General features: G+C 65.3%; 43 protein-coding genes (1 of these 43 cut by a window edge). 19 read left to right on the top strand and 24 right to left on the bottom strand.

The genetic code is table 11. The annotated features are described in order from the left end of the window. The 9 genes from AC1RCO_RS04880 to AC1RCO_RS04840 form a co-directional block, all read left to right on the top strand. On the top strand, positions 1-1,056 hold the 3' portion of the coding sequence (locus AC1RCO_RS04880; RefSeq protein ID WP_492617452.1) for an ABC transporter ATP-binding protein. 852 nt of this gene lie to the left of the window's left edge; only the last 1,056 of its 1,908 coding nucleotides appear in the window; its start codon lies beyond the left edge, outside the window; its stop codon occupies positions 1,054-1,056. 271 nt (positions 1,057-1,327) lie between these two features. Next, positions 1,328-2,485: an LLM class flavin-dependent oxidoreductase gene (locus AC1RCO_RS04875; RefSeq protein ID WP_492617451.1), complete on the top strand. Its 1,158-nt coding sequence runs from the start codon at positions 1,328-1,330 to the stop codon at positions 2,483-2,485. 19 nt (positions 2,486-2,504) lie between these two features. Next, positions 2,505-3,557: an ABC transporter substrate-binding protein gene (locus AC1RCO_RS04870; RefSeq protein ID WP_492617450.1), complete on the top strand. Its 1,053-nt coding sequence runs from the start codon at positions 2,505-2,507 to the stop codon at positions 3,555-3,557. A 37-nt stretch (positions 3,558-3,594) separates the two neighbouring features. Further along, on the top strand, positions 3,595-4,653 hold the full coding sequence (locus AC1RCO_RS04865) for an ABC transporter substrate-binding protein (RefSeq protein ID WP_019094957.1): 1,059 nt from the start codon (positions 3,595-3,597) through the stop codon (positions 4,651-4,653). 397 nt (positions 4,654-5,050) lie between these two features. Then, complete coding sequence (locus tag AC1RCO_RS04860) at positions 5,051-7,321, top strand: TonB-dependent receptor (RefSeq protein WP_404672656.1); 2,271 nt, start codon at positions 5,051-5,053, stop codon at positions 7,319-7,321. 190 nt (positions 7,322-7,511) lie between these two features. Next, on the top strand, positions 7,512-9,983 hold the full coding sequence (locus AC1RCO_RS04855; protein ID WP_072441736.1) for a TonB-dependent receptor plug domain-containing protein: 2,472 nt from the start codon (positions 7,512-7,514) through the stop codon (positions 9,981-9,983). A 367-nt stretch (positions 9,984-10,350) separates the two neighbouring features. After that, a complete protein-coding gene (locus tag AC1RCO_RS04850; RefSeq protein WP_065364136.1) occupies positions 10,351-11,118 on the top strand; it encodes an ABC transporter permease in 768 nt (255 codons plus the stop codon). A gap of 10 nt (positions 11,119-11,128) precedes the next feature. Continuing rightward, positions 11,129-11,890 (top strand): ABC transporter permease, encoded by a 762-nt coding sequence (locus AC1RCO_RS04845; protein ID WP_015635737.1) that lies wholly within the window; start codon positions 11,129-11,131, stop codon positions 11,888-11,890. A 9-nt stretch (positions 11,891-11,899) separates the two neighbouring features. Continuing rightward, positions 11,900-12,697: an ABC transporter ATP-binding protein gene (locus tag AC1RCO_RS04840; protein WP_220222709.1), complete on the top strand. Its 798-nt coding sequence runs from the start codon at positions 11,900-11,902 to the stop codon at positions 12,695-12,697. A 186-nt stretch (positions 12,698-12,883) separates the two neighbouring features. Here the strand turns inward: AC1RCO_RS04840 and AC1RCO_RS04835 are convergent, their stop codons facing one another. Genes AC1RCO_RS04835 through AC1RCO_RS04815 form a run of 5 tightly spaced genes read right to left on the bottom strand, consistent with a single transcriptional unit; the run spans position 12,884 to position 17,329 of the window. Continuing rightward, positions 12,884-13,648: an ABC transporter permease gene (locus AC1RCO_RS04835; protein WP_011061467.1), complete on the bottom strand. Its 765-nt coding sequence runs from the start codon at positions 13,646-13,648 to the stop codon at positions 12,884-12,886. Beyond that, the gene (locus AC1RCO_RS04830) at positions 13,648-14,847 is read right to left on the bottom strand and encodes an ABC transporter substrate-binding protein (protein ID WP_492617449.1); all 1,200 of its coding nucleotides are present in this window, start codon (positions 14,845-14,847) and stop codon (positions 13,648-13,650) included. Before AC1RCO_RS04830 ends, AC1RCO_RS04835 begins: the two co-directional genes overlap by 1 nt. After that, positions 14,813-15,652 carry an ABC transporter ATP-binding protein gene (locus tag AC1RCO_RS04825; protein ID WP_011061469.1) on the bottom strand — a complete coding sequence of 280 codons (840 nt, stop codon included), beginning with the start codon at positions 15,650-15,652 and terminating at the stop codon, positions 14,813-14,815. Before AC1RCO_RS04825 ends, AC1RCO_RS04830 begins: the two co-directional genes overlap by 35 nt. Beyond that, entirely contained in the window at positions 15,649-16,719 is a 1,071-nt protein-coding gene (locus tag AC1RCO_RS04820; RefSeq protein ID WP_011061470.1) for an acyl-CoA dehydrogenase family protein, read from the bottom strand. The genes AC1RCO_RS04825 and AC1RCO_RS04820 overlap by 4 nt, the downstream gene beginning before the upstream one ends. Before the next feature lie 49 nt (positions 16,720-16,768). Next, the gene (locus AC1RCO_RS04815) at positions 16,769-17,329 is read right to left on the bottom strand and encodes a carboxymuconolactone decarboxylase family protein (RefSeq protein WP_015635738.1); all 561 of its coding nucleotides are present in this window, start codon (positions 17,327-17,329) and stop codon (positions 16,769-16,771) included. A gap of 104 nt (positions 17,330-17,433) precedes the next feature. Between AC1RCO_RS04815 and AC1RCO_RS04810 the strand changes: the two genes are divergently transcribed. Next, positions 17,434-18,345: an AraC family transcriptional regulator gene (locus AC1RCO_RS04810; protein ID WP_011061472.1), complete on the top strand. Its 912-nt coding sequence runs from the start codon at positions 17,434-17,436 to the stop codon at positions 18,343-18,345. Positions 18,346-18,363: 18 nt separating this feature from the next. Here the strand turns inward: AC1RCO_RS04810 and AC1RCO_RS04805 are convergent, their stop codons facing one another. The 5 genes from AC1RCO_RS04805 to AC1RCO_RS04785 all read right to left on the bottom strand — a co-directional run bounded on the left by AC1RCO_RS04805 (position 18,364) and on the right by AC1RCO_RS04785 (position 22,138). Beyond that, on the bottom strand, positions 18,364-18,966 hold the full coding sequence (locus AC1RCO_RS04805; protein WP_169891845.1) for a methionine ABC transporter permease: 603 nt from the start codon (positions 18,964-18,966) through the stop codon (positions 18,364-18,366). A 65-nt stretch (positions 18,967-19,031) separates the two neighbouring features. Continuing rightward, on the bottom strand, positions 19,032-20,009 hold the full coding sequence (locus AC1RCO_RS04800) for a methionine ABC transporter ATP-binding protein (RefSeq protein ID WP_492617448.1): 978 nt from the start codon (positions 20,007-20,009) through the stop codon (positions 19,032-19,034). After that, a complete protein-coding gene (locus AC1RCO_RS04795) occupies positions 20,006-20,815 on the bottom strand; it encodes a MetQ/NlpA family ABC transporter substrate-binding protein (RefSeq protein WP_011061474.1) in 810 nt (269 codons plus the stop codon). Before AC1RCO_RS04795 ends, AC1RCO_RS04800 begins: the two co-directional genes overlap by 4 nt. Before the next feature lie 28 nt (positions 20,816-20,843). Next, positions 20,844-21,881, bottom strand: a complete 1,038-nt coding sequence (locus AC1RCO_RS04790; RefSeq protein WP_065364140.1) for an isopenicillin N synthase family dioxygenase — start codon at positions 21,879-21,881, stop codon at positions 20,844-20,846. Between the two features lie 41 nt (positions 21,882-21,922). After that, complete coding sequence (locus AC1RCO_RS04785) at positions 21,923-22,138, bottom strand: TOBE domain-containing protein (protein WP_011061476.1); 216 nt, start codon at positions 22,136-22,138, stop codon at positions 21,923-21,925. A 222-nt stretch (positions 22,139-22,360) separates the two neighbouring features. On the opposite strand from AC1RCO_RS04785, the gene AC1RCO_RS04780 reads away from it, so the two are divergent. The 6 genes from AC1RCO_RS04780 (at position 22,361) to AC1RCO_RS04755 (ending at position 31,840) form a co-directional block, all read left to right on the top strand. Then, positions 22,361-23,182 (top strand): aldo/keto reductase, encoded by an 822-nt coding sequence (locus AC1RCO_RS04780; protein WP_011061477.1) that lies wholly within the window; start codon positions 22,361-22,363, stop codon positions 23,180-23,182. A 201-nt stretch (positions 23,183-23,383) separates the two neighbouring features. Further along, positions 23,384-26,221: an ATP-binding protein gene (locus AC1RCO_RS04775; RefSeq protein WP_492617447.1), complete on the top strand. Its 2,838-nt coding sequence runs from the start codon at positions 23,384-23,386 to the stop codon at positions 26,219-26,221. Beyond that, positions 26,208-27,398: a response regulator cyclic di-GMP phosphodiesterase PvrR gene (gene pvrR / locus AC1RCO_RS04770; protein WP_404672648.1), complete on the top strand. Its 1,191-nt coding sequence runs from the start codon at positions 26,208-26,210 to the stop codon at positions 27,396-27,398. The genes AC1RCO_RS04775 and pvrR overlap by 14 nt, the downstream gene beginning before the upstream one ends. Positions 27,399-27,504: 106 nt before the next feature. Further along, positions 27,505-30,684 carry a hybrid sensor histidine kinase/response regulator gene (locus AC1RCO_RS04765; RefSeq protein WP_492617446.1) on the top strand — a complete coding sequence of 1,060 codons (3,180 nt, stop codon included), beginning with the start codon at positions 27,505-27,507 and terminating at the stop codon, positions 30,682-30,684. Positions 30,685-30,758: 74 nt separating this feature from the next. Next, positions 30,759-31,406: a response regulator gene (locus AC1RCO_RS04760; RefSeq protein ID WP_065364724.1), complete on the top strand. Its 648-nt coding sequence runs from the start codon at positions 30,759-30,761 to the stop codon at positions 31,404-31,406. A gap of 26 nt (positions 31,407-31,432) precedes the next feature. Further along, on the top strand, positions 31,433-31,840 hold the full coding sequence (locus AC1RCO_RS04755) for a TIGR03067 domain-containing protein (RefSeq protein ID WP_015635749.1): 408 nt from the start codon (positions 31,433-31,435) through the stop codon (positions 31,838-31,840). Between the two features lie 24 nt (positions 31,841-31,864). Here AC1RCO_RS04755 and AC1RCO_RS04750 read toward each other — a convergent pair whose 3' ends face one another. Together AC1RCO_RS04750 and AC1RCO_RS04745 are read right to left on the bottom strand one after the other, a co-directional pair. After that, complete coding sequence (locus AC1RCO_RS04750) at positions 31,865-34,141, bottom strand: ATP-dependent DNA helicase (protein WP_492617445.1); 2,277 nt, start codon at positions 34,139-34,141, stop codon at positions 31,865-31,867. Continuing rightward, positions 34,138-35,784 carry a VRR-NUC domain-containing protein gene (locus AC1RCO_RS04745; RefSeq protein ID WP_123430754.1) on the bottom strand — a complete coding sequence of 549 codons (1,647 nt, stop codon included), beginning with the start codon at positions 35,782-35,784 and terminating at the stop codon, positions 34,138-34,140. The genes AC1RCO_RS04750 and AC1RCO_RS04745 overlap by 4 nt, the downstream gene beginning before the upstream one ends. A 206-nt stretch (positions 35,785-35,990) precedes the next feature. On the opposite strand from AC1RCO_RS04745, the gene AC1RCO_RS04740 reads away from it, so the two are divergent. After that, positions 35,991-36,215 carry a YgdI/YgdR family lipoprotein gene (locus AC1RCO_RS04740; protein ID WP_011061484.1) on the top strand — a complete coding sequence of 75 codons (225 nt, stop codon included), beginning with the start codon at positions 35,991-35,993 and terminating at the stop codon, positions 36,213-36,215. A gap of 16 nt (positions 36,216-36,231) precedes the next feature. Here AC1RCO_RS04740 and AC1RCO_RS04735 read toward each other — a convergent pair whose 3' ends face one another. The 12 genes from AC1RCO_RS04735 to AC1RCO_RS04680 all read right to left on the bottom strand — a co-directional run bounded on the left by AC1RCO_RS04735 (position 36,232) and on the right by AC1RCO_RS04680 (position 56,221). Then, positions 36,232-36,612, bottom strand: a complete 381-nt coding sequence (locus AC1RCO_RS04735; RefSeq protein WP_041118378.1) for a hypothetical protein — start codon at positions 36,610-36,612, stop codon at positions 36,232-36,234. A gap of 164 nt (positions 36,613-36,776) precedes the next feature. Further along, positions 36,777-38,630, bottom strand: coding sequence for a polyurethane esterase A (gene pueA, locus AC1RCO_RS04730; RefSeq protein WP_065364145.1), 1,854 nt, complete (start codon positions 38,628-38,630; stop codon positions 36,777-36,779). A gap of 113 nt (positions 38,631-38,743) precedes the next feature. Continuing rightward, complete coding sequence (locus AC1RCO_RS04725; protein WP_404672644.1) at positions 38,744-41,860, bottom strand: autotransporter domain-containing protein; 3,117 nt, start codon at positions 41,858-41,860, stop codon at positions 38,744-38,746. Between the two features lie 65 nt (positions 41,861-41,925). Beyond that, positions 41,926-44,904: an autotransporter serine peptidase EprS gene (gene eprS, locus AC1RCO_RS04720; RefSeq protein WP_492617444.1), complete on the bottom strand. Its 2,979-nt coding sequence runs from the start codon at positions 44,902-44,904 to the stop codon at positions 41,926-41,928. Positions 44,905-45,097: 193 nt separating this feature from the next. After that, entirely contained in the window at positions 45,098-46,783 is a 1,686-nt protein-coding gene (gene pueB, locus AC1RCO_RS04715; RefSeq protein WP_015635756.1) for a polyurethane esterase B, read from the bottom strand. A 49-nt stretch (positions 46,784-46,832) separates the two neighbouring features. After that, positions 46,833-48,182 carry a TolC family outer membrane protein gene (locus AC1RCO_RS04710; protein WP_492617443.1) on the bottom strand — a complete coding sequence of 450 codons (1,350 nt, stop codon included), beginning with the start codon at positions 48,180-48,182 and terminating at the stop codon, positions 46,833-46,835. A gap of 14 nt (positions 48,183-48,196) precedes the next feature. Beyond that, positions 48,197-49,513 carry an HlyD family type I secretion periplasmic adaptor subunit gene (locus tag AC1RCO_RS04705; RefSeq protein WP_370059505.1) on the bottom strand — a complete coding sequence of 439 codons (1,317 nt, stop codon included), beginning with the start codon at positions 49,511-49,513 and terminating at the stop codon, positions 48,197-48,199. A 14-nt stretch (positions 49,514-49,527) separates the two neighbouring features. Then, complete coding sequence (locus AC1RCO_RS04700; protein ID WP_011061492.1) at positions 49,528-51,309, bottom strand: type I secretion system permease/ATPase; 1,782 nt, start codon at positions 51,307-51,309, stop codon at positions 49,528-49,530. A 209-nt stretch (positions 51,310-51,518) separates the two neighbouring features. Next, the gene (locus AC1RCO_RS04695; protein WP_492617442.1) at positions 51,519-51,905 is read right to left on the bottom strand and encodes an AprI/Inh family metalloprotease inhibitor; all 387 of its coding nucleotides are present in this window, start codon (positions 51,903-51,905) and stop codon (positions 51,519-51,521) included. 93 nt (positions 51,906-51,998) lie between these two features. Then, the gene (locus tag AC1RCO_RS04690) at positions 51,999-53,447 is read right to left on the bottom strand and encodes a serralysin family metalloprotease (protein ID WP_011061494.1); all 1,449 of its coding nucleotides are present in this window, start codon (positions 53,445-53,447) and stop codon (positions 51,999-52,001) included. Positions 53,448-53,746: 299 nt separating this feature from the next. Next, complete coding sequence (locus tag AC1RCO_RS04685) at positions 53,747-54,847, bottom strand: DmpA family aminopeptidase (RefSeq protein ID WP_123473442.1); 1,101 nt, start codon at positions 54,845-54,847, stop codon at positions 53,747-53,749. A 9-nt stretch (positions 54,848-54,856) separates the two neighbouring features. Next, positions 54,857-56,221, bottom strand: a complete 1,365-nt coding sequence (locus AC1RCO_RS04680) for an APC family permease (RefSeq protein WP_019095316.1) — start codon at positions 56,219-56,221, stop codon at positions 54,857-54,859. A 204-nt stretch (positions 56,222-56,425) separates the two neighbouring features. Between AC1RCO_RS04680 and AC1RCO_RS04675 the strand changes: the two genes are divergently transcribed. Together AC1RCO_RS04675 and AC1RCO_RS04670 are read left to right on the top strand one after the other, a co-directional pair. Continuing rightward, on the top strand, positions 56,426-57,229 hold the full coding sequence (locus tag AC1RCO_RS04675; protein ID WP_015635760.1) for a helix-turn-helix transcriptional regulator: 804 nt from the start codon (positions 56,426-56,428) through the stop codon (positions 57,227-57,229). Further along, positions 57,230-57,671 (top strand): hypothetical protein (locus AC1RCO_RS04670; RefSeq protein ID WP_492617441.1); only part of this gene is annotated, 442 nt, incomplete at its 3' end.

Genomic DNA, 57,671 nt, shown 5'->3' with positions numbered 1-57,671 from the left:
ATGGCCGCGCTGCTGCTGGTGGGCGGCTATGGGCTGGCCGATAACCAGATCAGCGTTGGCCAGATGGCGGAAAGCCTGTTCTACGTGTTTCTGTTTCTGGGCCCGTTGCAGGAGCTCTCTGACCTGTTCGAACGCTACGCCACCGGCTCGGCCTCGGCGCAGCGGATCTTTCTGCTGCTGGACACCCGGCCCCAGGTCCTCGACCCGGCCCAGCCCCAGCGCATGCAGCGGGCCCGGGGCGAGGTCGGTTTCGAACAGGTGCGGTTCGCCTACGACCCCAGGAGCAAAAACGCGGTGATCCAGAACCTGGACCTGCAGATCAAGGCCGGCGAAGTGCTGGCGATTGTCGGCCCCTCGGGCCATGGCAAAAGCACCCTGGTGCAGTTGCTGACCCGTTTCTACGACGTTCAGGGCGGCGCCGTGACGCTCGACGGCGTGGACATCCGGCACCTGGCCCAGCACGACCTGCGCCGGGCCGTGGGCGTGGTGCTGCAGGACAATGTGCTGTTCAGCGGCACTATCCTCGACAACCTGCGCCTGGCAGCCCCCGGCGCCGATGATGCAACGCTGATTGCCGCGGCCCGGGAGCTGGGGGCCGACGAGGTGCTGGAACGCCTGCCCCACCAGTACCACAGCGAGGTCGGCCCCCTGGGTGGACACCTGAGCCATGGCCAGCGGCAACTGGTGTGCCTGGTACGGGCCTACCTGGCCAACCCGGCGGTGCTGGTACTGGACGAAGCCACCTCGGCGGTGGACATCCACACCGAGCGGCGCATCCAGCGCGCCCTGCGCCGGCTGTGCCAGGGGCGCACGGCGATCATCATCGCCCACCGCCTGGCGACCATCCGGGACGCCGACCGGATCGCGGTGATCCGCCACGGCCAACTGGTGGAACAGGGACCGCATCAGCAGTTGATCCGGCAGAACGGCGCCTATGCGGCGTTGTACCAGGCCTATCTGCGTAGCGCCGACCAACCCGGCGGCGCAAACCCCGCGGCCCCTTTCGCCGGCAAGCCGGCTCCTACACAAGCACCGCCGGTATCGCGCCAGCTGTAGGCGCTGGCTTGCCAGCGAAGGCGCCCGCAAGGACAGCACAAGGCTCAAGGGCCTGTTCGCCGGCAAGGAGGCGCTGGGTTGTTGCGCGCTCAGCAGCGGTTGCTGCCGGGGTGCTGCTACAGCAGCACCAGGGCCCTGCGCGAGGCCGGCTGAAGCCACCGAACCCCCGCCATGGTGGGCTGCGACGGCCATGGCATGGCCGTTGCAATTACCCCCTGACAGGCGTCTTCGCACCCGCGCGGCGCAACGGGTTACTGAATCAGGAGCACCCATGAGCACTGAATTTTTCTGGCGCCTGCCGCTGGGCACCGACGGCCCGCAGTTGAGCACCGACAAGCACAATCGCGGCAACCCCCACCCCCGCGCCGGGCATATCGCCCCCGGGCGCCTGGCCAACGGCGAGCCCGACGGTTTCACCTACATCGACTACATCGCCCAGGTGGCCAAGGCCGCCGAGCTGGCGGGCTTCGAAGGCGCCCTGCTGCCTACCGGCCCCGAGCCCTGGGTGGTGGCCGCGGCCCTGGCCCGGGAAACCCGGCGCATCCGCTTTCTGATCGCCTTCCAGGCCACCTGGACCCTGCCGGCCTACGCCGCCCAACAGGCGGCGATCCTGCAGAACCTCAGCCACGGCCGCCTGGACTGGAACATCATCACCGGCGGCAACCCGGTCAGCCAGCGAGCCAATGGCGATTACCTGGACCACGACCGGCGCTACCAGCGCACCGGCGAGTTCCTCGACATCATCCAGGGCCTGTGGCAGAACGAACGCTTCTCCTATGACGGCGATATCTACCAACTGGAGAACGGCGCCCTGCCCCCGGGCCTGCAGCAGGAGCGCAAGCCGGGGGTGTATTTTTCCGGTTTCTCCGATGCGGCCCTGGACGTGGCGGCGCGGCACGCCGACGTCTACCTCAACTGGGCCGAGCCCATCGACCAGCTCAAGCCCCACATCGAGCGAGTTCGCGAGCTGGCGGACAAACAGGGGCGCACGGTGCGCTTCGGACTGCGGGTCGATCTGTTCGCCCGGGAAACCGAAGAGCAGGCCTGGGCCGACCTGCGCCGTCAGTTCGACAAGCTCGAAGGCAAGGGCAGCCTGATCGCCAAGAACTTCACCAGCGGCTCGGATTCGGTGGGCGCAGCGCGGCAGACCGCCTACCACCAGAACGTCGACCGCTTCGACGACCTGATCCTCGGCCCCAACCTCTGGGCCGGCTTCGCCAAGGCCAAGCCGGGGCCCACCGTGGGCCTGGTGGGCAGCCACCAGAACGTTGCCGAGCGCCTGGCGGAGTACCGCGATGCCGGTTTCTCCACCTTCATCCTGGCGGGCAACCCGCACCTGGAAGAAGCCCTGCGCATCGGCCAGGAAGTCCTGCCCCTGGTGCAGCAACGCCCCGTCGCCCAGACGACGCCGCTACAGGCCCGCGCCTGAGCCTATAAGGAGCCCGTTCATGTCCCATCCTCTGGATACCCTCTGGTACACCCGCTGCCCGGTCCCCACGGGCCTGGGCATTGCCGTGCAGAAAGGCTGGCTGCAAGACAGCCTCGGCGCCCTCGGCACCCAGGTGCAGTCGCTGCGCGAGTCCAGCGACCAGGCCGTGCGCGAGTCGCACTTCGATCACAGCCTGCGCAACTCGGTGCGCCACGGCGGCAGCATCCCGGCCCTCTGGGCCCGGGCCCAGGGCCGGGAAACCCGGCTGATCGGCCTGTCCTGGGCCGATGAGGTGCAACTGATCCTGACCCGTGCCGACAGCGGCATCCACCGCATCAAGGACCTCAAGGGCCGACGCTTCGGCCTGCCGGACTGGGCCGGCGCACAGATCGACTTCACCCGCGCCCAGGCCCTGCGCGGCCTGGAAAACGCCCTGGGCCTGGACGGCCTGCAAGTGGGCGACCTGCAACTGGTGAACTACCGCTACGGCGGCACCTTCAGCGACCCCCAGGTGCAGACCCTGGCCGACACCCCGGTCAGCGCCCAGCCCAGCAGCGGACGCAACCTGGAACTGCAGGGCCTGCTGCGAGGCGAAGTCGACGCGATCTTCCTCAAGGGCGCCAGCGCCGCCCGCCATGCCCACGAGTTCGGCCTGCGTACCCTGATCGACACCGGCGCCCACCCCGACCCGCTGATCCGCTGCAACAACGGCACACCGCGCACCCTGACGGTGGACAGTCATCTGCTGGAGCAGCACTTGGACGTCGCCACCGGGATTCTCGGCGCGGTGCTGCGGGCCGAAGACTGGGCCCGCCACCACCCGGAAGACACCCGCCGCTACCTGGCCCGGGAAACCAACAGCAGCGAGTACTGGATCAGCGCCGCCTATGGCGAGGATGCCCACCTGCGCCTGCGCACCGGCCTGGAAGAACAGGCCATCGACGCGCTGCAGGATTTCAGCACCTTCCTGCGGCGCTGGCGCTTCATCCCGCAGCAGGTGGATGTGCGCCAATGGATCGACCGCCGGCCGCTGGATGCGCTGCTGGCTACCCCTACCGCTCTGGCCGGCTGACCGCGCCAGGTTTCATGGATTCGAACTGAAGACCCTTATGAGCAAATCACTCGATACCCTCTGGTACACCCACAGCCCGGTGCCCACCGGGCTCGGCATCGCGGTACAGTCCGGACGCCTGGCAGAGGCCTTCCTGCCGTTCGGCACCAATATCCAGTCCCTGCGCGAATCCAGCGAACGCGAAGTGCGCGAGGCCCACTACGACCACCACCTGCAGAACTCGGTGCGCCACGGCGGCAACATCCCGGCCATCTGGGCCTACTCCAGCGGCGTGCAGACCCGGGTCCTGGGCTTGTCCTGGAGCGACGAGGTGCAGTTGATCCTGACCACCGCGGAAAGCGGCGTGAAGAGCATCCGCGACCTGAAGAACCGGCGCTTCGGCCTGCCCAAGTGGGCCAACGTGCAGATCGACTTCACCCGGGCCCAGGCCCTGCGCGGCCTGGAGAACGCACTCAGGTTAGAAGGCCTGGAAGTGGCCGACGTGGAACTGGTGGACTACCCCTACGGCGGCACCTACAGCGACGAGCAGAAGCAGCACCTGTACGGTTCCGAAGTGAGCCTTGGGGTGACCCGCTTCAGCCGGCGCAACAACGAACTGATCGGCCTGCTGCGGGGCGATATCGACGCGATCTTCCTCAAGGGCGCCCACGCCGTGCACCTGGCCAACGAGTTCGGCCTGCAGGTGGTGGTGGACACCGGTTCCCACCCCGACCCGCTGATCCGCTCCAACAACGGCACCCCGCGTACCCTGACCGTGGACACCCACCTGCTGCGCGAGCACTTCGACGCCAGCGTGAAGATCGTCGACACCGTATTGCGCACCGAACAATGGGCCTGGGCCAACCCCGAGGAAACCCGGCGCTTCCTGGCCCGGGAACTGAACACCAGCGAGTACTGGGTGGCGGCCGCCTATGGCGAGGATGCCCACCGACGCCTGCGCACCACCCTGGATGCGCGATCCATCGAGGCCTTGCAGGACTTCACCGATTTCCTGCATCGCTGGCAGTTCATTCCACGGCGTTTCGACGTGCGCGAGTGGATCGACTTCAGTGTGCTGGAGGCGGTCATCGGCTCCACCTCTCGCGTGGCGGTATAACCCCACGAACTGACGGTGGAACCCGTAGGAGCTGGCTTGCCAGCGAAGGCGCCAGCCCAGGCGATGCATGTCTCGCGGGCCTCTTCGCCGGCAAGCCGGCTCCTACGGGCTTGGGGGGCCGGTGCTGGCGCAGCAACAGTCCAGCGGGCAATCGGTGCTGCTCCAGCAGCACCAGCCAAGCAACTTCTGCTGAATCCTGCGCAGGATGTTTTAAACCTCTGGCCCGCAACTTTTCACGCCTGCCAAACCCCTCTCTAAAACACTCAAACGAATTTAAATTAATCCTTGTTTTTCAATGGCTTGATCAAACTAACGCTTACCCATAAAACCCACTAAGCCTCTTGGCACGTTCTCTGCTCTAGCCCTCTTAGCGAAACTTTAAATGGGGGAGTTCAACATGCATAAGCTTAATCCGATCACCAAGAGTCTATGGCTGGCACTGGCGCTCACCGGGGGCACATTCAGCCAGGGCCTGCTGGCCGCTGAAACCACAGGCACCGACACCACCGGGAACAGCAGCGAACCCGCCCTGAAGACCGTCACCGTCACCGCCCAGCACCGGGAGGAAACCCTGCAAGAGGTTCCGGTGGCGGTGTCCGCCGTACAGGGCACCAGCCTGGTGACCGACGGGGTGCGCAACATGGGCGACATCACCACCTTCATCCCCAACGCCTCGGCCAAGAACCCCGACGGCGACGGCCGCCCACGCTGGTACATCCGCGGCCTGGGCACGGGCGACACCGGGGCGGCCACGGTGTTCCCGGTGGGCATCTACGCCGATGATGTCTACCTCAACGCGCCCATCGCCGGCGGCGGGCCGCTGTTCGACCTGGAGCGCATCGAGATCCTGCGCGGGCCCCAGGGCACCCTGTACGGCAAGAACACCACTGCCGGTGCAGTCAATGTGATTTCCAAGAAGCCGACCTTCGACACCGACGGCTACGGCACCCTGGGCATCGGCAGCAAGAGCGAGCGCATCCTCAATGGCGCCATCGGCGGTGCCCTGGTGGATGACAGGCTGGCGGCGCGGCTGTCGCTGTATTCGGAAGAACGCGACGGCTTCCAGAAGAACCTCACCGACGACCATACCTACGGCGACGTCGACAAGAAGGCCGTGCGCCTGCAGTTCCTGGCCAGGCTCAACCCGGACCTGGACGCCCTGCTGAAGATCCACGCCCGGGAATACAAGGGCGACGGCAGCAACGGCTCGCTGCCGGTGGGCCGTTACTACAACGTCGGCTACCAGCGGCCCGACGGACGCAACATCGCCCTCAACGTCAACGAGGATGCCAAGCTCGATCACGACGGTACGTCCCTGACCCTGAACTGGCACCTGGGGGACTACACCCTGACCTCCATCAGCGCCTACGACTACATTCGCGGGCAGTCCACCAGCGACGCCGACTACACCCCCTACGAGGTCAACGGCGCGGCCATCAGCGACAACCGCTACAACCAGTACTCCCAGGAACTGCGCCTGGCCTCGCCGCAGCAGGAAACCCTGCGCTGGCTGGCGGGGGTGCACTACTTCCATGAGGACCTGGACAGCTCGGCCAAGCGCCTCATCACCCCGGGCCCCACGCCCAACGGCACCGGCTCCAACCAGACCGGCGGCGCCACCGACTTTCGCGACCTCAACTACCAGCACACCACCGACAGCTACGCGCTGTTCGGCAACCTGACCTACGACTTCACCGACAACTTCACCGTGACCGGCGGCCTGCGCTGGACCCAGGAAAAGAAAGACATCGACCTGGACCTGACCCAGCTCACCCGCGCCACCGCCAACGGCCCGCTGATCCCCCTGGGCGCCGCCGGCAGCAATGGCAGCCGCGACGAGAGCAAGACCTGGGAAGCCTGGACCTACGATCTGACCCCGGAATACCGGATCAACGACAACGTCCGGGTGTTCTTCCGCTACGCCCACGGTTTCCGTTCCGGGGGCTTCAATACCGGGCTGTCCACCAGCCTGGCGCAGTTGACCACGGTGGACCCGGAGAAACTCGACGCCTACGAGATCGGCCTCAAGTCGGAATGGTTCAACCATCGCCTGACCGCCAACGCCAACGTCTTCTACTACGACTACTCGGACATCCAGGTGAACCTGCTGACGGTCAACAACGGCGTGCTCACCACGGCCCTGACCAATGGCGCCAAGGGCAAGGTCAAGGGCGCGGAACTGGAGCTCGAAGGCCAGCCCACGGACTATCTGCACCTGCGGGCGGCGATCTCGTTCCTGGATACCGAGTACACCGACTTCAAGAACACCAACCCCAACACCGGCGCGGTCACCGGCGACTACAGCGGCAACAGTTTCGTGCGCTCGCCGCGCAACGTGGTGTCCCTGGGGGCCGACTACACCATTCCCCTGGAGATCGGCGGCAAGCTGGTGGCCGGCGGCGACGTGAGTTTCCGCGACAAGGAGTACTTCCTCGCCGACCGCCAGAGCAGCGCCGACAAGACCCTGAGCCAACCCCACTACACCCTGGCCAACACCCGCCTGACCTGGTTCAGCCCGGATGAAAAGCTCAGCGTCACCGGCTTCGTCAACAACCTCACCGACCGCCGCTACCAGGTCCATGGCCGGCCCAACGGCACCCTGGGGCAATACGTCATCACCTACGGCGACCCGCGCACCGTGGGCCTGAGCGTCACCAGCCGCTTCTGAGCCCCGCGGCAGGCCACCCGAACCCTGATTTCCGGGCCGCCGGTATCGCCCACCACCGCACCCACCCTGTAGGAGCCGGCTTGCCGGCGAAGAGGCCCGCAAGCCTTGCGCCGTCCATGACGACGCCTTCGCTGGCAAGCCAGCGCCTACAGGGGCGATTGGGGTCATTCATTTCACAAGGAATCCAAAGATGTTCCATCGCAATCCGTTGGCCGGCGCCGTGGCGCTGGTCGTCGGCAGCCTTGCCGTGCCCGCGTTCGCTGCCCAGACCTCAAGCAATGCCCCCGGCGCCAGCGCCGATCACCTGGACACGGTGGTGGTGCTGGGCACCCGGCGCAGTGATGTAACGGCCCTGGAAAGCGCCGCACCGGTGGACGTGCTGTCCGCCCAGCAGTTGCAGCAGACCGGGGCCAGCGACCTGTCCGGCGCCCTCACCGCCCTCTCGCCTTCGTTCAGCTACCCGCAGTCGCCCCAGGGCGCCTTCGCCGGCTCCATCGCCCAGGGTGCTTCCCTGCGCGGCCTGGCGTCGGACCAGGTGCTGGTGCTGGTCAATGGCAAGCGCCGCCACACCAGCGCCAACGTCACCCGCCAGAGCCTGGTCAACGGCCGCGGCGCCGCCGCGGTGGACCTGAGCCTGATCCCCCTGAGCGCCATCGAACGAGTGGAGATCCTGCGCGACGGCGCCGCCGCCCAGTACGGCTCCGACGCCATCGCCGGGGTGATCAATATCGTGCTCAAGGAAAAGGACGACGGCGGCAACCTCGGCTATCGCTTCGGCGGCTACGACAAGGGCGATGGCCTGCAACGCAAGCTCAGCGGCTGGAAGGGCTTGAGCCTGCCCAACGACGGCTTTTTGACCCTGAGCTTCGATGCCGGCAGCCAGGACCCGGCCAGTGACACCAACCCCGACAACCGGATCTTCTACCCCGGCTCCACCAGCACCCAGACGCCGCGGGAGCAGAACAACCGCTACCGCACCTGGCGCTGGGGCTCGGGCAATGTCTCGGACCAGTACAACTTCGCCGCCAACAGCGAGTTCGGCCTGGGCGAGGGGCTGACCGCCTACGGTTTTGCCACCTACTCCCACAAGAACACCGACGCCGAAGGCTTCTTCGACCCGCCCACCACCTTGCGCAACAACTACGGCAGCGACGCCCTGCAACGCTACCCCGACGGCCGCCTGCCGATCACCCGCTACTCGCTGGAGGACTATGCCCTGACCGGTGGCCTGCGCTACGAGGACGAACGCCTGGGCAAGTTCGACCTGGCGCTGAACCACGGTGACAACAGCCTGAAATCCGCCGACCGCAACGCCATCAACCCCAGCTGGGGCGAGGCCAGCCCGGCGAAGATCTACACCGGCAAGCGCGAGGCCGACCAGACCAACCTGACCCTGGACTGGGTGCGGGACTTCCCCACCGACCTGCTGTTCAAGCCCCTGACCCTGTCGGCGGGCCTGGCCTGGCGCCAGGAGAACTACGAACTGAGCGCCGGCGAAGCGGCGGGCTGGCAGAACGGGCCGCTGTTCAATACCGTGGACCCGGTCACCGGGCGGCGCATTCCCGGCTACTACTCGGGCATTACCCAGGTCGACGCCGCATCCCTTGAGCGCAAGGTCTGGGGCGCCTATATCGACGTCGAAGGCCAGATCACCGAGAAATTCCAGGCCGGGGTCGCGGTGCGCACCGAGCACTACTCGGATTTTGGCGACACCACCAACGGCAAGCTGTCGCTGCGTTACGACTTCACCCCGCAGCTCGCCGCGCGGGCCACCGCCAGCACCGGCTACCGGGCGCCGTCCCTGGTGCAGAGCGGGTTGTCCTCGTTCAGCGTGCAGGTGGTGGAGCAACCGCCGGGCAGCGGCAACTACGTCGAGGTGCAGCAACGCACCCTGCGCGCCGACAGCCCGGAAGCCAAGCTGCTGGGGGGCAAGGCGCTGAAGCCCGAGGAGTCCACCAACTACTCCCTGGGCCTGGTCTGGCGGCCGCTGGCCAACGCCTCGGTGACCCTGGATGCGTACCGGATCAACATCGACAACCGCATCACCCTGTCCGACCAGTTGCCGGCCTCGGTGGTCACGCCGATCTTTGCCGGCACCCCTTACGCCAACATCCAGAGCGCGGCGTTCTACACCAATGTCGCCGACACCCGCACCGATGGCGTCGAGCTGACCGGCAACTACCAGCTGGACCTGCAGCAATGGGGGCGCCTGAACCTGTCCAGCGGCTACAGCCAGAACAACACCCGGATCACCGCCCTGCGGGACGTGGGCAACATCGCCGGTTCGCAGATCGTCGGCCGCACCACCCAGGGCCTGATCGAGGACGGCACCCCGAAGAACAAGCTGACCCTGAGCGCCAACTGGCTGTACGACAGCTGGGGCCTGACCCTGGCGCAGCGCCGGTACGGGCAATGGAAGAGCCTCAACGCCAGCAACCCGACCCTGGACCAGACCTTCAGCGCGCAATGGGTCACTGACCTGGACATCAGCTACCACTTCGACAAGGCGCTGAAGCTGTCGGTGGGCGCCATCAACCTGTTCGACACCCACCCGGACAAGGCATCCGGGGCACAGTTGTATGGCGTGCCGAAATACTCCATCACCAGCCCCGAGGGCGCCCAGGGCGCGTTCTACTACACCAGCCTCAGCTACGACTTCTGAGGCCGGACTGCTGCCGGGGTGTTGCCCTGGCAGCAGTGGCTGCTGCCCAGGCATCAGTTTCGCTGGCACGCCAGCGCCCACAACCCACCCACACGCCGCTCCTCCCCTAGAAGCCGGCTTGCCGGCGAACAGGCCCGCAAGCCCTGCATCGCCCCGACCGACGCCTTCGCTGGCAAGCCAGCTCCTACAGCCGCCAGATACATCCCGCAGGCCCGCCCGCCCCGTAGGAGCCGGCTTGCCGGCGAACAGGCCCGTAAGCCTTGCACCACCCCAGCCGACGCTTTCGCTGGCAAGCCAGCTCCTACGAGCGCGCGATGGCACAGGTCTTGCGATAGGCATCGGGTACTTCGCCGATATAAGAACCGCCATGGCTCATTCCTTGCGCTGCACGCTCACCTCCCTGACCTGGCTGGTCTCGCCCCTGGCCCTGTTGATGCTCTGGACCCTGGTGGCCCAGGCCGGGATCTTTCCACGCAACCTGCTGGTACCGCCGGCCCAGGTGCTGCACACCTTCGAAACCCTGCTGGCCAGCGGCGAGTTGCTGGAGCATTTGCACAACAGCCTGTCGCGCCTGGGCCTGGGCTTTGCCCTGGGGGCCCTTGGCGGCCTGGTGTTCGGGGTGCTGATGGCCCTGTCCAAGACCGTCGAGGCGTACTGCGCGCCGCTGTTCCATACCCTGCGGCAGATCCCCAGCATCGCCCTGATCCCGATGTTCGTGCTGCTGTTGGGCATCGATGAAACCTTCAAGATCGTCATCGTCGCCAAGACTGCGTTCTTCCCCGTGGCCCTGGCCGCCAGCGAGGGGGTCAAGGCCATTCCCCGCAGTTACTTCGAGGTGGCCGACGTCTACCGCCTGCGCTGGCCGACCCTGGTGCGCCAGATCGCCCTGCCCGCCGCGGCGCCACCGATCATCACCGGCCTGCGCATCGGCCTGACCCGCTGCTGGGTGGTGCTGGTGGCCACCGAGCTGCTGGCCGCCGACAGCGGCCTGGGGCAGATGATCGAGATGGCCCGGCAGATGCTGCGCATCGATGTGGTGATGGTGGGGATAGTGGTCACCGGCGTGATCGGCTTTGTCCTGGACTTCTCCTTCCGCCGCCTGGAACAGCGCGTGCTGCGCTGGCAAACCCGCTAGGAGCCCTTGCATGACGACTCTACTGGCCAAGTTTCGCGGCCTGCTGCTGCCCCTGCTGCTGATCGGCGGCTGGGAATACCTGTCCCGCCAGGACGCCGCCGGGGCCTACGCCTTCGTGCCGCTCTCCACCATCGCCAGCGCCTTGCTGGAACTGCTGGGCAACGGCGAGTTGCCGGTCAACCTGCTGGCCAGCCTGGGCCGGGCCAGCGGCGGCCTGCTGCTGGGCACCCTGGCCGGGGTCATGCTGGGAGCCCTGATGGCCCTCTCGACCCTGGCCAACCGACTGATCGGCCCGCTGTTCCATTCGATCCGCCAGGTGCCGATGCTCGGCTGGATTCCGCTGATTGCCATGTGGTTCGGCAACGGTGAGTTTTCCAAGATGCTGATCGTCAGCCTCGCGGCCTTCTACCCCATGGTGCTCAACACCTACCAGGGCTTTTGCCAGGTGGAACGGCGCTACCGCGAGGTCGGCCAGGTGCTGGTGCTAAACCCGGCGCAGCGGCTGCGGCACATCCTGCTGCCGGCGGCCCTGCCGAGCATTGCCACCGGCCTGTTGCAGGCCCTGGCCTTTGCCTGGGTGACAGCGGTGGGCAGCGAGCTGTTCCTGTCCTCCGGGGCCGGCCTGGGCAACCTGATGATGAACGCCGAAGCCGGCTCACGCATGGAAGTGATAGTGCTCTGCGTGCTGTGCATCGGCCTGTGCGGCTACCTGATGACATTGCTGCTGACCCTTCTGAGCCGCCGCCTGCTGCGCTGGCGCCCTACCCGTTAAGGCCTCCCCATGAATGCGATCGCCCAACACGCCCCGCTCCCCACTCATCTCCACGCCCGGACCGGGGCCCTACAGATCCGCGGCCTGAACAAGAGCTACCGGATCCAGGGCCAGGCCCTGCCGGTGCTGCAAGGCATCGACCTGGACGTCCAGCCCGGGGAGTTCGTCAGCATTGTCGGTGCCAGCGGCTGCGGCAAATCCACCCTGCTGCGGCTGATCGTCGGCCTGGAGGGTGACTATGAGGGGCAGATGCTGCTGGACGGCAAGCCAGTGACCGGCACCAGCCTGGAACGGGGCATCGTGTTCCAGGACCATCGGCTGTTTCCCTGGATGACCCTGGCCCAGAACATCGCCCTGGCACTGAAGAACCACCCCTTGTCCGAAGCCGAGAAACAGCGCCGGGTGGCTGAGCACATCGCCCTGGTCAACCTGCAAGGCTTCGAGCAGGCCTACCCCCATCAGCTCTCCGGCGGCATGGCCCAGCGCGGCGCCATTGCCCGGGCGCTGATCAACCAGCCCAAGGTGCTGTTGCTGGACGAACCCCTGGGGGCGCTGGATGCCCTGACCCGGGTGCGCCTGCAGCACGAACTGCAACGTATCTGGGTGCAGCAGCGCTGCACGGTGATCATGGTCACCCATGACATTGAAGAAGCCCTGTACCTGGGGGACCGGGTAATCGTCATGGACGCGCATCCGGGGCGGATCAAGCATGAGATCCGCGTCGACCTGCCCCATCCCCGGGACCGCTCTTCACCCGTGTTGCAAGGCTACAAAGAGCAGTTGCTGGAGGAACTGGTGGGGCATTGATCGTCCCGGCACCCCGGCGCTGCGCCGGCTCCTACGCAGGTAGCGCCGCGATTACGCCGGGGCCGTAGGAGCTGGCTTGCCAGCGAAGGCGCCCGCAGGGGCGGTGCAAGGCTTGAGGGCCCATTCGCCGGCAAGCCGGCTCCTACGGGGGCGCCGCCGGTGTCGCGCCGGGCCCACCGGCGGGCCTCAGGCGTGGGACCAGCGGCGATGCAGGCCACGGGCCAGGGCGTCGAGGGCAAAACCCAGCACGCCGATCAGCAGCACCATGGCCATCAGTTCCGAATAGGCCAGGCGGTCCCGGGTGTCGAGGATGAAGTAGCCCAGGCCGGCGCTGACCCCGAGCATTTCGCAGGGCACCAGGACGATCCACAAGATGCCGATGGACAGCCGTACCCCGGTCAGCACATGCCCCAGCACCCCGGGCAGGATCACCTTGCGCAGCGTCTCCCAGCGGGTGGCGCTGAGGCTGCGGCTCAGTTGCAGCCAGCGCGGGTCCAGCTGGCGCACGCCGGCCGCGGTGTTGAGCAGGATCGGCCACAGCGCGGCGAACGCCAGGAGGAAGTAGATCGGCTGGTCCCCTACCCCCATCAGCATCACCACCACCGGCATCCAGGACAGCGGCGAGATCATCCGCAGAAACTGGAACGCCGGGGTGGTGGCTGCCTCCAGGTGCCGGTAGCTGCCCACCAGCAGGCCCAGGGGCACGCCGATCAGCAAGGCCAGGAGCAAACCCACCAGGATCCGCTTGAGGCTCACCAGCACATGCTCGTACAGCTCGCCACGCCCCAGCAGTTCCAGCAGGCTGGCGAAGGTCGCCTCGGGGGAGAAACGCGCAGCCAGGCCGTTGCCATCGCCCAGCAGGTGCACCCCCAGCCACCAGCCCAGCAGCAGGCTCGACAGCCCGGCAAGCCCCAGGAGCCAATGGCTCAGGGAAGAAGGTTGCTTGCCCATCAAAGACCGAACTCCTCGCTGCGCTCGAAGCTGTCCGCCAGGCCGAAGGCCTTCAGCCCGCCCACCGAGGCGATGGCGTTGCGCACGAAGCGATCGTCCACCAGGTCCTTGGCGGTGTGTGCCGGGTCAAGGCCGGCCAGAAAGCCCTTGTCGCCCTCGATCAGGGTGTCCTTGAGACGCTTGACCAACTCTTCGGTGTAGCTGGGGAACGGATACGGCTGGAAGTCGATGCGCTGCTCGTCCCAGTGGCTGTGCTGGATCGCGCCGCTGGCCAGGTAGGCCTCGCGGTCGGCCGCCGCCGGCGCCAGCACCCGGTTGAGCACCTGGGGCGCATGGGGCGTGTAGCGGTTGGCGCCATCCTTGGACAGCAGTTGCGCGGCCTCGGCGCGGTGGTCGCGGGTCCACAGCTGGGCCTTGACGATGGCGTTGACCACCTTCTGCGACCATTCGGGACGGTTGTCCAGGTCATGCTCGTGCATGAACACCACGCAGCAGGCGTGGTTGCGCCACACATCCCCGGTAAAGCGCTGCACCCGGCCCACCTTGAGTTCCTCGGCCAGGGCATTGAACGGCTCGGCGACGATGTAGCCGGCAATCCGCTTGCTGGCCAGGGCTGGCGGCATGTCCGAAGGCGGCAGCACCACCAGGTTGACCTCGTTGGCCCCCAGGACACTGCCGGCGGCCTTGCTCACCGGCACCAGGCCGTTGTCGCGAAACAGTTGCTGCACCACCACGTTATGGATCGAATACCAGAACGGGATCGCCACCGACTGCCCCGCCAGTTGCTTGACCTCGGTAATGCCCGGGGCCACGGTCAGGCCGGAACCGCCGACGTGGTTCCAGGCCACCACCTTGGCCGGCACCCGGCTGCCGTAGCGGGCCCAGACGGTCATCGGCGACAGCAGGTGAATCACGTTGACCTGCCCGGAAATGAACGCCTCGATCACCTGGGCCCAACTGCGCAGCAGCACCGGGCGCTCGGCCTTGATGCCCTCGGCCTCGAACAGGCCGTTGTTGTGGGCCACCAGCAAGGGCGTGGCGTCGGTGATCGGCAGGTAGCCGATGCGCACCGGCGCGTCCGGTTCCTGGGCGGCGCGGGCCTGCAGGCTGTTGAGCAGCGGCAAGGCGCCGCCGGCAGTCAGCAGCGCGCTGAGCTTGAGAAAGTCACGACGGGTATGAGTGAAGTCGTCCAGGCACATGGTCAATCTCCGACGGTGCAGGCAAAGGGGAAGTGTGGGGGTTGCGGCTCGCCCGCCGAAGGGTCTTGAGAATCTCGATGCGCAGCGCGCCCAGTTCCTCGATCCGCTCGGCGCGCGGCGCCGGCAGCTCGATGTGCCACTGGCCGAGGGTGCGCGCCGGGCTGTTACCCAGTAGCAGTACCCGATCGGACAGCAGCAGGGCTTCGTCGATGTCGTGGGTGATCAGCAGCGCCGCGGTGCGGTGCTGGCCGATCACCTTGAGCAGCAGTTGCTGCATGTCGGCGCGGGTCACCTCGTCCAGCGCGCCGAAGGGTTCATCCAGCAGCAGCACCTGGGGCTGGCGCGCCAGGCAGCGGGCCAGTGCGGTGCGCTGGGCCATGCCGCCGGACAGTTGGGCCGGATAGCGCTGGCGGGCGTGTTCCAGGCCCACTGCGGCAATCGCCTGGTCGATGCGTTCCTTGCGCTGGCGCGGGCTCAGGTGCGGCTGGCGGGCAAAATCCAGGCCGAAGGCGACGTTGTGCTCCAGGTTCAGCCAGGGCAGCAGGCTGGGGTCCTGGAATGCCACCGCGACCCGCGGATGAGGGCCGTCGAGGGGCTCGCCCAACAGGCTGACCTGCCCGGCGTGGGGCTTCTGCAGGCCGGCCAGGACCCGCAGCAGGCTGGATTTGCCGACCCCGCTGGGGCCGAGAATGGACACCACCTCGCCGGCCTGCAGGTGCAGGTCGAAATCCTCCAGCACCGTGTGCCAGCCTTGCGCCGCGGGGTAGCCGAGGCTGATCGCCTGTGCGTTCAACAGGCCGCTCATGCTGCCGCATTCCGCGCCTGGCGTTGCAGTTCGGCGCGCAGTTGCACCAGGCTCGGAGTGACGATGGGCACGAAGGCCGACTCGCGCCAGCGCCGGGCAAAGCCGCTGCCGAACTCGCTGAGGTAGGCCTTGCCGCCGCTGGCCTGCAGCTCCAGTTGCACGGCGTTGGCGGTGGCTTCCGCCAGGGCGATGCGCACCCGGAACAGCGCCCCGGGCTGGCTCAGGAAGCGCCCGTCGAGCAGGCCGCTCTTGAGTTCGCCGACGGTCTGTTCCAGGTGCTGGCGTTGTTCCAGCAAGGGTTCGTGGAGGATCGAACGGGCGCCCTCGACGTGCTTTTCCACCTCGCTCAGGGCCCGGCGCGCCAGGCCGATGGCCAGGGCGCATTGCAGGCCGAGAAAGGCCGGGCGCACCGCCGGCAGGAACACTCGGGCATCCTCGTGCAGCAGCCAGTCACGGGCCACCGCCACCTGGTTCAGTTCCAGGGCAGCGGTGTTGCTCGATTGCAGGGCCATCAGTTGCAGGTCATCGGAGCGCTGCAACCCGGGCAAGGCATCGGGGATCGCCAGGATGAACGGCGCGCCGCCCTCCTCGCGCTCGATGGCCGCCGCCACCACGAACCCGCTCTTGCGCAGGTTGGTGACCCAGTGCAAACGACCGTTGAGGCTCCAGCCCTGCTCCTGTTCCCGGGCCCGGACCTGCAAGGCCTCGATCCCCGAGAGAAACTTCATGGCATTGGACAGCCCGGTGGCACCGGCCAGCTCGCCGCTGAGCAACGAGGGCAGCAGGCGCTGGCGCAAACCGGCATTGGGGCTGTGCAGCAGGTATTCGATAAAGGCTCGCTGGCCCCAGCAGACAAAGGCCGCCGCCAGGGAATGGCTGGCCACGCTGGCCATGACTTCCAGAGCATCGGTCAGGTCGCCGCCGCTGCCGCCCTGAGCCGGGTCGATACCGACCCGCAGTACCTCGGCGCCCGCCAGCCGGGCGAGGACCTGCTGCGGGTCGCACTGGCCCTGGTCGAGTGCCTGGGCCTGGGCATCCAGCCATTCACTCAATTGCGCATCGAGCATGTGGTTTTCTCCTTGAAAGGGGGCGCCGCGCAACCGCCGGCGCCCTGGCTCATTGACCTTGCACTGACCAGCGATACTTGGCCAGCTCGGGGTTCAGTTCAGTGCCGGCGAACACGTTGGCGAAGTTGCACAGGGTGGCCAGGCTGATGCCCAGGATCACTTCCAGCGCATTGCCTTCGCTGTATCCTGCCGCCTTGAACTGGGCATAGCCGGCGTCGCTGACCTTGCCCCGGGTGGCGATCACTTCCCGGGCAAATGCCGCCAGGGCTTCCAGCCGGGCTTCGGGCAAGGTGCTCTGCTCGCGCAGGGCGCTGACCACCGGGTCCGCAAGTTTGGCCTTGTTCAGGGCCACCGAGGTATGACCTGCGACACAGAAATCGCAGCCATGGGTGGTGGCGGCCACCAATTGCACCACTTCACGCTCCGCCAGGCTCAACTCGGCCTTGCCGTTGAGGGCGGACACCGTGACGTAGGTTTCCAGGGCCGCCGGGGCATTGGCCAGGATGCCCAGCAGATTGGGGATAAAGCCCGAGTTCTTCAGCGCGTTCTCAAGAAAGGGCCGAGCGGCTTCTGGAGCCGTGTGCAAGGTGTGTAGAGTGACGCGGGACATGGAGTGGACTCCTGCTGTGTAGGTGTGCGTCAAGTCTGTTGGTTATAAGAATTCCGATCCATATTCTAAAGTAGCGATTACTTGCTTCTGAGTGTTTCCCTTAGATGATTTCGTCAAGCCCACTGGTTGATTGGTTATTAGAAGGCCTGGAACTCGATGCCAGCCTGTTTCACGTCGGACGCTACTGCGGAGGCTGGCACGCCAGCACCCAGGGCCTGGCCCGGGCCAGCTTCCACCTGATCGTCCAGGGCCATTGCTGGCTGCATATCGACGGCGCGCCCCAGGCCCTGCGCCTGGATGCCGGGGACGCGGTATTCCTGCTGCAGGACCTGGGCTACCGGCTGTCCAGTGCCCAGCAGGCTGAAGCGGCGCAGCAACTGCCGCGCACGCCCATGGTGCCCCTGGAGCCGGGAGCCCAGGACGGTGTGGGGCTGGTCTGCGGCTTTTTCCATTTCAAGCCCGGGCTGTCCTCGCTGATCATCGACAGCCTGCCGGGCTGGCTCATCCTGAGGGCCGGCGACCCGTCCCTGAGCGCCGCCCGGGCGCTGTTCCAGCTGATTCTCGAAGAATGCCAGCGCACCCCGGCGCCCTCCTCGGCGCTGCTGGAACGCCTGAGCCATCTGCTGTTTTTGTATGTGCTGCGCCAACAGGTCAACGCCAACCAGGACCTCGGCGGCCTGGTGGCCCTGGCCCGCCACCCGGGGTTTGCACCGCTGCTGGAGCAGTTGATCCAGCGCCCCGGAGAAGCCTGGCCCCTGGAAAGCATGGCGGCCCTGACCGGGCTTTCGCGCTCGGCGTTCTTCAAGCGGTTCAATGAACTGGCCGGGCAATCCCCGGGGCAGGTACTGCTGGCCCTGCGCATGCGCCACGCCTGCCAGTTGCTCAAGGCCAACCAGACAGTGGAGCAAGTGGGCGCCGCCGTGGGCTATCAGTCGATCGCCGCCTTCACCCGGGCCTTCACCAAGGCCGTGGGCCTGCAGCCCGGGGCCTATCGCAAGCAGCACGAAGGGCGCTGAAACGCGCCCCGAATGTACTCAGCGGCGATGGGCCAGGGCCCGCACCAGGCGGTCGCCGCAGCTCTGTACCCCCTGTACCAGCAGCACCAGGACCAGCACCGTGGCCACCATGATCTGGTTGTTGAACCGCTGATAGCCGTAGCGGATCGCCAGGTCCCCCAGGCCGCCACCGCCGATGACGCCGGCCATGGAGGAAAAACCGATCAGCATCACCAGGGTCAGGGTCAGCCCTGCCAGCAGGGCCGGCAAGGCTTCCGGCAGCAGCGCCTTGAAGATCACATGGCCGATGTGCCCGCCCATGGCCAGGATCGCCTCGACCCGACCGCGGTCCACTTCATCCAGGGCGTTCTCGACGATCCGCGCAAAAAACGGAAAGGCGCCGATGGTGATGGGCACCACCGCGGCAGTGCTGCCCAGGGTGGTGCCCACCACCAGCCGGGTCAGGGGGATCAGCGCAATCAGCAGCACCACGAAGGGCAGCGAGCGCCCCAGATTGACCAGCCCGCCCAACAGCCGGTTGAGCCTTGGCATGGGGTACAGGCCGCCCTTGCGGCTGATGAACAGCAGCACCCCCAGGGGCAGGCCGATCAACAGGGTGAACAGCGAGGCCAGCAGCACCATGTACAGGGTTTCACCCGTGGCGGTCAGCAGCAGCTGCGCCAGTTCCTGCCAATCGAGGCTGCGGTTCACAGGCGTTCACTCCGAATTCCTCGCTGGGCCAGGGCCGTCAGCAGTTGTTGGAATTTGCCGGCGTCGGCGGGGGCGGCGGCGATGCGCAGGCGCCCTACCCGCCGGCCGCCTACCGCTTCGACACCACCGGCCAGGACCTTGAGCTCCAGCGCCTGCTGGCGGCTCAGTTGCTCCAGCAGCGGCGCCGCGCGCTGGTTGTCGAAAAAGGTCAGTTCGGCCTGGGGCTGGCTGCCGTTGAACGGCAGGTTGTAGCCCGGCAACAGCGCCCTGCCCAGGGCCGACTGCGGGTTGCCCAGCAGTTCGGCCACCGCCCCGCTCTCCATCAGCCGGCCGCCCGCCAGGGACGCGGCGTGGCTGCAAATGGCCTTGACCACTGCCAGCTCGTGGGTGATCAGCACAATGGTCAGCCCCAGCTCGCGGTTGATCTGCGCCAGCAATTGCAGGATCGACGCCGTGGTTTCCGGGTCCAGGGCGCTGGTGGCCTCATCCGACAGCAGGTAACGCGGCCCGGCGGCCAGGGCCCGGGCGATGCCCACCCGCTGCTTCTGGCCACCGGACAGTTGCGAAGGATAGGCCTGGGCCTTGTCGCCAAGACCCACCAGTTCCAGCAGTTCCAGAACCCGCGCGCGGCGCTGGCTTTTGCCCAGGCCGGCAATTTCCAGAGGCACCGCGACGTTGTCCTCAACCGTGCGCGAATGCAGCAGGTTGAAGCCCTGGAAGATCATGCCGATGCCCTGGCGCTGCCGGCGCAGCTCGCTCGCGGACAAGGCGCCAAGGTCCTGGCCGTCCATCAGGATGCGCCCGCTGCTGGGCCGCTCCAGCAGGTTCAGGCAGCGCAACAGGGTCGACTTGCCGGCGCCGCTGCGCCCGAGAATGCCGTACACCGCCCTGTCGGGAACCGTCAGCGAAACCCGATCCAGTGCCGCGGGCTGGCCTTCGCCGTAGACCTTGCAAAGCTGCTGGACCTCGATCATGGCTGGCGGTCCGTGACGGGAATCACCGAGCCCGAGTAGGTGCGGGTAATGAACGCCGCTACTTCCGGCGAGTTGAGGTCCTTGGCCAACTGACGGATGCGCGGGTCATCCTGCAGCTTGGGGGTGGTCACCAGGATGTTGGCGTAGGGATTGTGCTCGGCCTTTTCCAGGCCCAGGGCATCCTTGGCCGGCACCAGCCCGGCCTCCAGGGCGTAGTTGCCATTGATCACCGCCAGGTCCACGTCGTCCAGGGCCCGGGGGATCTGCGGCGATTCGATCTCCAGGATCTTCAGCTGTTTCGGGTTGTCGGCGATGTCCCTGGGGGTCGCCTGATCCCGGGCCGGGTCGGTGAAACCGGGCTTGAGGCGGATCAACTGGTAGCTCTGCAACAGGTACAGCGCGCGGCTGAGGTTGGTGACATTGTTGGGCACCGCGACGCTGGCGCCCTGGGGCAACTGCTCGAAGCGCTGGTGACGCTTGGAATAGATCCCCAGGGGCTCGATGTGCACGCTGGCAGCCACGGCGAAGGGCTGGCCCAGGGCCTGTTCCTGAGACTTGAGGTACGGCAGGTGCTGGAAGTAGTTGGCGTCCACATCGCCGTGGGCCAGCAGTTCGTTGGAGTTCACGCCATTGGGAATCTCGATGATCTTGAGCTGCAATTGCGGGTCGAGTTTTTGTACGTAGGCGAGGATCTCGGCATGGGGCACCGGGTCGGCGGCTACCCGCAACGGCTGCGCCGCAGTGGTCGGCAGGGCCGCCCCCAGGCTAGCCAGCAACGCCAGGGTCAAGACGGTGTTCTTCAGCATGGCAGTGTCCTTGAGCAGCGGATGAAGGTCAGGCACTCAGTGCCTTGGGCACCAGGGCATCGGGGTAGAAACGCCGGGCCACGTCCGGATGCGAACGCAGGCGGCCCTTGAGGTAGTTCCAGCCCACTTCGCGAAACAGCGGGTTGTCGGGGTCGCTGGCCGGGCCCCGGGCTTCGCGCAACAAGGCTTCGGGCAAGGGATACAGCGGCACCCGGGCATCGAGTTGGGCACCGAGGAAAAACGCGATGGACAGCCGCTGGCGATCCGCGGGCGGCGACTGCACCCGGTGCACGGTAGCGCGCAGATAGCCGTGGGTGGCCAGTTCCAGCAGCTCGCCGATGTTCACCACCAGGGTGTTTTCCCGGGGCGGCGCGTCGATCCAGCGGCCCTCCTCCACTTCCACCTGCAGGCCGGCCTGCTGGTCCTGCAGCAGAAAGCTGAGGAACCCGGAATCCTTGTGGGCCCCCACGCCCTGGTTGCTCTGCCCCGGCGCGCGGCCAGGGTAGCGGATCAGCTTGATGTGCTCGTTGGGCCGTTCGCCGTACAGCCCATCGAAGGCCTGTTCCGGCAGTGACAATGCCTGGGCAAAGCCGCGCAACAGGCGCAGGGACATGGCGGTCATTGCCTGCTGCCACTCCAGCAGCACGGGCTTGAACGCCGGCAGTTGCGCCGGCCATTGGTTGGGGCCCTGCAAGCGGGTCCAGGGCGGGCTGTGGGGATCCAGGGGCAAGGCCTGGCGCTCGGCCCCCAGATCGAACTGTTCCCGCAGGTCCGGCTGGCCCCGGGTGATCTCCGAAGCCGCCTGGTTATAGCCGCGAAAGTGCGGCGAGTGGATCATGCCCACGGCCGCCTTGTCGGCCTCGGGCAAGGCAAAGAACGCCCGCGCCTGGTCCTGCACCCGGCGCAGCAGGCCGCTGTCGACTCCGTGCCCGGTCAGGTAGAAGAAACCCACGTCCCGCGCCGCCTGGCGCAAGCCGTCGAGAAAGATCCGACGCTGCTCCGGGTGGCCCTGCAATTGGCTCAGGTCCAGGACCGGCAGCGCGGTGATATCCAGCGAGTGCGGCATGCTTCACTCCCCTGTGAATGGACGATGTCCGCAGGTGCGGCTCAGAGCTTGGCGATGGAGACTTCGGTGGACTTGACGAAGGCGATCACTTCGCTGCCGACCTTGAGTTCCAGGTCGCGCACCGAGCGGGTGGTGATCACCGAAGTGACAATGCCCGAGGCGGTCTGCACGTCGATTTCCGAAACCACCTGGCCTTCGTGGATCTCCTTGATCACGCCCTTGAACTGGTTGCGTACGTTGATCGCTTGAATGGTCATGCTGAAAAGTCCTTTGCTGGCACCGGGCTCAGGAGTTGAGCGGCTGGGGCTAAACATGCGCCTTTGGCAAAAGCCTTAAAAGGAATAAATAATTAGATAGTTATTTCTTTTAAGAATATAAAAGACCCAGCCTCCCGCCCTCGCGCAGCCTTGACCCTGCCCGCCGGCTTTGCTTCCCTGTGCCCTGCACTGATCACTCTCGACAGATACCAGGAGGTAAGCATGCGCACGTTGATGCTGGCAGACACGCAGGTTCCGGTGATTGGCCAGGGCACTTGGCGGATGGGCGAGGACCGCCACCTGCGGGATCAGGAAGTCGCTGCCCTGCGCACCGGCATCGACCTGGGCCTGACCCTGATCGACACCGCGGAGATGTACGGCGAAGGCGGCGCCGAGGAAGTGGTCGGCCAGGCCATTGCCGGGCGTCGCGACCAGGTGTTCCTGGTGAGCAAGGTCTACCCCCACAACGCCAGTCGCAAAGGCCTGCCCCTGGCCTGCGAGCGCAGTCTGAAACGCCTGGGCAGCGACTTCATCGACCTGTACCTGCTGCACTGGCGCGGCCAGTATCCGTTGGCGGAAACCGTGGACGCCCTGGAGCGCCTGCGCGAAGCCGGCAAGATCCGCCGCTGGGGAGTCTCCAACTTCGATGTGGCCGACCTGGACGAACTCGACTCCCCGGCCTGCGCTACCAACCAGGTGCTGTACAACCTGGAGTCCCGGGGTATCGAGTTCGACCTGCTGCCCGCCTGCCAGCAACGGCGGATGCCGCTCATGGCCTATTGCCCGATCGGCCAGGGTGGCGCCTTGCTGGCCGAACCGGTGCTGCTGCAGGTCGCCCAGCGCCATGGGGTCACCGCGGCCCAGGTGGCCCTGGCCTGGCTGCTGCGCCAGGACGGCGTGCTGGTGATTCCCAAGGCGGTGCGCCCGGCACACATCCGTCAGAATGCCCAGGCCGGCCAATTGCAATTGCCCGACGAGGACCTGCAGGCCCTGGATCAGGTGTTTGCTCCGCCACGGCGCAAGCAGCGCCTGGAAATGGTCTAGGCACAACACCGACGCAACGAGCATTTTTCAAACCGCGAAGGCTGCACGATAGTCATTGAAAAATGAACAGACGAGGAAAGTTGCGAGGTTCGACGGATAAGGAAGTGCCTGAACACTGTAAGTGCCACAAACCTACTGTGTACCGGGCGATTTAAGAATTGTCTGATCCCTGCTTGGCATGCCCCCAATTACAGTTGGCGCATGAGATTAAAAAGCTACCTGCATCAGATCAATCCCCTATTTTCCAGTCCTGAAGCAGCCCGCCGGCTGCTTCGTGTCGTGGCGCTGATTTTTCTGATCGGCCTGTTCGGCGCGGTCTACAACTTTCTTCGCTCCAGCCTGCACAACGAACTCTCACAACGACAAAGCTACATGAGCAGCGCCATTGCCGAGGCCCAGGCATTCTTCACCAGCCGCTCGGCCCTGTTGGAAAGCCTGAGCCTGGCAGCGGTCCACGACCCTGGGGAACATATCGGCCCGCCAGGAGCCAGCGGCATTTCCAAAGAACAGTTGTACCTGCAGCTGGGTGAGCCGCAAGGCAACCAGTGGGGGATCTGGCTGACCCTGCGCATGCGCAACTACCTGCAAAACAAGCAACTGAACCTGCTCTACATTCCCGGCACCCGCGACCTGCAGGTGCAACGTCTGTTCAGCTCCCGGCCGCAAAGCGACGACTTGCCCGGTGGGCTGCTGGACAAGCTGGCCACCCTCAAGCCCGAGCAGATCCCTGCCGGCGAAGAACTGTGGCTGATGGACAACTCCGCGGCGGGCGCCCGCCTGTATATCTTCATTCGCCTCGACGAACGCTTCGCCCACTCCGGCTGGCTTGGCCTGGAGATGGACGGCAAGAGCGTCTGCGCCGCCCTCAGCGACCAGAGCGCCGGGGATTTCATGATGTTCAACTCTCAGGGTGGGCTGATCTTCAGCAGCGTGCCCAGCGCCCAACTGAGCGCCGAAGTGCAGCAGATCCAGGGCGGCAGTTTCTTCGGCTTTCTCGGCGGCCGCTGGTGGCCCGATCATCTGGTGATCCGCAAGCAGCTGGGGGCCACCGACTGGCAACTGGTGTACTCCTTCGACCTGCAGAACCTGCTCAAGAGCCTCTGGCCGCAGTTGCTGGCGGCGCTGCTCATCAGCCTGACCGGCATGGCTCTGATCGGCCTGCTGACCCACTGGGTCGAAGTGCGCCTGATCGCCCCCGCCCTGCACCGGATCCAGGCCCTGGTCGAAAGCGAGGCCTTCAGCCGCGACGTGATCCAGATCGCCCCGGTGGCACTCTGTGTATTGCGCCGCAGCGATGGCCGGGTGGTGCTGGAAAACACCCTGTCCCAGCAATGGCTGGGCAACGGCAGCGAACGCGACCAGCTGTGTTCCGGGTGGATCGAGCAGGCCTTCGACCCGGCCCGCCCCAACAGCTCGGACTACTTTGAAACCGCCGACGGGCGCCATCTGTACCTCAGCTCCGCCCCCACTCGCTACAACGGTGAGGACGTGCTGTTCTGCGCCTTCAGCGATATCAGCGCTCGCAAGCAGATCGAGGCGGCGCTGGAAGAAGCCAAGCGCCTGGCCGATACCGCCAATGAAGCCAAGACCCTGTTCCTGGCCACCATGAGCCACGAGATCCGCACGCCACTGTATGGCGTGCTCGGCACCCTGGAGCTGCTGTCGCGGACCCAGCTGGACAACCAGCAGAAGGATTACCTGCAAGCCATAGAAGGCTCTTCCGGTACGCTGCTGCAGTTGATCTGCGACGTGCTCGACGTGTCCAAGATCGAAGCCGGGCAACTGGCCCTGGAGCTCAGCGAATTCTCCTCCCTGGATCTGGTGCACGAGATCATCCAGGGCTACGCGGCGGCCGCCCAGGCCAAGGGCCTGCAGTTCTATGCCTGTGTCGACCCGCAGTTGCCGGAGATCCTGCTCGGCGATGTCACCCGGATCCGCCAGATCCTCAGCAACCTGCTGAACAACGCGGTCAAGTTCACCGATACCGGGCGCATTGTCCTGCGGGTCCGCACCGAAAGCCGCGATGGCGAGCGCAGCAACATCCTCTGGCAGGTTTCCGACACCGGCCGGGGCATTGCCCAGGACGACCAGACACTGATCTTCGAGCCCTTCTACCAGACCGAAGGCAACACCAACGTGATCGCCGGCACCGGCCTGGGCTTGCCGATCTGCCAGCGCCTGACCCAATTGATGAACGGCAATATCCGCATGGTCAGCGAGCTCGGCCTGGGCAGCAGCTTCACCCTGACTCTGCCGCTGGAGGCCTCGGCCGTGCAGGGCGACACCCCGCTGATCAGCCCATTGCTGCCGGAGATGGTCTATGTGGTGTCCCCGGTGCGTGAACTGGCCGAATCGGTGGCGGGCTGGCTGCGCCGCTGGGGTGCCCGGGCCCAGTTCAGCCTGCCGAGCCCATCCGACCGGGCCCGGGGCAACGTACTGATCGAACTACACCCCGGCAGCGTGGAGCAGCGGCTGGAACCCGACTGGCAGGGCCCCCTGGTGCTCGCCAGCGGCGATGGCCATAACGAACCGCGGATCGACGGCGGCAGTTGGCAGATCAACACCAACAACCTGCGGGCGATCCATCAGGCCGTCAGCCAGGCCCAGGGGGTCTGGGTGGCCCAGAGCGAGGATCACTCCGATCACCGCGAGCTGAAAAAGCTCAGCCTGCATGTCCTGGTGGCCGAAGACAACGTGATCAACCAGTTGATCCTCAAGGATCAACTGGAAGAACTGGGGTGCAGCGTGGAGCTGGCCTCGAACGGTGAAGAGGCCCTCTGCATCTGGAAGGCCGGTCGTTTCAACGTTGTGCTGACCGATGTGAACATGCCGAAACTCAACGGTTATGAACTGGCCCAGGAGCTTCGGCGTCAAGGCTGTTCGATCCCCATCATCGGGGCAACGGCCAATGCAATGCGCGGAGAAGAAGAGCTCTGTCTTGCAGCCGGGATGAACCACTGCCTGGTGAAGCCCTTTGCATTAAGAGCGTTGTTCAACTATCTGGCGCCCTATGAAAGAGCCCCCCATGAAGTCCTGTAGCATTTTGATCGTCGAAGATCAGCCGTTTCAGTACATGTACCTGCAACACTTGTTCAACGAGCTGGGGCCCTACCAGCTGGAGGTGGCAAGCAGCGGCAAAGAAGCGCTGGAACGCCTCAAGCAGCGGCACTTCGACCTGGTACTGACAGACCTGCTGATGCCCGGCATGGATGGCGTGCAGTTCATCCAGAGCCTGGCCACCCATCGCGTGCGCCCGGCCCTGGCCATCATGAGTGCGTCATCCCGGCGCATGCTGATGGGCGCCAGCCTGGTGGCCCGCAACCTGGGGCTGAAGGTCATCGGGTTGATTTCCAAACCCGTGAACCTGGCTGCACTGCGTGCACTCACCGCTCAGTTGCCAGGGCTCGCCAATGACAGCAGCCCCCCACAGATCGGGGTCGAATGCAGCCCAGAGACCCTGCGTGAAGCCCTGCGCAACGGGCAGATCCAGGCCTGGTTCCAACCCAAGAAAGCCTTGAACAACGGTCGCATCGTCGCCGCCGAAGCCCTGGTGCGCTGGATCCACCCACAACACGGCATGCTCCTGCCTTGCGACTTCCTGCCGGCACTCACCGTGGCCCGCCTCGAAGAAGAACTGCTGTGGCTGATCCTGGAGCAGGCCCTTGAGGCCCAGGTGCACTGGCGCGAAGACGGCTATGACATCCCCGTGTCCATCAACCTGCCGACCCACCTGCTCAACAGCCCCGACCTGGCCGACCGCCTGTACGACTTCGTGATCCAGCACAACGGTGTGCCGGCCAGGATCTGCTTCGAACTCATGGAGTGTTCGACCCCGGAGCACATCAGCAACTTCTACGCCGGAGCCTGCCGCCTGCGCATCAAGGGCTTCGGCCTGTCCCAGGACGACTTCGGCAAGGGCTACAGCTCCTACATGAACCTGGTATCGACACCCTTCACCGAATTGAAGATCGACCGGGGGCTGGTCCAGGGCTGCCACAACAATGAAGAAATAGCCCAGGCCCTGACCTGCATCATCGCCCTGGGCCGGCAACTGGGCCTGACGGTCGTCGCCGAAGGCGTGGAAAGCGCCCACGAACTGGCTCTGTTGCGCAAGATCGACTGCACCCAGGTGCAGGGCTTCCTGATTTCCCATGCGGTCTCCTCGCAACAGTTTCAGCAACTGCTGGCCCAAGACGGGCCGGCCACGGTGTATTAACCGATGAACCCATTGCCTGCCCACGCAACAGTCACTCATCGCTGACGGTCCTGCCCCAGAGATAGGAATCTCGGCAGGGCCCTTATATGTGTTTGGAAAATCAGTGATGAAAGAAAGCAGCACCTTGCTGCAGAACCTGGCTCGCAGCTTGCCCCGATTGAACACGGGCATACTGTTGGGCCTGGCGCTGCTGCTGTTCGCCACCCTGTACTGGACCCTCGAGCGTCTGTTCGATGAACAGAACAGCAACGTGCGCTTACATTTCGCCCAACTGATGGAGAACATCCAGGAGCAGGAACTGTTTCTCAAACGCCTGGCCGCGCGCCATTCGATCGACGCCCTGAGCCTCGACGCCCCTCATCACCTGACCCTGCAAGCCTTCCCGCCCACCGCAGGCCAGCAATCCCCCTTCGCAACGCCCTTCAGCCTGAGCTTGTACCCCCAGCAGCCAGCGGCCGGCGAGCTGCCCAGGGTGTTCGCCCTGGGGCTACAGCTGTCGAGTTTCTACAGCGCCTTCTGGTCAGGCTCGCAGCATGTCGCTCCGCGAACCTTTGTGTTCAACACCTTCGGCCATTTCGACATCAGCCCCCCCGGGGGAAACACCGCGCCCGACACCAAGGTGGCAGATCAGGTGCTGCACCAGCAGCTCGTGAAGAGCGACGGCTTTGCCGACCACCAGATCCATTGGCAACAGTACAGGCCGCCCGCGTCGGAAGCTCTACCGACCAGGTTCCTGGCGTACATCAACCTGCATGAGCCGGCTCCACCGCTGGATGTCCAGGGAGGCAACGACTGGAGCGTGGTCGCGTCACTGCTGAGCCTGGATGACCTCAATCACCTCGAGCACACCAGGCACTGGTCGATCTACGACGACTTCACCCTCATCGAGCCTTCCGGTACCGCCCTCACCGGCGACCCGGCGCCTGCCGACGTGCTGGGTGAAGGCCTCAACTTCGGCCTACAGGGGATGATCGTCAAGGTGACCAGCCAGACTCCCCAGCTGTGGACCGGGCTCTATGCCATCAGCTACAGGAACTACCTCGACTACGCACTGTGGGCCATGCTGAGCTTGCTGGCCCTCGGGGTAGGCAGCATCGCCTGCGGCTGGGCCGCCAGCCGCTGGTACCGCAACAAGGTGGTGGTCCCGGCGCAACGGGCGCAGCAATGCCTCAATGAAAGCGAAGACTTCAACCGTGTGGTCATCGACACCGTTCCCTCGGGGCTATGCGTGGTGAGCCGCGACAACCTCCAGGTAATCCTGCAGAACCGTCAGGCCGAGCAATGGCAAGGCACGGCGCAACTGCTGTCTCGGCTGGCCCAGGACCGCAGCCTGATCGACAGCGGCGAAACCAGCCTCGACATCGACGGGCGCTACCTGCAGGTAGAGTTCGTCTCGACCCGCTACCAACGCCAGGATGTGCTGGTGTGTACCTTCAACGATGTCACCCGGCATGTGGAAGATGCCAAGGCGCTGGACCGGGCCAGGCGCTCGGCGGACGCCGCCAATGCCGCCAAGACCCTGTTCCTGGCCACCATGAGCCATGAAATCCGCACCCCGCTGTACGGCGTGCTCGGCACCCTGGAACTGCTCGGCCTGACCCGCCTGGACAGCCGCCAGAGCGACTACCTGCAGACCATCCAGCGCTCCTCCAGCACCCTGTTCCAGTTGATCAGCGATGTGCTCGACGTCTCCAGGATCGAGGCCGGGCAAATGAGCATCGATCCGCTGGAGTTCTGCCCGCTGGACATGCTGGAGGATGTCTTGCACGCTCACGCTGCCTCTGCCCAGCGGCGCGGCCTGCTGTTCTATGCCTGCATCGACCCCAACCTGCCGGATCTGCTGCTGGGGGACGCCGCGCGAATCAGCCAGATTCTCAACAACCTGCTGAGCAATGCGATCAAGTTCACCGAAAGCGGCCGGGTGGTGTTGCGGGTCCGGTTGCTGGAGTTGCGCGACCAGCAAGCCCGTATCGAATGGCAAGTCACCGATACCGGGATCGGCATTTCAGCCCAGCAACAACCCCAGCTGTTCGTCCCCTTCTTCCAGGTACGCGACGCCTCCAACGAAGCCGGGGCCGGCCTCGGGCTGGCGATCTGCGAGCGCCTGTGCCAGATGATGGGTGGGCAGATGCAGGTGACCAGCGAGCCGGGGCTAGGCAGTAGTTTCTCTTTGCGCCTGACGCTGCGCTGCCTGCCAGGAGGGCTGCCGCCATTGCTGCCATGGCCCGAAGGTTCGCCAGTGTATGTCCGGGCTCCGGTGCCGGAGCTGCTGAAAAACACCTGTGACTGGCTCGGCCGCCTGGGAGTCCCGGCCCATCCGGCCCCCCCTGGCTGGAGCGACGAGCCGCAGACTGGCGTGCTCATCGACATGCTGCCCCGGGATGGCCTGGCCTCCTGGCCTGGCCCATGCGTCAGTGCCGTCTCCGGGGGCGGTAGTGGCCGCCTGCCGCAGGCCACCTCCTGGCAGGTCGACGCCCACGATATTCGCGCCATCGCCCAGGCCGCGGTGCTGGCCCACCAGGGCCTGCCCCTGTGCCAGGCACAGCACAGAGCCGGCCGCATGGGCCAACTGAACCTGCGCATCCTGGTGGCCAAACATAGCCCGATCAACCAGGCAATCATCAAGGAACAACTGCAGGCCCTGGGCTGCCAGGTGACCCTGTCGGCCAATGGCAAGCAGGCCCTGGAACACTGGCAGCCACAGCGCTTCGACATCGTGATCACCGACGTCAATATGCCACTCATGAACGGCTACGAGTTGGCCCGGGAGCTGCGTCGCCGCGACCCGCAACTGCCGATCATCGGTGTCACCGCCAATGCATTGCGCGAGGAAGGCATCCGCTGCCTCGCCGCCGGCATGAACACCTGGATAGTCAAACCCATGAACCTGCAGACCCTGCGGGGGCATCTGTCGAAGTTGTGCCCCACCAGCAACGCGACCGCAGCGCCCAGCATTCCGCCGGCCGCACCGTCCCCGCCTCCCCCCGACACAGCGCAAGGCGACCGGATTCAAGTCACCGAGAAAATGCGCCCGCTGTTTCTCAGTACCATGCACGAGGATCTGCGGCGGCTGGCGGAGGCGCTGGACAGCGGCGCCGGCAAGATCGCCGCCGCACGACTGCACAGCATCGCCGGCGCCATGGGGGCGGTGCAGGCAGCCCCACTGGCCAAGGCGTGCGCCGAACTGGAGTGCCGATTGCTGGACGGTGCTCTGACTGCGGATTTGCAAGCCCAGGCCAGGCAACTGATGCAACGCTTGTCCAGACTCCTGTTGCCCCTTGAATAATGGCCTGCTGGGTTTAATGTACCGACGGTCCCTAGCTCCTTTACTAAATTGCGTATTGCACGGGTGTGTTTGCCATGGAAAAACTGAAAGTAGTCATCGCTGACGATCACCCTATCGTGTTGCTCGGTGTGCGTGAGCTGATGGAGCGTGATGAGCGCTTCGAGATCGTCGGCGAAACCCTGTCTTCCCAAGGCCTGATCCAGAAGCTGGAAAGCTGCCAGGTGGATGTGGTCATCACCGACTACAACATGCCCGGGGACTCGCCCTACGGTGATGGCCTGAAGCTGGTGGAATACCTCAAGCGCAACTTCCCGCACGTGCAGATCCTGATCCTGACCATGATTTCCAATCAGTTGATCCTCACCCGCCTGCGGGAGCTGGGTGTGGTCGGGGTGATCCAGAAGAGCCAGTTGCACGAGGAAATCCAGGTCGCCCTCAAGGCCATTGCCCAGAAAGCCGTGTATCGCAGCCTGGAGCCGGCCCCCAATTCGGTGCTGGAATCCAATGTCGCCATCGACGAGCGCATCTCCACCCTGTCGCCCAAGGAATTCGAGATTCTGCGCCTGTTCGTTTCCGGCAAGAGTGTCAGCGAGATCGCCCGCAGCCAGAACCGCAGCGCCAAGACCATCAGCGCGCAGAAGATCTCCGCCATGCGTAAACTGGAGGTGCAGAGCGACCAGGACCTCCTGACCTACTGCATTGGCCGCAATATATTCAACTGATTCCCAGCCCAAGGAACTGCCTGAAAATGGATTTGATTTCACCCGAAGCCGCCGACCTGCTGGAGCTGCAACGCTTGCAAGGGGCCTGGGAACAGATCGCGATGGAAGACAGCGGCGTGCTCAACCCACCGGACGAACACAGCGCCCCCGGCGCCCTGACCTTTATCGAAGGGCAGGATTTTCGCGTGGTGACCCCGGCCGGTGAACTGCTGCTGGCCGGCACCTTTACCCTCGACAGCAGCACCCATCCCAAGTCGATCACCTGGACTGACTCCATGGGCGCAGACGCCGGCCAGGCGCTGCCGGCCAGCTACCAGCTGAGCGACGATGAGTTCGTATTCATCGCCGCCGATGCCGGCCAACCCCGGCCAAGCCATTTCCGCACGGGCCCGGGCCAGACCCTGCGCCGCTTTGTCCGCGCTCGCCAGGCCTGAACCGGCACACCCCTCCTGCCCGGCCTAGCCGCCAGCCGGCGGCGCGTCCAGGGCCCACCAGCTCGGCAGCAGCTGGCGGACCCTGGGTTCGGCAAAGCGATCATCGATCAGCACCAGCACCCCACGGTCGGACTGGCCACGGATCACCCGCCCTGCCGCCTGCACCACTTTCTGCAGGCCCGGGTACAGGTAGGTGTAGTCATAGCCGGAGCCGAACAGCGCCGCCATGCGCTGCTTCATCTGCTCGTTCAGCGGGTTGAGCTGGGGCAGGCCGAGAGTGGCGACAAAGGCCCCGATGAGTTTCGACCCCGGCAGGTCGATGCCCTCGCCGAAAGCACCGCCGAGTACGGCGAAACCGATACCCTGCCCCTCTGGGCGAAACTGCTGGAGAAAGTCCTGCCGCGAAGCCTCGTCCATGCCTCGGGACTGGCACCAGAGCGCAATGTCCGGGTGCTCGCGCGCCAGTAACCCGGCCACCTGTTGCAGGTAGTCGAAGCTGCTGAAGAACGCCAGGTAGTTGCCCGGACGCGCCGCGAACTGCCGGGCCATCAGCTCGACAATCGGCGCCAGGGAGGCCTGCCGGTGGGCATAGCGGGTAGAAATGCGGCTGACAATCTGCACCTCCAGCTGCCCGGCGTCGAACGGCGATTCCACATCCAGCCACACGGTGTTGTCCGGCAGCCCCAGCAGGTCAGCGTAGTAACCTCGGGGATTGAGGGTGGCGGAGAACAGCACCGTGCTGCGAGCCGCCGCCAACCGTGGCCCCAGCAGCGCCGCCGGCACCACATTGCGCAGGCTCAGGCGCGACAGGCTGCGCTTGGCGCCCAGGGCGCGCTTGCTGATGTCGAAGATGAACTGCTGCTCATCGAACAGCTCCGCCACCCGGGCAAACTGCAGCAGTTCGAAATACAGGCCCTGCAAACCGCTGTCCAGGCCCCGGGGCTGTTCGTTGAAATAGTCCCCCAGGGCCGCTACGCACAGGGCCAGGGCCTTGAGCAGCGCGGCAGGTAGCTGGGCATAGGCCTGATACTCGGCCACCTGCTCCTTGTGCAAGGCATTCCACTCGCGATTGAGCCGCTGCAACGGGCTCTTCAAGGCCTGGGGCGCGCTGCTGCGCACGCTCGCCAATTGCTGCTGGTCCAGGCTCGCGCTGTACATGCCACGCCCGCGCTCCACCAGGTTGTGGGCCTCGTCCACCAGCACCGCCACCTGCCACTGGTTGGCCTGGGCCAGGCCGAAGAGCAAGGCGCTGAAGTCGAAGTAGTAGTTGTAGTCGGCCACCACCAGGTCACTCCAGCGAGCCATTTCCTGGCTCAGGTAGTAGGGGCAGACCTGATGCTCCAGGGCCACCTCGCGCAGCGCCTGACGATCCAGCAATGGCACCTGGCTGGCGGCCTGGCGTGCCGCCGGCAGGCGGTCGTAAAAGCCCTTGGCCAGCGGGCAGGACTCACCGTGACAGGCCTTGTCCAGGTGTTCGCAGGCCTTGTCCCGGGCCACCAGCTCCAGCACCCGCAACGCCAGCCCCGGCACCCCGGAGAACAGCACCCGGGCGGCATCCAGGGCCAGTTGCCGGCCCGGGGTCTTGGCGGTGAGAAACAGCAGTGTGTCCAGCTGCTGCGCAGCCATGGCCTTGAGCATGGGAAAGATCGTGCCCAGGGTCTTGCCGATGCCGGTGGGGGCCTGGGCCAGCAGGCAGCGCCCGGTGCTCACCGCCTTGTACACCGACTCGGCGAGCGGGCGCTGGCCGCGACGAAACTCGGCGTGGGGAAAGCGCAGGTCGCGGGTGGCCTGGTCCCGGGTCGCGCGATGGTGCATTTGCTGTTGCGCCCAGTGCAGGAACAGCGCGCACTGGCGATTGAAGAACTCTTCCAGCGCCTCGGCGCTGTGCTCTTGCACCAGCGCGGTTTCGCCTTCGCTGAGCACATCGAAATACACCAGCGAGACACGGATGCTCGGCAGTTGCAGGCTCTGGCACAGCAGCCAGCCATAGACCTTGGCCTGGGCCCAGTGCAATTGACGATGGTTGTCGGGCATGCGCTCAAGGTCGCCACGGTAGGTCTTGATCTCCTCCAGCAGGTTCTGCGCCGGGTCGTAGCCGTCCGCCCTGCCCTTGACCAAGAGCTCGGCGTATCGCCCCTCCAGGGCCACTTCACTCTGGTAGCCGGGGTTGCGTCGCGAAGCCACGGTACGGTGCCCGGCAATGCCCTCCAGCGCCGTGGGCGATGGGGTGAAGCGCAGGTCCAGATCGCCGGCCTTGGCGCTGAATTCGCACAGGGCGCGCACCGCGACGCGATAACTCACGCGCTGGGGTCCTGCCACTGCACGTAGCACACCGCCACCGGCATCCGGTGTTCCTGGCAGAAATCCAGCCAGCGCAGCTGGTTGTCCTGCAAGCGATCCCCCGGGCCCTTGACCTCGATCATCCGGTAGCGCTTCTGCTCGGGCCAGAACTGGATCAGATCCGGCATGCCGGCGCGGTTGGCCTTGATGTCCAGCAGCAGGCGCTGGAACCAGTGTTTCAGGTGCTCGGCGGGCAGGCAGTCGAGGGCCTGGTCGAGCAACTCTTCGCTCAGCGCACCCCAGAACACGAAGGGCGACTGCAACCCCCACTTGGCCACGAAGCGCTGGCGGATGCTCTGCCGGTAACGGCCATCGTCGAGTTCTGCCAGGCAGGCCTGGAACAGTTCGCTGCGCCGCTGATGGAAGTCTTCGCTGAACAGGTCCACCGGCCCACGCTGGAACGGGTGGAAAAACGCACCGGGCAAGGGGGCAAAGATCGCCGGCCAGCACAACAGGCCGAACAACGAATTGATCAGGCTGTTCTCCACGTAGTGCACCGGCGCCTGGGGCTGGTGCAGATGGGCCTGGACATGCAGTTCCACCGCCAGGCCGTCGGCGTCACGCGCCAGGCACAGGTCCAGGCGCTGCACCTCGCGGTTGGCCGCCCGGGGCGCCGGCGGCCCGCCCAGCTTGCGCCGCAGCCGGGGCATGATCCGCAGCAGATGCTGGGCCTCGGCGGCGCTCTCGGGCGCGGCAGCGGCCTGCTCGGCCAGCGCCAGGGCGGCCTGGTATTCGGCGCTGCGCTCCAGCACCCGGATCAATCGCGATCGCGCGCCCGGGTAGGCGCACTCCTGGTAGATCTGCCGGGCCAGCGCCCACTGCGCCAGGCGCTCGCACTGCTGGCCGAGCTGAAACAGCAGCTTGGCCCGGCGTTTTTCCAGCCAGGGGTTGAGGGTCTGGAAGCGGGCAATGTGCGCCAGCACCTCGGGCAATTCGGCGCCGGCCTCGAACGCTTCCTGGCACTCATGCAGATAGAGGAAGCCGTCCACGTCTTCGCGGCTGCGCAGGCCACGGGCATCGGCACTGATCTCGACCTTCTCGTAGCTGTAGATGCCCAGGTCCGCGAGGACGAATTCCGACCAGTCCTGATACAGGTTGCCAAAGAACATCAGGCGCAGGCGATCGCACAGCGGCATCAGCGTCAGGCTCAGGAGCCGGTCTGGCAGCGCCGGGCACCACTGGGCGAATGCCTGGGGCGCCAGGCCCTGCTGGGTTAGCTCTTCCAGCCACTGGTCTTTCCTGGCCTTGGCCGCAAGCCCGTTGAAGCACTGCAGGATCTCGGCCTTTTGCAGCAGGCCGAACAGTTCCTCCAGGCAGAGCGGCGCCTGCTCATCGACCCAGCCCAGCGCCAGCAACGGCTCCAGGGCCGCGGCGCTGTCGCCGATCTCCGGGTAGCTGAGCTTGCTCAGGCGAAAGTGCCGGCCCTTGCGCATCACCATGCGCACCAGCAAGGCCTGGGAAGGCTCGGCCAGTTGCGCGAAATCAAGGATGAAGCGCTGTTCATCGGCGCTCAGCACATCGGCATAGCGCAGCTGCAGCCAGTTCAATACCTGGCGGAAGTTGTGCAGGTAATAGAGGGGGTTTTCGAGGGGATTGGAAGTCACTGAACGCAAGCGCCACGGCTGATCGGATACTGGTTATGCATACAGATAACAGCCGGCGACCGGGTCTGGCAAACACTATTGGATAAATGGCACAGCGAAGTTTTTTACAATTCCCTGGCGAACTTTCGTCGTCTTCACTACACCAAGGGCCCATGGCTATAGTGTCCGGCGCCAATGCGCGTGCGCATCATTGATGAGAGGTCTGTATGAAAGTGAAGAACCTGGGATTGTTTCTGGCCGCTTGCGGCGCCATGGCCTTGGCCGGTTGCGCCTCGCCCACTGTGGTGACCCTGCAGAACGGCACCCAATACCTGACCCGGGACCAGCCCAAGACCAAGACCGCCGACGGCTTCTATGAATTCCAGGACATTTCCGGCAAGACCATCCGGGTCAAGGCGGACGATGTGGCCACCGTCCGCCAGGAAAAATGATCCGCTGCGGTTGAAGTCAGTGCGACCAGGGAAAGGGCCCCTGCCCTGGCTCGCAGAAAATCCCCAGGGGCTTGCCGCGCCTGGACAATTCGTTACGCACCTGCTGGCAACGCTCGCGCTCCCGGGCCTCGGCGTTGTCGATGCTGATGTTGCCGGTGGTATCCGGCCTCTTGTCGTCCCCCAGACGGACCTGGGCCCAGGGTTGTTCGGGTTGCACATGGAAGCGGCTCGGGGCCGGCTCCTCCTTCACTTCAGGCGCCGGCTGGCCGGCCGGCAACTGGTCCGGGGTCACCCCATAGCGCTTCAAAATCGAGCTGTGAGGCAATTCCTCGGCGGATGCCATGACCACCCACAGGGCCAGCACCACACCGCTCGCATACCTCTTGCTGTTACTCACCGTCAAAACTCTCCTGTCATTGCCGTAGCGTGAATGCCTGCCTGTACTAACGAGCTGACACGTTTCAGCTTTACCGTTATTGGAGTCGCAAATCGACTGGCAGGTCACTTCCCCCCGGCAATGAACGGTGCGAGGCCCATTGCAGGCCTCGCGCCGCGCCGGCATCAGGCGAGAACGATGCCGGAACCGTTGAGGTGCTCCAGACTGACCCCCACCAGGGTCACCGAGTCCTGGCCGAAGGTCAGCACCGTGTCGTTACCACTGCTGCTGGCATGAGCCCGATAGTCCTGGTCCGGCAGCACGCCGCTCACCCCCATGAACACCAGCTTGTCGCCACCCTGGTAGCCGAGGATGCGGTCCTGGCCGAAATGCCCGGTGAACAGAAAGGTATTGTTGCCGCCTCCGGCTTCCATCAGGTCGTTGCCGGCACCGCCAACGAACACGTCGTTGCCCTGGCCGCCGATCAAGTGGTCGTTGCCGTCCAGGCCGAACAGCCAGTCGCCGCCGGCATGGGCCTTGAGCACGTTGTCGCCCGCATCGCCCCTGACCGACGAGGCGTACTGGGTAAGCTGCCCGCCGGCCTTGAGGCCCTGGTCGGTGACCTGGTGGATCACATCGTCCTTGAACAGGCCCCAGAGAAAGCCCGGCTCCTTGCTCTGGATCGCGCCAATGTCGCGGGTCATGCTGATACCGCCATTGGCGTCACGCAGGTACAGGGTCCCGGCGCCGTCGCTGGCAAAGCTGTAGTTCTTGACCGACTGCTGCAGGTCCAGGGTGTTGCTGCCCTGGCCGCCGAGGATGATGTTGTAGCCGCCGCTGTCGCGGAACGTATCGTTGCCGGCCCGGCCTTCCAGGTAGTCGTTGCCGCTGCCGCCCTGGATCAGGTCGTTGCCGTCGCTGCCGATGATGAAGGTGCTGCCCTTGTGGGTCTCGGCATTGCGGTTGAGGTCCTGGACCCAGGTACTGGCCCGGGCCGGGTCCGACAGATTGGCTACCACGATGGTGGAGTCCTTGCTGGTGAAGTCGTAGAACTTCGACTCCAGCACCCGGGTCAGGCCGTCGCCGTAGCCGGTGGGCAGGTGGGAGAGCCAGGTGGGAATGTTGAGGATCGAGAACGGCAGCACATTCCACAGGGTCGAGGCGTAATGGTCGTTGAAGTTGACGATGTTGTTGGTCGCCGAGTCCTGGTGGGCGTCATGCACCCCGAGGGACGACAGGTTGAAGGTTGAGCCGTCCAGGGCGCGGAACACCGGGTCGTTCTCGTAGCCGATGTTCAGCACCTTGTCGCTGGCGCTCTGGGTCGGCGAGGCGTAGGCGATGTAGTTGGAGTCCTTGTAGAACCCCGACCAGCGTTCGCTGCTCAGGTCCGCCAGGCTGTTGACCCCCAGCCCGCCCAGGCTGTGGCCGCTGACCAGGACATCCTTGCCCGACAGGCCATTGGCCTGGGCGAAGGCCGCGACATCTCCCAGCAGCTTGCCGAATGCCTCGCCGGCATAGTTCTTCGCATAGTCCTTGGGGCCCAGGGCCGCCAGCAGGTCGTTGATCACATCACCGATGGTGTCACTGATCACCGATTCCCGTGGCCCGCTGGTGCCGCGAAAGGCAATGCCGATGGACTCCAGGTGGCCCTGGGCATCGTACTTGCCGAGGATTTCCACCTGGGCCGTGCCGTAGCCGGCCTTCTCGCCAAAGAAGGTTCCCCGGCCATCGACCTTGCCGTCGTAGCCCAGTTGCTGGGCGCTGATGGTGGACCAGCCGGCCTGGTGCAGGGCATCCAGCGCGGCCTTCTCGGAGTCGGGGTTCCAGGGAATGCCGGGGATTACCCCCTGGGAATTGCCGCTGCCGATCAGCGCCGTGACCAGGGTCGCCGGCAGGCCCAGGCCGAAGCCGTTGTGCTGGTAGCCCTCGGCAAAGCCGTTGTCGATGTTGTGGTAGGAGTACAGGGTGATCGCCAGCGCATCGGAAAACAGCGCCTTGGAGTCACTTGCAGTGAAGTTCTTGTAGTCAAACACACCCATGGTATTGCCTCTTCTGTTGTTGGAATTGTCAGAGCAAACGCATGCCGCCCAAGCCCCATGGCGGGACTCGGGCAACTCGGTGAAGGGCCGGGGGACTGCTGGCTACCCGGCCTTCAGAACTGCCAGTCCAGGGTCAAGCCGACCCCGTGACTCTTGTCCCGGGCCCCCAGCAACCCGTTGTAATCCAGGTTGACCCGAGTCCCTCGGCCCACGGCCATGCCGGCCCGGGCGCCAATGACCGCGGCGTCGCGATCCAGGGACAGGCTCTGCACCTTGAAGCCCTGCCCGCCCTCGACGAACCCCAGGTTCATCGTGGCGTCGGTGGGGCTCAGGTGGTGCTGCCAACCCAGGGTAGCCGACAGCTCCAGGCTTCGGGTCGAGCTCAGTTGCAGGCGTTGGCCAGCGCGCAGGCCCAGGGTCGTGAGCCAGGCCTCGCGGTGGTCAGCCGCGCCCCTCAAGGCCGCGTCGCCGCCCTTCTCCTTGAAGCTGTCGCTGGCCACATTGACATAAGCCAGGTTAGCGAAGGGTTCAAGCGCCAGGGGTTGCAGGTCCAGGCTCCAGGCGGCCTCGGTGAACAGCTGGGCGCTCTGGGCGTCACGCTTGGTCTTGAGCCGCTCGGATTCCCCGGCAAACTGCAACTCGCGCTTGACGTCGATGCGGTGCCAGCTGTAGGAACCGCCCACACTCAGGCGCACGGCATCCAGTTGCTGGCCGACATAGGCCCCCAGGTGGTAGCTGTCGACCTTGGCCGAGGAATGGGTACCGTCGCCCATGTTCAGGGAACTGTCGCTGTAGCCACCGAACAGCCCCAGGCGCCGGCCCTCGCCCACTTCACCATCCACTCCGGCCAGCAAGCCGCCGATGGAGGTGTTGTAGCCGGCCTGGGAATGCCCGCCGTCGGCCTTGCCCCAGGCGCCCAGGACCTTGAACCAGGCGCCTTCATCAAGGCTCTGGGTGCCGTTGCCGACAGCCCCGGCGTCCTGGCGCAGGCGCTCGCCCATGGTGTCGCGCAGGTGACGGCCCTGGTTGATCAGGACACTGGCCACCGCCGGGTGGATCTCCCCGGACAATTGCTGGAAGGCCTGCTGGGCACTGGCGGCAGTCGGCGCCAGCAGCAGGCTTTCGAACAGCGGGCTGCCGGCCCCCAGTTGCTCGGCGGCAGCCGCCACCGACACCTGGTTGTCGGTCAGGCCGACACTGGCGAACGAGCGTGCACTGCGCTGTACCGCCAACTGCACACCAGTGGCCGAGTAGTCCAGGCTGCCGGCAAGAAACAGGTAGCTGGGCAACACCGTGCCGAAACGGCCCTGGACCCCGCCCGCCGCATCGAGGATGTCGAACTGGCGCCCCAGCACGCTGCCGCTGCCAGTGCTCGAAGGCTCCAGGACCATGGCCAGGTTGGCCCCGGCAATGGTCACCTGGCCGCTGCTGACGATCCGGTCGCTGGCGGTCGGCGACACCTCCACGGCGTAGGTCGAGCCCGGCTGGAAGGTCACGTCGCCGGCCACGTTCAGGGTGCCGATGGAGTTGCCCGGGGCCACCGTGGCCCCGGCGTTGGCCGTCAGCCCGCCGATCCGGCCATTGCCGCCGAGGGTTGCGCCCTGGTTCACCGTCACCGTCGACGTCAGGCTGCCGTTGACCGCCAGGCGGCCCTGGTTGACCAGGGTCGGGCCGGCGTAGCTGTTGTTGCCGCTGAGCACCAGGGTGCCGATGCCCTCCTTGGTCAGGCCGCCATGGCCGCTGATGTCGTTGCTCCAGATGTCGAAGCCGCAGTTGAACTGGGTACAGCGCCGCTGGGTGGGCTTGCCGGCGTCCAGCAGCGCTCCCACCCCCGGCAGGTTGGCTACCCACTGGGACGAGCCATAGGCGCCATCGATCCGCAGTTCCTGGGGGATGTCCTGCTCGGTGACCAGCATGCCCGGGCCGCGAATGCCCTTTTGCAGGTCGATCATGCCCCAGCCATACAGCTCGTCGATGCCCGGGGCGCCCATGTCCCGGGCGGTGGTGCGCAGCACCCCGGCGATCTGCGCCGCATCCATGTAGGGAAAGCGCTCCATCAGTACCGCTGCCGCACCGGCGGCATGGGGCGCGGCCATCGAGGTGCCGTTCTTGTTGGCGTAGCCGACCGTCATGTCTTCCAGGCTGGTGCCACCGATCACGGCGCTGTAGATCCGTGTACCCGGGGCCGAGACACAGAAGCTCGCGGTGTAGCCGCAGCGTGAGGAAAAGGTACTGATGGTGTAAGGCTCGGCGCTGCTGGTGTCCGGGTTCTGCTGCAAGGCCGCCACTGTCAGCCACTGCGGGGCGATTTCCGGGACGAAATAGCCCAGCCCGGCGATGGCGTCCGGGTTGTTCAGGTTGTAGTCGTTGCCGGCGGCGAAGATGGTCAGCACGCCACTGCGGGCCGCATTGATGGCACCGTCATAGGCACCGCCTTGCAAGGTGCCGAGCAAGGGCCGGATCTGGCTGAACTGGGCCTGGGCGTCACTCAGGCCGAAGTGCGGGAACGCCGGATCGCGCCCGCCCTTGGCGAATGCGTCGGTGATGCCGATGCCCCAGCTGTTGTTGATGATCCGCGCGCCACTGGCTACCAGGCCGTCCCAACCGGCCTTGTACACCGCCCCATCGTTGCCCAGGATGATGCCGTCCTCGGGGCCGGGGTCGCCGTTCTCGGCACTGATGATCTGGGCGTCGAAGGCCACCCCGTGCATGGCGCCGCCATCGCGGCTGCCGGCGGCGATACCGCCCACGTGAGTGCCGTGGGAACCGAGCTTGCCGTCCGAGCCCACCGAGGGCGTGCCGTCATAACGGAAGGCGTCTCCAGCCTTTACCGGAATGTAGGGATCGGTGTACTGGCGGATGCCGCTGGTCACCAGGGTGATGACCTTGTCGCTGCCGGCGAACTCGGGGTGCTGGGCATACACCGGCTGGTCGAAGATCCCCAGCTTGATGCCCTGGCCGGTGTAGCCGGCGGCATAGGCACTGTCGGCATGTATCGCCCCCAGGCCCCAGTCGGCCTTGAATTCGGCGCTGCGCCAACTGGCGGCGTCGCCGAGCTTGCCGGTTTCCACATAGGGCGCCGCCTGGGCACCAGTGGCCAGGGCCAGGCAACCGGCCAGGGCGCTGGCCAGCGGGCTGTACGCCCAGGGTAGCTGCCGGCAGCGAGGCCATCCGGAGCGGGTATTGCGAAGATGCGGTTGTCCAGGTTGAAACTGCTTCACTACGACCATCCTTAGTTGTATGGGCAATCGACCGGCGCGACGACGCTCTGCGCCGGGGTATGGCGACCGGCGCTTCAGAAGCGCCAGTCGAGGTTCAGCCCCACGTTGTGGAACTGTTCGGCATTGCCCAGCCGGCCCTGGTAATCCAGGCTCAGGTCCAGCTGGGCGGTGACTCCAAGGCGCGCCTGAAGCCCCAGCAGCGCCGCATCCCGGGACGCGCTTGCACTGTCCACGGCAAAGCCCGGGCCGCCGCTGGCGAATGCCAGGTGCTGGCTGGAAGTGTCATGCCCCAGGCGGTGCTGCCAGGCCAGGCTGCTGGACAGCTCCAGGGGCTGGCCGCGGCTCAGGCTGAGCCGCTTCAGGCCCCGGGCCCCCAGGCTGCCCAGCAGGGCCTCGGCGCTGTCGTCCCCGGCGCGCAGGGCCGCGGCGTCGCCCTTCTCGTGGAAGGCGTCACGCTGCAGGTGCAGGTAGGCCAGGTTGGCGAAGGGCTCCAACGTCAGGGCCGGTAGCTGCAACCGATACGCCGCCTCGCTGAACAGCTGGCTGCTGCGACCGTCGATCCGGGCCTTCTGCTTGGCGCTGGCTTCGGCGTATTGCAGGTCGCGGCGCACCTGGGCGCTATGCCAGCTGTGGCTGGCCCCCAGGCTCAGGCGCAGGTCGCCCAGGTCGCGCCCGGCATAGGCGCCCAGGTGGTAGCTGTCGATCTGCGCGCTGGAGTGGCTGGCGCCGCCCATGCGCAGCGTGGTGTCGCTGTAGCCGGCGGCCAGGCCGACCCGCGTGTCCGCGTCCAGGTCGCGGTCCAGCCCCAGCAGCACCCCACCGCCCTTGCTCTGGTAGGAACTGTGGCCCGAGTCGCCGTCAGTGCGCGCCTGCCCACCCAGGCCCTTGATCCAGAAACTCGCCTCGCCCTCCCCGGCATTTGGCCCCGGGCGCTGCAAGCGCTGGCCAAAGGCCTCGCGCAGGTCGCGGCCCTGATTGAGCAGGGTCTGCTCCAGGGCCGGGTAGATCTCCCCGGACAACTGTTGCAACGCCCCTTGAGCCGAAGCCGGCGAGGCCGACAGCAGCAGGCTTTCGTAGACCGGGTCGGCCGTGCCCAACTGCTCCACCGCCGTGGCCACCGCGCGCTGGTTGGGGCTGGCGGCCACGCTGGCAAAGGTCGCGGCGCTGCGCACCAGGCCCAGTTGCACGCCGCTGGCGGAGTAATCGACCACCGCGCCGAGAAACAGGTAGTTGGGTTGCACCAGGGCGAACTGGCCATCGATACCGCCTGCGGCCTGCAAGATATCGAACTGGCGCCCGACCAGCCCCCGGACCTGCCCGGCGCTGAGCAGGTTGGCGTTGTGTTCCAGGCTCAGGCTGAGCTGGGCGCCCTCCAGATGCGCCCGGCCGCCGGCGACGATACGGTCGCTGGCGGTCGGCGACAGCTCCACGGCGTAGGTCGAACCTGGCTGGAAACTCACATCGCCGGCCACATTCAGGGTGCCGATGGAGTTGCCCGGGGCCACGCGCGCGCCGCGGGTCGCGGTCAGCGCCGCGACCTGCCCGCTGCCACCCAGGCTCGCGCCACTGTTGACCGTGACCGCGGATGCCAGGCTGCCATTGACCACCAGCAGCCCGCCATCGACCGTGGTCGGCCCGCGATAGCTACTGTCACCGCTGAGCAACAGCCAGCCGGCCCCGGACTTGACCAGGCTGCCCTGGTACAGGCGCTGCGCGGTCGCCGCATCCCGGGCCATGCCGACCGCGTAGTCGGTCAGTTCCTGCTGGCTGGCCTGGGCCCCCGGGCCCTGCTCCCAGCCACGATCCTTGAGGGTCTGTTGCCAGGCCTGGCGCTCGGCGGCATCCTCCACCTGGCGCTGGGCCAGGGCCTGGTCGGAGATGCCGTTGCTCCACACATCGCCCTGCCCGGCCTCCAGGTTGACCTTGAATTCCCCCAGCAACTGCCCGGGCCCGTGCAATGCCCGGCCCAGGTCCGGCACGCCCCAGCCCACCAGGCTGCCAGGGGCCTGGGTCAGCGAGCCATCGAGCTGGCGGGCGGTGGTCAGCAGCACCTGCAGGGCCTGCTGGTTGTCCAGATAGGGGTAGCGCTCCATCACCAGGGCCAGGGCCCCGGTGGCATGGGGCGCGGCCATCGAAGTGCCGTTGTAGGTGGCGTAGCCGCCCCCGGGCACAGTGCTGGTGATGGCCGCGCCGGGCGTGGCCAGGCACCAGTACTTGGCGATCCCGCACTGGTTGTATTTCTGCTGGTTGTTCTTGTCCAGGCCCGAGACCGCCAGCCAGTGCCCTTCCAGCTCCGGCTGAAAATACGGCAGTGCCGATCGCACGCTGGCATTGGCATAGCCGCTGTTGCCGGCGCTGAAGACGTTGATCACCCCCTGGCGCGAGACCTGCGCCGCCGCGTCGAGCCAGGTGTCCTGGCCGAAGTGCTGGGCATAGGCGGCGTGCAGGCCCTGGAGGGTCTGGTAGCTGACGTCCTTGGGCTGGCTGCCCCAGCTGTTGTTGATGACCCGCACCCCGGCGTCGGCCAGGGCACCGTACACCGCCTGGAAATAGCGCGGGTCGGGGCCCGGGCCGAAGAGCATGCTGTCGTTGCCGTTGGTGTTGCCGACGTAGACCTGGGCATTGAAGGCCACCCCGTGCATGCCGTTGCCGTCGCGGGCGGCGCCCATGGTGCCGGTGACGTGAGTGCCGTGGGTGTCGTTGTTGGCGTTGAGCACCCCGGACACCTGGAACCCGCTACCGTCCTGGTAGTTGCCGCTGGCGATCACCGGGTGAAAGCGCAGGGACGAGGCTTCGGCATGGGCCACATCGAAGCCCGAATCCAGGGCACCGATCTTGACCCCGCTACCGGTAAGGCCGGCGGCGTAGGCCTGGTTCGCCTGCATCCGGTCCAGGCCCCAGTCCTGCAGGTATTCGGCGGAGCGCCAGCTGGCGGCATCACCGGGGCGACCGGTTTCCTGGTAGGCCGCCTGGGCCCCACCCGGCAAGTTCGCGGCAAACGCCAGGAACACCCCGGCCGCCAGCACATTGAGCTGATGAACATTCACATCCATGTTGATGACTTCTCTTGTTGTTGTTCTGGGATCGACTTTCCGTAACCGATCAGCAACCACGGCTTACTTCATGGGACTGGCTCCTTGAGGGTTCGCGCCCCACGCCCAGGGGCGCCTGCTGCGGGCAAAGCTGTCGCCGCCGCAGCCCTTTTCAGGCGGCTGCGGGGCCTCTAGCGCTGGATATCGGTGAGGGTCAGGCGAAGACCAGGCCCGAGCCCGAAAGGCTGTCCATGCCGACCCCCACCAGGGTCACCGAGAACTCGCCGACACTGAGCAGGGTGTCGTTGCCGTTCTGCGACAAATGCTGGCTGTAGTCGTAATGGGCGTCGACCCCGGGCACGCCCATGAACACCAGCTTGTCGGTGTTCTGGTAGCCGTGGATCAGGTCGAAGCCGAAGTTGCCGCTGAACAGGAAGGTATTGCCCCCGCCACCGCTGGAGTGCATGACGTCGTTGCCGGTGCCGCCGACGAAGGTCACGTTGGCCTTGTCGCTGCTCAGCAGGTCATCGCCGCCATGGCCGAACAGCCAGTCGCCATCGACGCTGGCTACCAGCGCATTGCCGTAGGCATCGCCGTTGAGGGAATGGTTGTAGGCGGTCCACTGGTTGCCGTTCTGCAAGCCGTCGGCGGTGACGCTGTGGCTCACGTCCTTGCCGAACAGTTGCCACCAGCTTCCGGTCTCGTGGCTGACCAGGGCGCCGACGTCCCGGGTCATGCTGATGCCGCCGTAGGCATCACGGATATACAGGGTGCCGTCGCCGTCATTGGCGATGGAAAAGTTCTTCAGCGGCTGTTGCAGTTCCAGCACGTTATGGCCCTGCCCGCCATGGATGATGTTGTAGCCGCCGTCATCGCGGAAGCGATCATCGCCGGCCCCGCCATCCAGGTAGTCGTTGCCCTTGCCGCCGTGCAGCAGGTCGTTGCTCTGGGTGCCGATGATGAAGGTGCTACCGGTGTGTTTTTCCGCGTACAGGTTGAGGTCCTTGACCCAGACCTGATCGCGCTTGCCCTCGGACAGGTTGGAAATAACCACGGTGGAGTCGCGGCTGGTCAGGTCATAGAAATCCGAGTTGATCAGGCGGTTGAGGCCGCCGGCGTAGTCCACCGCACTATGGGCCGACCAGGACTGCGGATTGAGGATGCTCTGGGGAATCAACTTGCCCAGGAATGATGAATAGTGATCGGTGAAGCTGACGATGTTGTTGGTCGCCGATTCCTGGGGCTTGTCGTGGGTGCCCAGGGACGAGGCGTTGAAATGAGTGCCGTCCAGGGCGCGGAACACCGGGTCGTTTTCATAACCGATGTTCAGCACCTGCGAGCTGTTGGCGCTCTGAGTCGGCGAGGCGAAGGCCACGTAGCTGGCGTCCTGGTAGAAGCCGCCCCAGTGATCGCTGCTCATGGCCGCCAGGCTGTTGACCCCAAGGCCGCCCAGGCTGTGGCCGGTGACCAGCACATCGCTGCCGCTCAAGCCCTGGGCCGCAGCAAAGGCCGCGACCTTGCCCAGCAGGTTGTCAAAGGCCAGGCGGCTGTAGTTGTCGGCAAAGCCCGACACGAAGGCCGCCTGCAGGTCGTTGATACCGTCCTTGAGGCTGTCGGTGCCGCGAAAGCTGATGCCGATGGACAGCAACTGCCCGGCCGCGTCGTATTTGCCCAGCACCTCGACCTGGGCGTCGCTGACAATCGCCTGCTCGCCGGAAATCGTGCCCTGGGCGCTGACGTTGCCCTGGTAGCCCAGCTGGCTGGCGCTGATGGGGCGCCAGGCGGTGCCCGGCAGCGCCTCGCCGGTGGGTGTGGAGGCGTACAGCGCCAGAGTGATGGCCTCGCTGTAGAGGGCCTTGCCGTCACCGCCAAGGGCGGTCTTGTAATCGAAGATACTCATGCTCATTCCTCTTTTTTATTGTCCCTGAGCCTGCGGTCGGCAAGGCCTCCTAAGGCTGCGCGCGCTGGCCGAAAGCCTCGTCGACCCTGGCCAGATCCTCTTCCCGCAGAGTGCCTGCGTAGTAGTGCAGCTTGGTCCAGGCCATCAAGTAGTCATAGCGCGCCTGGGCCAGGTCGCGGCGGGTGGTGTAGAGCTGCTGTTCGGCGTTCAGTGCATCGAGGTTGACCCGTTCGCCCCCCAGGATGCTCTGCTTGGTCGAGACCACCAGGGCCTCGGCCGAAGTCAGGGCTTTCTGGTAGGCCCGCAACTTGCTCACCCCCGATAGACAGGCACTGAATTGGCGGCGGAGTTCAATCAGGGTTTCCCGGGTCTTGCCGTCCAGTTCGTACTCGGCCTGTTCCATGGAGCGGCTGGCCTGGCGGGTCGAGGCCGAGACCCCGCCCCCGGCATACAACGGCACGCTGACTTCGATACCGATGGTGTTGGTGTCGTAGCGCTGGTTGTAGGTGTTGCCGCTTTCCGATTCGTTCTGGCGCAGGGTGGCGTAGGCGCTGAGCTTGGGCAGGTGCCCGGCGCGGTTGCGCTCCACCTCGTAGCGCGCGACCTCGACCCGCTGGCGCTGGGAAGCCAGCACCGGGTTGTTGCTCAGGGCCATCTCGTGCCAGGTGTCGTAGTTGGCCGGAGTCAGGGAGAAGGACTGGAAGCCTTCCTGCAAGGGGTCCAGATCCCGCACATCGAGGTTCGGCTCGCCGGTCAGGGCCGCCAGCTCGCGCAAGGCCGCGTCCTGCTCGTCCCGGGCTTCGATCTCTTCGGCGGTGGCCAATTCGTAGCGCGACTCGGCTTCGAGGATGTCGGTGCGGGTGCCCTCGCCCTGCTGGAACATGTGCCGGTTCTGCTGGAACTGCTGCTCGAAGGCCTTTTTCTTGGCCAGGGCGATGTCGATCTGGTCCTGGGCGAACAGCGCCTTGGTGTAGTAGCTCAGCACCCGCACCAGCAACTCCTGGCTCTTGCCGCGAAAGTTCTCGTCGGCAAACAGCGCCTGGGCCACGCCCTTGCGGTAATTGGCGTAGGCCTCGTAGTCGATCAGCGGCTGCTGCAGGGTCAGGGACGAACCGTAGCTGTCGTAGTTGCGTTTTTCGGTAATGGTGCCGCGCACCGTATCCAGGTAGCTGACCTTGGAATTGTTATGGCCCTTGTTGTAGCTGTAGCCGACCTTGGGCAGCAGCCCGGCACGGCCGATGGCGCGGTTTTCAAGGCCGGCGTCGCGTTCCTTGATGGCGCCGAGGAACACCGGGTCGTTGCGCAGGGCCTGTTCGTAGATCTGGAACGGGCCCACCGCCTGGGCCGTCTGGCAGGCCAACAGCGCCAGAGCCGCCGCGAGAATGGAAAGCTTACTCATACGACGCGACATCCTTATTCTTCGGTCAGTGCAGAACCTGCCCGGTCGAGCAGTGGCTTGAACAGGTAATTGAGCAGGGAACGCTCGCCAGTGCGCACGAACATTTCCGCCGGCATGCCGGGCTTGATCACCAGGCCGTTGAGCTTCTCCATGGCCTGGTCGCTGACACTGCTGCGCAGCACGTAGTAGGGCATGCCGGTTTTCTCGTCGAGCATCTGGTCGGCGGAAATCAGGCTGACTTCGCCCGGCACCCGTGGCGTGCGGCTCTGGTTGAAGGCGGTGAACAGGATGTCCACCGGCAAGTGGGTGCCGACCTTGTCCACCAGGTTCACCGGCAGCCGCCCTTCCACCTCCAGGTGAGTGCCCTGGGGCACGATTTCCAGCAGGGTCTCGCCCTGTCGCACCACCGCGCCCTCGGTGTGCACCCCGAGATTGACCGCGATGCCGTCGGCGGTGGCGATGATCTCGCTGTGCTGCAAATCGAAACCGGCAGAGGTCAGTTGCTGCTCCAGGGTCTGGGTCTTGAGCTGGGCTTCGGCCAACTGGCTGCGCACCTCTTTCTGGTATTCCTCGCTGTGCTGTTGCAGCTTGAGCCGGGATTCGAGGATGCCCTGCTCCACTCGCCCGCTTTCCCCGGTGTTCTGCGCCAGTTCCTGCTGCACCTGGGACAGTTGGCGCTGATATTCCAGCAGGCGATTGCGCGGGATGTAGCCGTTGTCCGCCAAAGGTTGCAGGTTGCTCAGTTGCTGGCGCAGGGATTCGGCCTGGCTACCGAGGTCGGTGCGGGCCCGGCGCATGCCGGCCAGTTGCGCGGTGGCGCCTTCGATATTGGCACGGATGCCCGCCTGCTCCCGGGAGAATGCCTCGCGCCGGCTGCTGAACAACTGGCGCTGGCCCTCCAGCACCAGGGCCAGGCGCGGATCGTCGCTGTCGCTCAGGGGCGCGGGGAAATCCACCTGCTTGAGGTTGTCGCGCTCGCTGCGCCAGCGCGCCAGGCTGGCCATGGCCATGCGGTACTGGGCTTGCAGCGATTGCACGTCCGCCGCCACCTGGGTCTGGTCCAGGCGGAACAGCGGCTGGCCCTGTTTCACGCTTTCGCCCTCGCGCACCAGGATCCGGCTGACCACCCCGCTGCTCATGGACTGCACCGCCTTGCGCTTGCCGGACACCACCACCGTGCCTTGCACCGGAATGCCCTGGTCCAGGGGCGCCAGCGCCGCCCAGACGAAGAAACTGCCCGCCCCCACCAGGGCCAGGATCCAGCCCATGCGGGCGAAAAAGCCCGCGTCACGCTCGACCCGTTCCGGCGCGTAACCCTCTTCGATCATCATGTTGCTGTCCTTGCTCATGCGCCTGAATTCCGTGTCGGAGCCTGGTATTGCCGGCTCATGCTGAGGCCGCCGGGTGCCGCTGCAACGGGCTTGGGCGCCTCCTGGGCCTGGGCTTGCTGGCCGCCGGCCAGGGCCTTGAGCACTTCCTGGCTCGGGCCGAAGGCCTGCAAGCGGCCTTCGTTGAGTACCAGCAGTTTGTCGGCCAGGGCCAGCACCGAGGAACGGTGGGTCACCAGCACCACGCTGGTGCCCCGGGCCTTGAGCTGGGCAATGGCCGCCGCCAGGGCACTTTCGCCCACGGTATCGAGGTTGGAATTGGGTTCGTCCAGCACCACCAGGCTCGGGCTGCCATACAGCGCCCGGGCCAGGGCCACCCGCTGCTTCTGGCCACCGGACAGGCCGCTGCCGTCATCGCCGAGCACGGTGTCGTAGCCCTGGGGCAGGCGCAGGATCAGCTCATGCACCCCGGCCATCTGCGCGGCCTGGACCACCTGCTCCGGGTCGGCCTGGCGAAAGCGTGCGATGTTCTCGGCGATGCTGCCGGTAAACAGCTCGATATCCTGGGGCAGATAGCCGATGTAGGGCCCCAGTTCGTCACGGTTCCAGCGATGGATATCGGCCCCGTCCAGGCGCACGGTGCCGCCCAGGGTCGGCCATACGCCCACCAGTACCCGGGCCAGGGTCGACTTGCCGGAACCGGAAGCCCCCAGCACGCCAAGCACTTCGCCGGCATTGATGCTGAAGTTCACCTGTTGCAGGGTCGCCATCCGCCGTCCGGGTGGGCCGGCGCTGACCTGCTCGAAGCTCACCTGACCCTTGGGCGCCGGCAAGGACATCGCCGTATCGCTGGGCGGGAACTCGCGCAGCAGCGCATCCAGGCGGCCGTAGGCCAGCTTGGCCGAACTCCATTGTTTCCACACCGCGATCAACTGGTCGATGGGGCTCAGCACCCGGCCCATGAGGATCGAACCGGCAATCATCATCCCGGCGGTCATGTCGCCCTTGATCACCAGCAAGGCACCCAGGCCCAGCACCAGGGATTGCAGGCACAGGCGCAAGGTCTTGCTCAGGGAGCTGATCACCGAGCCGGTATCGCTGGCCTGGTTCTGCAGGCCGAGGAAGCGCGAGTGCACGGCGAACCAGCGTTTGCGCAAGGCGCCGAGCATGCCCATGGCCTGGATGGTTTCGGCGTTGTGCAGGTGGCTGGTGGCCAGCTGGGTGGAACGCTGCGAAAAACCGCTGGCCTCGGCCAGGTCCTTCTTGGTCATCGCTTCGTTGAGGTACGCCAGGGCAATCAGCAACAACGCGCCTACAGTGGCGAACACTCCGAGCCAGACGTTGAAGGCGTAGATCACCAGCAGGTAGATGGGGAACCAGGGTGCATCGAAGAAGGCGAACAGTGCCGGCCCGGTGAGGAACTGGCGAATATGGGTCAAATCCCCCAGGGACTGCCCCGCATGGCCCTCGCCCCGGGACAGGTTGCGCTCGAACGCGGCCTGGTAGACCCGCAGGTTGAAGCGGCGCTCCAGCTGGCTGCCGATGCGGATCACGATAAAGCTGCGCAGCACTTCCAGAAGACCGATAAAGACGAAGAAGCCCACCACCATCAATGACAGCATCACCAGGGTGGTTTCATTCTGCGACGACAGTACCCGGTCGTAGACCTGCAACATATAGATGGAAGGCACCAGCATCAGCACGTTAATCAACGCAGTGAAACAACCGACACTGATGAGGATGCCCTTATATTCGCCCAGTGCCTTGAACAGTGGTGCAGGATGATTGTTCTTCACCATTTCTAACATTTTCCCTGAGCTGTTAATCCGCGCCCGCTAGCGTGGAACCAATGTAGCCTACAACTAACAACCCGCACTACTTAGTTGCTGAATCCTGCGGACACGAATAATTCGGACAGCTGTATCCAACAGCAGCCCGAACATGTTCCTGCCGGCCAAGAGAGTGGCGATATAATGGCAGTCGTTTATTAGACGAACACACTCATCGCTTAATTAGCGGCGCGTTGTAACACAATCAGACCGTCGGCTTTCAGGCGGGCTTCGTAGAGGCCCTCTTTCTGGCGACTGAAGAAAATGATTTTCGAGCCTTCGCGGCCGGTAATGGCAATGCCATCGGGCTCCGGGAACCAGCCCACCGCGGCTTCCCCGAGCCATTTCGACAGGCAGTCGGCGCCGTCGCCCAGGGCGGCGTTGTGCAACAGGTCCAGGGTGCAACCTTCAGCGGGTGCGGCTGCCTGTCGCAGCTGCCAGTGTCCAACCAGTTCCGAGGGGTCCGCCAAGCGCAGGCTGCTTGCCATGGTGATTGCTCCATAAAAGATCATCAGTGTCGCCAGCAGCCATCGGGCCGCCCGGCAACAGGAAATATGCAGGGTCATAGGGTGCTCCGTTCGCCCGGTAGACTCGCTCAGGCCAGGGCCCAAAGCAAGAACGCAGAGCCGCTCGACTGCGCGGCCCTGTGCTCATTTCACTCAGGCGACGATGTCGCTGACCGCTGCCTGGCCCACGGTGCTGACCAGGAAGTCCGCCACGCCATGCCCGGAGAAGTCCACGGACAAGGTGCTCACGCCCCCGGAGGTGGTGAGGATCGCGTCACCCGCCGCGCCGGTGAAGGCGTTGACGAAGTGCAGGCCGGCGCCCTTGGTGATCCCGGTCAGATCGATCTTGTCCAGGCCGCTGACAAAATCCATGATCTGGTCGGCCGCACCCGGCTTGGAGTCGGTGCTGGCGGCGAACACGAAGGTGTCCGAGCCCGAGCCGCCCCACAGCTGATCTGCACCGCCGGCGCCGTAGATGATGTCGTTGCCGGCACCACCCTTGAGCACGTTGGCGGCGTTGTTGCCGATCAACAGGTCGTTGCCCGAACCGCCGATGGCGTTCTCCACGGTCACGCCCTGAGCGATGGAAACGTTACCCACCATGCCGCCAACGTCGGAGAACGAGGCTTCATTGAGGTTGATCTTCTGGTTCTGGGTGAAACCGGAGAAATCCAGGGTATCGTTGCCGCCACCGTCCCACACCGAGAACACCAGCTTGTCGGAAGACGAGCTGGCGCTGTAGAAATCACGCCCGGTGTTGGAGTTGAAGCCGTAGGTGGTATCGCCGGCACGGGTGCTGTAGTTGGCACCGTAGAGTTTCTGGATAGCCGCGATATCGTCCATCAGCGGGCCGGACGAATAGGCTTCGACCCCGCCCTTACTGAAGTTCTGGCTGGTATTGCTTTCACTCCAGTAGCTCATGACGCTGTAGCCACGGGTGTCCTGGCCGTAGCTGGCGTCCTTGTAGCTGGGGTTGCCTTCGCCGGCGTTGTAGTCGCCAGGGTGAGCCAGGCCCAGGGTGTGACCGATCTCATGGGTCAGGGTCTGACGGCCATAGTTGTTCAGGTCGGGGTTCTTGTTCTGGGTGTAGCTGCTGTTGATCAGGTACCATGAGGTGCCGTCGTAGCCGGCGCCGGTACCTGGCAGGTAGGCAAATGCCGCCGCGCCATCCTGGCCACCGCTGTAGTTGCCGAAGGTCATGTGGGCGTCGCCACCCGAGGCTTTCTCGGTAAACACGACGTTGGCCACGTCAGCCCAGGACTGCATGGCCAGGACTGCCTGGGCCTTCTGCTGGGCGCTGAACTGGCTGAACCCGGAGATGCCATGCTTGTACATGGTGCTCGAGGAAGCCGAGGTCAGGAAGGTATAGGTCAGATCGATCTTGCCGTTACCGTTCAGGTCCTTATAGGCAGCGCCGTCACGCAGCAGTTGCGTGGCGGCCTGATCGACCGAGAACGAAGGTTTGCCATTGACCGTGAGATTGCCGCCACGATCGTATTGGTGGCTGAAGCTATTGATCTGGTTATACGCCGAACTTGCTGCGGCCAAAGGCACCAGTTGTTGTTCGGCAGATGCAATAGCGTTCTCTGTTACTTTCGACATAAACACACTTCCTTGTAATCAATGGAACAGTTTTTGTCAGATAGCGACAATCCCTGGCGAGATCGTCCTATCACTCGCCCTAAGCAGGCGCAAGAAAACTGACACAATTTGAAATCAGGCGTCCACTACTTTTTTGACGTCAAATCTCACTGTTCCAGCGAACTCCAGCAAACAATGACTGTACAGTCGAAAGATTCTTTTCCAACTGATTAACGGCAGTCATTGTCCGACAATCTACAATTTAATTATTAAATATCCATATAAACAGTTATGTCGACCGCGTCGCACTTCTTAGTCCGTTAACTTCTGTTCCAACCAGTTAGTTCCAATGTTTCCAGCAACACTTGCGCACTCAGGGCCGGCACTTGCACGCCGTCGGCGCTGGTCATGGGCACCCCCGCCAGCAGGGCGTTGATGATGGCTTCCTCCACCGCTTCGGCGGCTGCGCTGAACAAGGGCGAGATGTGATCGTTGTTGAGCATCGCCAGCGGTGTGCTGAAACCCAGGCCCTTGCGCCCGTAGTCCGCCGTCGGCAAGTCCCGGTTTCCCGTGGCAAAGGCCAGGAAGATATCGCCGCTGGAATCCTCGGTGCCTCCGCCGGTGCGGGCGATGCCGATGGATGCGCGCTGGGCCAGGCGCTGGCACTGGTGCGGCAACAGCGGCGCATCGGTGGCCAGTATCACCACGATCGAGCCCATGCCCGGGGTCCCGCGCTCGGCAAACGGCGAAGGGATATGCCCCAGCCGGCGCCCCACTGGATAGCCATCGACCCGCAGTTCCTCGCGCTTGCCGTGGTTGGCCTGGACCAGGGCGCCGACGGTGTAGCCGCCCTGCTCGGCCGTCAGCCGCCGCGACGCCGTACCGATGCCGCCCTTGAACTCATGGCAGATCATCCCGGTGCCGCCGCCGACCGCGCCCTCGGTCACCGGCCCGGACTCGGCGCAGGCCATGGCTTCGCGCACCTGCTGCACACCCACATGCTGGCCCCAGATGTCATTCAACAGGCCGTCGTAGGTTTCCATCACCACTGGCATGCACCAGTACACCGCCGGGTCTTGCAATGCCTCGCGCTCCAGGGCGATCAAGGCATCGCGCACCACGCCCACACTGTGGGTGTTGGTGATCGCCAGCGGCGTGGTCAGGGTGCCGGCCTCGCGAATCCACTCCAGGCCCGTGGCATCGCCATTGCCGTTGAGCACATGGCAACCGGCAAAGCACGGCTGCTGGCGGGCGTGCCCGGCCCGGGGCTGGACCAGGGTAACCCCAGTGCGCACCTGCTTGCCGTCCACGCTGGCATTCAAGGTGCTGTGGCCGACCCGCACCCCGGGAACATCGGTGATCGCATTGAACGGGCCTGGCGTCCCCAGGCCCAGGCGGATGCCCAATTGACGTGCTCGCATAACCACTCCTTACAGTTTCTGAAACGCCGGGCTGTACCGGCCGTTGGTGCCATAGAGGATCACCGACAGCGCCAGCAGCCCGATGATGACCATGATGTCCCGCAGGGACGCTTCGAGGAACAGATTGACCAGCAGGTAACCCGCGCCGAGCACCGCCAGCAAGGCCGGCAGCGGCCACAGCGGCATGCGGTAGGGATGCTCGCGGTCGCGCAGCAGTACCCGGCTCATCAGCGCGCTGAGGGCGACGATCAGGTACACCAGCATGATCAGCAGCACGCTGAAGGACGTCAGGTCCGCCAGGTTCGAGCTGAAGCTCAGCACCGCCGAGGGAATGGCCAGGAACAGGGTCGCCAGCCAGGGTGAATCCCAGCGCGGGTGAATGCGGGTGAACAGGCGATTGACAGTGGGCGTCCACAGTGCATCGCGGCCACTGCTGAACACCACCCGACCGATCTGGATGACGATGGCGACAATGGCATTGAACACCGAAAGGAAAATCCCGCCGCTGACCACCCGGGCCAGGGTCTCGTTGCCATGGCTGGTGAGCAGGTAACCGATGGGGTCGGGGCTGGCGAGCATCGCGCTCAAGGACGGCGCGCCGATCAGCAGCGCGGTGAGCGGCACCAGTTCGATGATCACCACCAGCACCAGGGACCACAGCACCGCCTTGTGCACCCCGCGGCCCTTGCATTTCATGTCTTCGGCCAGCAGCACCGCCGGGCCGTAGCCGTTGTAGGAAAACAGGCCGATGCCCACCGCGCCGATCACCAGTGCCCAGGGCGCCAGTTGCAAGGCGCCGTGATCGACGATCTGCGGTTGCAGCAGAATGCTCACCGGCTGCGAGGCATTGCCGAAGCCGAGCCAGACGATCACCAGCAAGGCCGCCACTTCCAGCAGCAGGCACGTGCCGGTGATCCAGGCATTGAGCTTTATATTGAGGATGCCCAGCAGGTAACTGCAGACCACGATCACCAGGGCCACGGTCTGGGAATCGAAGTTCGTGCCCAGGGCGTTGTTCAGGTAGGTGGCGGCACCAGTGGCCAGCACCGGCGGAATGAACAGCAGCATCACCAGCACCGTGAGGAAGGTGGCATAGCCGGCCATGCCGCCGAACACTCGCTTGGCGTATACATACTCGCCGCCGGCGCTGTTGTGGGCGCGGCCCAGCTCGGCGTAGCAAAAGGCGAACATCAGGGCCAGCAACCCGGCCATGACGAAGGCCAGGAACACCCCGCTACCGGCCTGATGGATGGCGAAGGGGGCGATCACGAACACTGAACTGGCGGGGGTCACACCGGACACGGTGATGGCCACCACATCGAACACACTCAAGGTAGGTTTCAGCGCACCGTCGGGCGCAGAGGGAGAGCTCATATCGTTATCCTCGTGTTTATTGTTGGTCTGAGGCAGAAACGAAATTCATCGGGCGGGTGCGTTCTGGGGCGCACTTGCTGGGAGCTACTTTAGGCAGATGCAGACCATCACCCAATTCCCCTATTGGAGTACTCCCCTTGACGACGGCGGTTAAATCGACGAAACCGGGCCACGACATTTCAGCGGATCAACGGAGCAACGCCTTTGAGTAACCTGTTCAGGGAAGTGGGCCTGCATGCCGGCCTGGGCCGCACCCTCACATTGATCGGCAATCCACGCTTCTGGAAACAGCTGATCCTGCTGCTGCACCAGGCTACGCCGTTCGACAACGCCCTGGCGATCTTCTACCCGCTGGACGGCCCGCCCCGGGCCCTGGAGGAATATGACGCCGAACCCAGCAGCAAGCCGGCGTCCATGCTCACCTACCTCAACGGCCTGTACCTGCTGGACCCCTTCTTCCAGGCCTGTCGCGAAGGCTACCCCAGCGGCCTGTACCGCCTGGAAGAAGTGGCCCCGGACCATTTTCGCCAGAGCGAATACTTTCTCAGCTACTTTCACGACAACGTCCTGGAAGACGAAGTGCAGTTGATTCTGCAACTGCCCGAGGCTGGCACCCTGTCGCTTTCCCTAGGCAGCCAGCGCGTCTTCAGCCACGACGAGATCGGCCTGCTCACCACCTTTTCAGCCTGGGTACTGCCGCTGATGGAGCAGCACTGGCAACACAGCCAGGCCCGCCCCCAAGGCCCTGCGCCCCAGGAAATGGCCAGCCAGATCCGCGACGCCCTGAGCCATTTCGGCAGCGCCGTACTTTCGGAGCGGGAGCTGGAGATAGCCCGCCTGATCCTTCGGGGATTTTCTTCAAAGGCCATGGCGGAACGGCTGAAGATCTCGCCGGACACCATCAAGGTCCACCGCCGCCACCTCTACGCCAAGCTGGATATCTCCAGCCAGCCGGAGCTGTTCTCGCTGTTTATCCAATCCCTGGGGCACGACCTGGAAAATCCGTGATTGCCGGTCTGCCAGCGGCCATCTGCCGCCCGTCATCTGCTATCCGCTATCTGCTATCTGCTATCTGCTATCTGCTATCTGCTATCTGCTATCTGCTATCTGCTATCTGCTATCGGTAGGAGCTGGCTTGCCAGCGAAGGCGCCCTCAAGTTCGACGCATGCCTTACGGTCCTTTTCGTCGGCAAGCCGGCTCCTACAGACGAAGGCGCACTCAAGAGCGACGCATGCCTTACGGCCTTCTTCGCCGGCAAGCCGGCTCCTACAGACGAAGGCGCACTCAAGAGCGGCGCATGCCTTGCGGCCTTATTCGCCGGCAAGCCGGCTCCTACAGACGAAGGCGCACTCAAGAGCGGCGCATGCCTTACGGCCTTATTCGCCGGCAAGCCGGCTCCTACAGGCGAAGGCGCAATCAAGAGCGACGCATGCCTTACGGCCTTATTCG

This window comes from Pseudomonas sp. GW823-FHT03E05 (assembly GCF_058796855.1).
Note: the sequence above shows the minus strand (reverse complement) of the source record. Positions and strands in the feature narration are given on the sequence as shown.

Coding starts and splice junctions, on each gene's coding strand:
- AC1RCO_RS04790 (WP_065364140.1), bottom strand. CDS start 21,881: ATGCCGCACTCGCTGGATATCACCGCGCTGCCGGTCCTGGACCTGAGC.
- AC1RCO_RS04830 (WP_492617449.1), bottom strand. CDS start 14,847: ATGTGCCTGGACGACTTCACTCATACCCGTCGTGACTTTCTCAAGCTC.
- AC1RCO_RS04680 (WP_019095316.1), bottom strand. CDS start 56,221: ATGAGCTCTCCCTCTGCGCCCGACGGTGCGCTGAAACCTACCTTGAGT.
- AC1RCO_RS04835 (WP_011061467.1), bottom strand. CDS start 13,648: ATGGGCAAGCAACCTTCTTCCCTGAGCCATTGGCTCCTGGGGCTTGCC.
- AC1RCO_RS04875 (WP_492617451.1), top strand. CDS start 1,328: ATGAGCACTGAATTTTTCTGGCGCCTGCCGCTGGGCACCGACGGCCCG.
- AC1RCO_RS04690 (WP_011061494.1), bottom strand. CDS start 53,447: ATGTCGAAAGTAACAGAGAACGCTATTGCATCTGCCGAACAACAACTG.
- AC1RCO_RS04780 (WP_011061477.1), top strand. CDS start 22,361: ATGCGCACGTTGATGCTGGCAGACACGCAGGTTCCGGTGATTGGCCAG.
- AC1RCO_RS04825 (WP_011061469.1), bottom strand. CDS start 15,652: ATGAGCGGCCTGTTGAACGCACAGGCGATCAGCCTCGGCTACCCCGCG.
- AC1RCO_RS04705 (WP_370059505.1), bottom strand. CDS start 49,513: ATGATGATCGAAGAGGGTTACGCGCCGGAACGGGTCGAGCGTGACGCG.
- AC1RCO_RS04785 (WP_011061476.1), bottom strand. CDS start 22,138: ATGACCATTCAAGCGATCAACGTACGCAACCAGTTCAAGGGCGTGATC.
- AC1RCO_RS04700 (WP_011061492.1), bottom strand. CDS start 51,309: ATGGTGAAGAACAATCATCCTGCACCACTGTTCAAGGCACTGGGCGAA.
- AC1RCO_RS04865 (WP_019094957.1), top strand. CDS start 3,595: ATGAGCAAATCACTCGATACCCTCTGGTACACCCACAGCCCGGTGCCC.
- AC1RCO_RS04860 (WP_404672656.1), top strand. CDS start 5,051: ATGCATAAGCTTAATCCGATCACCAAGAGTCTATGGCTGGCACTGGCG.
- AC1RCO_RS04775 (WP_492617447.1), top strand. CDS start 23,384: ATGAGATTAAAAAGCTACCTGCATCAGATCAATCCCCTATTTTCCAGT.
- AC1RCO_RS04740 (WP_011061484.1), top strand. CDS start 35,991: ATGAAAGTGAAGAACCTGGGATTGTTTCTGGCCGCTTGCGGCGCCATG.
- AC1RCO_RS04870 (WP_492617450.1), top strand. CDS start 2,505: ATGTCCCATCCTCTGGATACCCTCTGGTACACCCGCTGCCCGGTCCCC.
- AC1RCO_RS04810 (WP_011061472.1), top strand. CDS start 17,434: ATGATTTCGTCAAGCCCACTGGTTGATTGGTTATTAGAAGGCCTGGAA.
- AC1RCO_RS04695 (WP_492617442.1), bottom strand. CDS start 51,905: ATGACCCTGCATATTTCCTGTTGCCGGGCGGCCCGATGGCTGCTGGCG.
- AC1RCO_RS04725 (WP_404672644.1), bottom strand. CDS start 41,860: ATGGTCGTAGTGAAGCAGTTTCAACCTGGACAACCGCATCTTCGCAAT.
- AC1RCO_RS04805 (WP_169891845.1), bottom strand. CDS start 18,966: ATGGTGCTGCTGGCCTCGCTGTTCACCCTGTTGATCGGCCTGCCCCTG.
- AC1RCO_RS04815 (WP_015635738.1), bottom strand. CDS start 17,329: ATGTCCCGCGTCACTCTACACACCTTGCACACGGCTCCAGAAGCCGCT.
- pvrR (WP_404672648.1), top strand. CDS start 26,208: ATGAAGTCCTGTAGCATTTTGATCGTCGAAGATCAGCCGTTTCAGTAC.
- AC1RCO_RS04755 (WP_015635749.1), top strand. CDS start 31,433: ATGGATTTGATTTCACCCGAAGCCGCCGACCTGCTGGAGCTGCAACGC.
- AC1RCO_RS04685 (WP_123473442.1), bottom strand. CDS start 54,847: ATGCGAGCACGTCAATTGGGCATCCGCCTGGGCCTGGGGACGCCAGGC.
- AC1RCO_RS04800 (WP_492617448.1), bottom strand. CDS start 20,009: ATGATCGAGGTCCAGCAGCTTTGCAAGGTCTACGGCGAAGGCCAGCCC.
- AC1RCO_RS04850 (WP_065364136.1), top strand. CDS start 10,351: ATGGCTCATTCCTTGCGCTGCACGCTCACCTCCCTGACCTGGCTGGTC.
- AC1RCO_RS04710 (WP_492617443.1), bottom strand. CDS start 48,182: ATGAGTAAGCTTTCCATTCTCGCGGCGGCTCTGGCGCTGTTGGCCTGC.
- AC1RCO_RS04845 (WP_015635737.1), top strand. CDS start 11,129: ATGACGACTCTACTGGCCAAGTTTCGCGGCCTGCTGCTGCCCCTGCTG.
- AC1RCO_RS04855 (WP_072441736.1), top strand. CDS start 7,512: ATGTTCCATCGCAATCCGTTGGCCGGCGCCGTGGCGCTGGTCGTCGGC.
- AC1RCO_RS04840 (WP_220222709.1), top strand. CDS start 11,900: ATGAATGCGATCGCCCAACACGCCCCGCTCCCCACTCATCTCCACGCC.
- AC1RCO_RS04795 (WP_011061474.1), bottom strand. CDS start 20,815: ATGCTGAAGAACACCGTCTTGACCCTGGCGTTGCTGGCTAGCCTGGGG.
- AC1RCO_RS04820 (WP_011061470.1), bottom strand. CDS start 16,719: ATGCTCGATGCGCAATTGAGTGAATGGCTGGATGCCCAGGCCCAGGCA.
- pueB (WP_015635756.1), bottom strand. CDS start 46,783: ATGAGTATCTTCGATTACAAGACCGCCCTTGGCGGTGACGGCAAGGCC.
- AC1RCO_RS04760 (WP_065364724.1), top strand. CDS start 30,759: ATGGAAAAACTGAAAGTAGTCATCGCTGACGATCACCCTATCGTGTTG.
- AC1RCO_RS04765 (WP_492617446.1), top strand. CDS start 27,505: ATGAAAGAAAGCAGCACCTTGCTGCAGAACCTGGCTCGCAGCTTGCCC.
- pueA (WP_065364145.1), bottom strand. CDS start 38,630: ATGGGTGTGTTTGACTACAAGAACTTCACTGCAAGTGACTCCAAGGCG.
- eprS (WP_492617444.1), bottom strand. CDS start 44,904: ATGGATGTGAATGTTCATCAGCTCAATGTGCTGGCGGCCGGGGTGTTC.